The organism is Mycobacterium sp. E3247, assembly GCF_001667785.1.
Taxonomy (GTDB): Bacteria; Actinomycetota; Actinomycetes; order Mycobacteriales; family Mycobacteriaceae; genus Mycobacterium.
This window is the reverse complement of the sequence record NZ_LZJG01000537.1, coordinates 1-57,671: the sequence shown is the minus strand read 5'-3', so window position 1 is coordinate 57,671 and position 57,671 is coordinate 1. Positions and strand designations below refer to the sequence as shown.

Sequence of the window (57,671 nt, the reverse complement as noted above, 5' to 3'; positions counted from 1 at the left end):
ATCGGAGGCGGGACCACCGAGATGGCTCGCAACGTCATCGGGGAGCGTGTCCTCAACTTTCCGCGTGAGTACGCCGCCGACCGCGGCGTGCCGTTCAACCAGGTGCGGCACGGAAAAGCCTGAGGGAGGCCGGAATTGGGCGACCAGCTTCGTGACATCCGGGAGTTGGCCGGAGACTCCGACGCCTATCGGGACGAACTGTACCGGCGCTGGACGGGGCTGCTCAGCTACCGCTACATCGGCCGCAAACACTCCTCGATGGACTTGGGCGAGGCCGACGACACGGTCACCATTCGCCGGGACATGCGCAACGAGGCCGGGGGAATCATGGTGGCGCCGTTGGCCATTTCCTCGCCGGAGGGTTGTCAGACCGACATGGTCGCGGTGCCCAACCCGGTCATCGCGTCCGTGCAGATCGTCGACCCCGGCTACGACGTCAGCCGAGTCGAGATCGTCGGCTCCGGCATCGTGCACCAGGGGCGCACCATGGGCTACGGGCGGTGCAAGATCGTCGACGCCGACAACCCGGACCGGGTGATCGCCTTCAACGAGGGGCAGGGGGCGATCATCGGCATCCCGCCGGAAGGCCTTGACCGGATGGATGTTTCGGGCACCGAACTGGTGGTCGAGGATTCGCCGGACCTGCCGCCGCTGTGGCAGGCGTTCGGGGCCAGCCGCCGCGACGACGGCCATTGGGTGCTGCCCGAGCTCAGCACCGAACTCGCATCCCCCGACGCCGCATTACACATCGGGCCGCAACACGTCGTCTTAGAAACCGCGGCTATCGACCTCGCCGCCGGCGTCGCCGGAACGCGGAAGCTCCAGGTGGTCAGCTGGCACGTCATGTTCATGTCGCGCGGCAAGGTGGGTCCCTTCCGCGTCGAGGGCACCGCGCATGCCGGCGCGCCGGGACGCGTCGGGGTGCGGATGCTGCTGCACGACGAGGGGAATGCCGACAAGGCCGTCACCTCCGCCGCGGCGATCTTCGACGTCGTGGGCTGACTCTGGCCATACACCGCCTGGGGTACGTATGGTGCTTGAGACTCACACGACAGGAGAATCGCAGTGGCAGAACGGCTGGCCGGGAAGGTCGCACTCATCAGCGGGGGTGCGCGGGGGATGGGGGCCTCGCACGTACGGGCGCTGGTCGGCGAGGGCGCCAAGGTGGTGTTCGGTGACATCCTCGACGACGAGGGTAAGGCGGTCGCGGCGGAGGTCGGTGACGCGACGCGTTACCTGCACCTCGACGTGACCAAGCCCGAGGATTGGGACGCGGCGGTGGCCACCGCCCTGAGCGAGTTCGGCCGCATCGACATCCTGGTCAACAACGCCGGCATCATCAACATCGGCACCTTCGAGGACTACGCCCTCTCGGAGTGGCAGCGGATCCTCGACATCAACCTGACGGGCGTCTTCCTCGGGATCCGCGCCGTGGTCAAACCCATGAAGGAAGCCGGCCGGGGCTCGATCATCAACATCTCCTCGATCGAGGGCATCGCCGGCACCATCGCCTGCCACGGCTACACCGCCACCAAGTTCGCCGTCCGCGGGCTGACCAAGTCGGCGGCCCTGGAACTCGGTCCCAGCGGGATCCGAGTGAACTCGATCCACCCCGGGCTCATCAAGACCCCGATGACCGAATGGGTACCCGAGGACATCTTCTAGACCGCGCTCGGGCGGATCGCCCAGCCCCAGGAGGTCTCCAACCTGGTCGTCTACCTGGCCAGCGATGAGTCCAGCTATTCGACCGGCTCGGAGTTCGTCGTCGACGGCGGCACCACCGCCGGCCTGGGCCACAAGGACTTCTCGGCGGTCGACACGGCCGATCAGCCGGACTGGGTTACCCAGCGGGACTGAGGGATTCGGTCTCCTGCGGCGCCTTCTCGTCGCTGGGCTTGGGCCACGGCGACGGTACCGGGCGCTGCCGCACCCGCTGCGGCCACCAGAACCACTTGCCCAGCAGCGCGGCGATCGACGGCGTCATCAGCGACCGGACGATCAGCGTGTCGAACAGCAGACCCAGCCCGATGGTGGTGCCGACCTGGCCGATGACCGTCAGCTCACTGACCGCCATCGTCATCATCGTGAAGGCGAACACCAGGCCGGCCGAAGTGACGACCGAGCCGGTCCCGCCCATCGACCGGATGATCCCGGTGTTCAGGCCGGCGTAGATCTCCTCCTTGAACCGCGCCACCAACAGCAGGTTGTAGTCCGCGCCGACGGCAAGCAGGATGATCACCGACATCGCGAGCACCATCCAGTGCAGCTCGATGCCGATGAGGTGCTGCCAGATCAACACCGACAGGCCGAACGACGCGCCCAGCGAAAGCAACACGGTGCCGACGATGACCGCCGACGCCACCACGCCGCGCGTGATGAGCAGCATGATGATGAAAATCAGGCACAGCGAAGAGATCCCGGCGATCAGCAAGTCATACGTGTTGCCGTCGCTGAGGTCCTTGTAGATCGACGCGGTCCCCGCCAGATAGATCTTCGAGCCCTCCAGGGGCGTGCCCTTCAGCGCTTCGTAGGCGGCCTTCTTGATGGCGGAAATGTGCGAAATGCCTTCCTGCGACATCGGATCGCCGTCATGGCTGATGATAAAGCGCACGGCATGGCCGTCGGGGGAGATGAAGTTCTTCATCCCCTTCTTGAACTCGGCGTTGTTGAAGGTCTCCGGCGGCAGGTAGAACGAGTCGTCGTTCTTGGACGCGTCGAACGCCTTGCCCATGGCATTGGAGTTCTTCTGCGCCTCGTTCTGCTGATCCTGCAGGCCCTTCTGGGTCGCATACATGGTCAGCATCGTCGTCTTCATGGCCTTCATGTTCTCGATCATCGACGGCATCAACGCCACCATCTGGGGCATCAGCGTGTCGAGGTGATCCATGATCGGCAGCAGGCTCTGGATGTCGTCTGTCATGATGTCGATGCCGTCCAGGCCGTCGAACACCGAACGCAATGACCAGCACACCGGGATGTCGTAGCAGTGCCGTTCCCAGTACAGGTAGCTGCGGATGGGCCGGAAGAAGTCCTCGAAATCGGCCATGTGCTGGCGCAATTCGTTGATGTCGATGGTCATGTCGTGCATCTTCTTGACCATCTGATGCATGTCGTTGGCCATCTGCGCGGTGATGCTCGACATCTTCTCCATGCTGTCGATGGTCGTCTGCATCATGTCGGCCTGGTGCAGCATGTCGGCCATCTGGTCTTCCTGGTACTTCTGGTTCATCTGCTGGGTGACGCCCTGCATGCTGATCTGGAACGGGATCGAGGTGTGCTCGATCGGCGTGCCCTGCGGTCGGGTGATGGCCTGCACGCGACCGATTCCCGGCACGCGGAACACCGTCTTGGCGATCTTGTCGATCACCAGGAAGTCCGCGGAGTTGCGCAGATCGTGGTCGCTTTCGATCATCAGCACTTCGGGATTCATCCGCGCCTGCGAGAAGTGCCGGTCAGCGGCCGCGTAGCCCTCGTTGGCGGGGAGATCGGCGGGCAGGTAGTTGCGGTCGTTGTAGTTGGTGCGGTAACCGGGCAGGGTCAGCAACCCGATGAGCGCGATCCCGATGGTCAGCACCAGGATCGGGCCGGGCCACCGGACCACGAGCGCGCCGATCTTGCGCCACCCGCGAATGCGCTGGCTGCGTCGGGGCTCGAGCGTCCGACGGAAGCGCGTCGCCACCGAAATGACCGCGGGACCGAGCGTCAACGCCGCCGCCACGACCACCACCATGCCGATGGCCAGCGGGATACCCAGCGTCTGGAAATAGGGCAGGTTCGTGAAGTGCAGGCAGAAGGTCGCACCGGCGATCGTCAGGCCCGACCCGAGCACCACGTGCGCGGTGCCCTTGTACATGGTGTAGTACGCGTCTTCGCGTGACTCGCCGACGGCACGGGCCTCCTGATATCGGCCGATCAAGAAGATCGCGTAGTCGGTGGCGGCCGCGATCGCCAACGTGACCAAGAGGTTGGTGGCGAACGTCGAGAGGCCAATGATCTTGTAGTAACCCAGGAAAGCGACCATTCCGCGCGCGGCCGAGAGCTCGAGGACCACCATCACCAGCGTGAGTAAGACGGTGACGACGGACCGATAGACCAACAGCAGCATCCCGATGATGACCGTGAACGTGGCCGCGGTGATGAGCTGCAGGCTGCGGTCGCCGGCCGTGTGCTGGTCGGCCGACAGGGCCGCGGGCCCGGTGACGTAGGCCTTCACCCCTTTGGGTGGGGTGAGGCTTTTGACGATGTTTTGGACCGACTCGACCGACTCGTTCGCCAGGGCTTCGCCCTGGTTACCCGCCAGATACACCTGGACGTAGGCGGCCTTACCGTCGTTGCTCTGAGCACCAGCCCCGGTCAGTGGATCGCTCCACATATCCTGCACGTGCTCAACGTGTTTGGTGTCGGCGTCGAGCTTCTTGACCATCTGGTCGTAGTAGGCATGCGCGTCCGCGCCGAGCGGATTTTGGCCCTCGAGCACGATCATGACCGAGCTGTTGGACTTGTACTCGTTGAAGATCGCGCCCATTCGCTTGGTCGCGACGACCGATTGCGCATCGTCGGGAGTCATCTCCACCGAGCGCATCTTCCCGACCTCGTCCAACTGCGGGACGACGACGTTGAGCACCGCGATCAGCGCGATCCAGCCGATGATGATGGGCACCGCGAAGGTTCGAATGATTCGCGGAATCTTTTCCCGCACCGGTTCTTGGGCGACGGGGATGGTGTCGGTGCGGGCGTCGTCAAGGTGTGTGCTCATGCGGATTTCACCATGCAGAAGGTCAGGGCGTGCACGCGGTTGGTCATGTTCTCGGCCTTGACTTCGTCGTCGATGGTGATGCGACAACCGAGGGAATCACCGTCGCTTTGCGCCGAGAGGTTGGGGAAGACGGAGGGGGCGGTCGTGCTGAGCACCAGCGTCCAGGGCAATGGCGCGCCGTCGACCCGCTTGGGGTCGGCGGACAGGTCCAAGTAGTTCACGTTGGCGGTGCGGGCCGAGCCGAAGACCTCGTACTTGACCACTTTGGGCTTGAACGGCTTGGAATCATCCAGTCGCGGGCTGGTCATGATGCCGGTGTCGTGGGCACCGAAGAAAGACTTGACCCGGGCCACGGCAAAGCCGCCGACCACCAGGACCGCGACGATCAGCAGGGGCAGCCATGCATTGCGCAAACCCTTGGATTTCTGCACCTGAGGGATTCCTCCTCATCATCCGATCATGATGTGGCTAGTTGTGCGCGACGACTGACGGTGCACCGCAACGGTTTCGACGGCGACCAGGGTCTACGAAAGTTCGACGGTCTCAGGGCAACGGCATCCCGAGAACACCGGCCGTCGCCCCCAGTGCCGACACGTGCCATGTGATGCGAAGGCGTTCTCGAGTACCGCAGAGAGAGCATAGTACATACTGTGCATATGTTGCACACCATGCAACAATTGCTTTCAGTGTTTCAAATCACTCGGTGAAGATGCTGTTGACCAGCGCGGCGGCCCGCTCGACGTGCGGCATCGGCGTGTCGTCGTCGTCACCCGCCTCGCCCTTCGACCAGCGCTCGATACCCGAACGCACCGCGGTCAGGGCCAGTGCGGCGATCAACGCGACGATCTCGTCGTCCGGCCGCATGCCCTGGCGGCGGGCGACCACGTCGGTCAAGTGAGTCTGGAACCGCTCCAGATCGGCGAGAAACGCGGCCAAGACCGCCGGCGAGGTCTTGGCGAGTTCCAGCATGTGGGCCGCGTGTTCGCGCCGCGGAGGCACGTCGCGAAGGTGGTGCGCGGCCAGCGTGATCAGTTCCGCCAGCACCACCGAATAGGGGGCCGGACCTGCGGCGACGAAATCCGCCACCAGCTCGGGGGGGATGTCCGAGGGGCCGTAGGCGAGTGCGGACTCTTTGTTGGGGAAGTAGTTGAAGAACGTGCGCGTCGATATGCCGGCTGCGGCGCAGATCTCGTCGATCGTGACCTTGTCGTATCCGCGTTCCAGCGTCAGGCGCACCGCGGCGTCGCGGATGTCAGCGCTGGTTTGGCGGCGACGGCGCTCACGCAGACCCATCTGGTTGACGACCACGGCCTCCATAGTTGCACATTCTGCACACTTTGCAGTCAAAATGCGCGGCCTCGGTCATCTCGCCGCTTGGAGAGGCCCCGCCGCCCGCGGCATGCCGACGCAAGATCCGTTCGGGGACAGGCCGATTCAGCCACTGCGGCGCCGGGTGTCAGGCCGCCGATTCGGCCAGGGCGCCCCGAAGGTGCTCGCACTGGCTGGCGAAGAACTTCACCGACACCGGCGCCTTGTCCACGATCTGGTCGAACGCGTGGAAGGCGCCCGGGGCGATCTCTTCGTGCACCGCAACACCCGCCTGGCGCAGGCGCCGCGCGTACTCCAGGCACTCCTCATAGAACAGGTCCAGTGTGCCGACCCCGATCCACGCCGGCGGCAGGCCGGACAGATCTTCGCGTCGTGCCGGAACGGCTTCTTGGGGGTCGGCGCCGTCGAGGTACCAGCGCCAGGCCAGCTGGTTGTCGGTCCCGGTCCACATGATGCGCTTCTGGCCGCGCTGGCCCGCGCCGGTCCGATCATCGAGCATGGGATACACCAGCATTTGGAACGCGAGCTTGACGTCGCCGCGGTCGTGAGCCCGCTGCGCCAGTGCCGCCGCGAAATGCCCACCGGCACTGGCGCCACCCACGGCGATCCGGTTCGGGTCGACCCAGGGCTGGCGCGCGAGCCACAGCAGCGCCGCGTAGCAGTCTTCGAGCGGGGCCGGATACGGGTGCTCGGGGGCGAGGCGGTGTTCGACGGCAGTGACCGCCACCCCCGTGCGGTGGGCCAGCTTGCGAAGGTATTTGTCGTCCTGGGCGGCATGGCCCATGACGGTGCCGCCGCCATGGACCCACAACAGTGCAGGCGCCCGGTCGCGGGCATGGCCGGGACGATGCAGGCGAACCGTCACGTTCTCGTTGACCGTCGCCTCCGGCACGTCGCGCAGCCGCCCCGTGGTACCGAAGACGTTCATGATCGCCCGCTGAACCTTGAGCCCCCGGTGCAGGGCATAGCCGTGCGGCAGGAACCGGGCAACCCTCCGAAGACCTGGATCAACCGCCTGCCGCGCGACAAAGGCGTTGTCGGGGAACCTGTTTGCCATCGATGCCCTCGATCCGTTTCGTCGGCGGACACGCTGACCATACAGGGTCAGGATTGTGTCTCGGGGCATCTTCGCCCCGCTGAGCTGCGACGCTTTGCCGGCGGCTGATTGGTCGGCCAGGGGACAGGGTATCCGCAGGCGTGGCTTCGACCCTTACCAAGATCATCAGCGTCCTGGATCCGCGCACCGGCGATACCGTCACGCAGGTGCCGATCACCGAGCCGGCCGACTGTGACGAAGCGGTCAGGCGCGCCGCGGCCGCCGCCGGTGCGTGGGCCCGCACCCCGCCGGCCGAACGGGCGGCCGCGATCGCCGCCGCGGCGGCCGACGTCAGCGCCGCGGCTGAGGAGCTCGCCGAACTCAATGAGCGGGAAACGGGCAAGTTGCGTGACGATGCACGCGGCGGCGTGGACGCCGGCGTCGGCGCGCTGTTGCAGTATGCCCAACTCGGGCCGATGCATCGTGGGCACGCACTGCAGGGCGGATGGTCCGCAACCGATCTGATGGTTCCGCAGCCGCGCGGCGTGGTCGCGGTGATCACCCCGTGGAACGATCCCGTCGCGGTGGCGGCCGGCCTGCTCGGCGCGGCGCTCGTGGCCGGCAATACCGTGGTGCACAAGCCCAGCGAAGGTTCCCCGCAGACTGGCCGGCGCTTCGCCGAACTGTTGGCCGCCCGGCTCCCCGAGGGTGTGCTCGAGATCGTGGACGGCGACCAGACGGTCGGGGAACACCTGGCTGCCGCGGAGTTGGTCGATGTCGTCGCGCACGTGGGCAGCAGCGCGACCGGCCGACAGATCGCGCGGGCCTGCGCCGAACGCGGCGCCAAAGCGCTCCTCGAGAATGGCGGCAACGACGCCTTGATCGTCGACGCCGACGTGGACGCGGCCTGGGCGGCTGGGCAAACCGCGCTGGGCGCCTTCGCCAACGCCGGACAGATCGGCGTCTCGGTGGAGCGGGTGTTTGTCGTGCAGTCGATCGCGGACGCGTTCCTCAATGCGTTGATCGACGAGGCGATTTCGTGGGCCGACCGCATCGGGCCCCTGGTCGATACCCGTCACCGCGAGCACGTGCACGCGCACGTCGAAGACGCGACGCGCGCCGGGGCCCACGTTCTGGTCGGCGGCGAGCCGCGACCCGGCCCGGGCTCCTTTTATCCGCCCACGGTGTTGACCGACTGCACGCCCGACATGCTGATCATGCGCGAGGAGACGTTCGGCCCGGTGGCGCCGGTGCGGGTGGTGCCGGACTTCGCCGCCGCGCTGACGGAAGCCGCCGACGACCGCTACGGCCTGGCCGCCACCGTGCTGACGGGCAACATGGCGCATGCCCAAGAAGCCTGGCGCAGCCTTCCGGTGGGCACGGTGAAGGTCAACGCCGTATTCGGCGGAGCGCCCGGTGGCGCGGCCGAACCCCGGCGGGCCAGCGGTACGGGCTTCGGCTTCGGGCCCGAACTTCTCGACGAGATGACCGCGATGAAGGTGGTGCACTGGTCGGCGCCCGGAAACTGATCGGTAGCAGTTGAATCCGCGGAGGTTTTGCCTCAGTCGGACCCGGCTTTCCAGTTGCCGGGCAGCATGGGGGCGGTCACTCCGCCGCCGAATCTGTCGACGGCCAGCCTGGTCAATCCGGCGGCGCCCAGCTGACCCGCCCCGTCGTGCGAGACGGTCACGGAAGCCAGGGGCGCTTTGCTCGCGTCAGTCAATTCTGGTTCGGGGTCGAGGAATTCGTAACGGTAAGCGCGGTGTGTGCGGCCAGGTGCGGCTCGTCGACGCCGCCGCAGCTGCTGCGGCTCTGCAGTCTTGGCCGGCGCGGTCGCCTCAGTCCCGACGGCGGCCACGGCCGCGTTTCGCGCCCTGCCCGCAACGTCGGCGTCGGACCCGGTGCCAAGCGCACCCACCAGGTACGGCGATACGAAATGCTCTGTGCTCATGGCACTTTCCGGCCCCACGACCAAGGGGGGCGGCCCGGGTGGGGCGGCCGACGCAGCCGCAGCGGCCGGTGTGGGTGTCGGCACCGGGGCGGATGTGTGCAACGGGGCGGGACCGACCGCCGGTGCGGTGGCTACCGCAGGAGACGGAGGCGCCTGGGTGAAAGGAAACGTATTGGCCGGCAGGGGGATCGGAGCTGACGCGGGGACGGGCGTCGTCGCAGCGAGGCCCGCCAGCCCCGCCAAGCCGGCCGATGCTCCGGCGGGAAGCACCACGACCGGGGCCACCAGCCCAAGGGTATAGACCGGGTTGCTCAGGAAGAAACTCAGCAATCCAGCCGGGTTGAACAGCAGAAGGTTGATCAGCACGAGCGTTCGGTGAATCACGAACTGCAGAGCGAGCATCACGATGGTCTCGAGCAGCTGCTCCGGGTTGTGCGCATACATGGGAATCAAGGTCTCCACGCGCGAGAGGAACATCGACAGGCTCGGGTGCATCGACCAGCCTTGCGGCGAAAAGGGATTGAACGGAAACAGCGCTTCGAGCCACTCCTGCAGATTTTGGGGGAGTGAGGTTCCCGTGATGTAGGGGTTGCCGCCGCTCATCCCCGAGCCACCGCTCATTCCGGAACCGGAATCCATGCTGCCGGTGCCCATGTCCGCGTGCACAATTTGCGGGGCCGCCGTGGCGCGCGGGGCCGCGGCAACCGCCGCCGTGGACACCGCCTGGTAGGTGCTCATGGTCGTGGCGGCCTGAACCCACATTCGCGAGTAGTCGGCCTCGTTCAGCGCGATCGGAATCGTGTTGACGCCGAAGAAGTTGGTCGCCACCAGCACGGCATGCATGGCGTGGTTGGCGGCTAGCTCACCCGGTGTCGGCATCGCTGCCAACGCCGCGGTGTATGCCGTCGCGGCCGCCTCGTGTTGGGCGGCCATCCCGGCGCTGTCGGCGCTGGACTGCAGCAGCCAGCCGAGGTACGGCACGTGGGCGGCCACGTATCGCGCGCCGCTTGGCCCGTCCCACGCGCCGGCCTGGACCGCACCGAGGAGCGCGTCGAGGTCACCGGCGACCGCGGCATACTCGGCGCTCAACGAGTTCCAGGCGCCGGCCGCGGCCAGCAGCGGCCTGGGTCCCGGACCGCTGAACAACAGCGTCGAATGGACCTCCGGCTCGAAGGCGATCCAGATCGGTGCCGTCATCGCCGGTTCGTCGATCCCTGCCGCGGTCGCCGGCCAGGGTTGTCAGGGAGAGAAGTCAGCGCTGGGTCCTTTCGGCCGAGACAAACCGTCATGCCCGAAGCCGCTCGATGCACGCGGTCCCGGGGCCGCCGGCGAGCCGGTCTGCAGGCAGATCGTAGGCCGATATCGTTACTCGAATACGGTGTATGCCCTGTGATATTCCTGTATATGCGGAACAAAACGGCAGATATATCCGCATCCTGATCATCTGGCGGTGCCGGGCTGCGGCAGCATCACACAGTGAAACGGGGCGCGTGGCGGGAACCGGGCGAGGTCGGACGGCGCGAATGAAAGGTCGCGATTAAGGCACTCCGGTTTTGTCTGAGCCGATCCGCCGGCCGTAGCTGCTTACGGTGCAGCGGACGGTGGCCAAGTTCGCTGGGTGTCCTCCTCGGCCGCGCCGGCGGGCGCGCAAGACGACGCGGCGCTGGGCAGGCCGGTATGTATTGCGAACGGGCCGTGCGGTACTGGGGAATCCGACGGTACGGGTTGACCGTATTCGGCTGGTGACCACGCGGATCCACCGTGCATCGTGCGCCCGGCGCCGGCGGGATTGGCAGAGCTGCTCTGCTGTGACATCGCCCCTACCGGATCCGGTGCGGCCAATCGTTCGTCCGCCAAAGGTTGGCCAGGGGCCGAAGCAGGGTGCTCGGCCGAACGCTGGGCGTCGGCGCTCGATTGGGCAGACTGCGGTGACGGCATGGGCGCCGACGGCGCCTGCGCGCTGTAGTACCGCGCGAGCTGGTTGTGGTAGTCGACGTACGCTTCATAGCCGGCGTAACCGGCGGCTGTGCCGGCGCGCCGGCGTAACAACGCGGCCACCGCGGCGGTGGCCTGCGCGCTGTTGAGCACCGCCATGACGATAAGTGGCCATCCTCGGTCCGTCCCCAGAACACTCGACGAGAGCGCATCGAGGAACCCCATTGCGGCCAATGCTGCGACCGCAAGTTCGTGCGGCTCCTGCCGCGGCAACAGCGCGAATCCGGCGCCCAGTGCCGCCAACGATGCGAACCGCACACTCCATCCGTCGGCTCCGCCGCCGTGGACCACGGGGCTGAAGCTGAGGAGGTAGGCGGCCAGCCCAAGGACCGCCACAACCAGGAAAAGTCGGCGCTGCGACCGGGTTTCAGTGCCGGACTGGCCGATGCTTCCAGCGCTTGGCCGGGTGGCGGGCCGATAGGACGTGCGATCCTGAGTAGTACCACGCGAATAGACCACGGTCACTCCCGCGCTTTGGGAATTCGTTGCCGTTGACTGCGGGTCCACGCTAGCGCACCAGCCCCGGTGCAGCCAGGTGGCCAGGATGCGGGCTCAGTCGCTGTCGCTGTCGGCGGTGTCGAGGTAGCGCATCTCCTCATCGGTGGCCACCATGGTCACCACTGCCGAACCTGCGCGGGTGTGTACCTCGACGACGGCATCCTCCACGGAGATCAAGTCAAGGGTGACATCAGCGGTCGAGGACGTGAGCGACGGCGTCGGCGGGGCGACCGTCATGCTGGTCACCCCCGCCCGTACCGTCCGCTCAGCCACCCCGTCGAACATCTCGACGGTGTAGTCGCGGTTGGCCCCGGCTTGCATTGTGCCGCGGTCGAAGTCTGTGACCCACAACAGATCGGGGCAGTCGACCTCGTCCACCATGTGCCGCCACCGGCCGGGCCTCCCGCTGTGCACCAGCACTCGCGCGCCCAATGCCAGCGACCGCAGTACCACCTGCTGCGCGAGGTGAAGCGTGCCGCGAATCTCGACGCGACTGATCTGCGGCCCGAACAGCGGCACCGCCACCGCGCGGCCCTGCTTGTCGGCGCCGATGACCTGACCGCACCCCGATGCCGGCACCGCCAGCCCAGCCGCGTCGCAGTTCGCGGCGTCGACCCAATGCCCCGTCGAGCGGGCCGGTTGCGAAACCGGGAGGCTGGCGGTGAGGGCGGAGAACTGTAACCCCCGCAAGTGGATCAGACCGGCGTGGCGGACAAGTGGTTGCGCGGCATCACCGTCGAAACGGACCAAGCCGCGAATCATCACCTGCTCCCGCGCGGTTCCTGCGCGCAATGAAAGGCAAACCGTCGTCGAGTAACTGGAAACGGTCCACGGCATTGCCAGGCCCCCGGTGTTCAGCGAATCAGGCGCGACGGCGAAGCTGGTCAGCCGGAAATGCCCATCGCGGCACATGTCTCGCGTTTCCTCGACCGTGGTCAGGTTGACCCCGTCGCCGAGCTGATTGGTGGCGCGTGCGATCCCGCTGGCGTTGAGGATGTGCGGTCGCAGACCTGCCTCGACCAGCCGACGCGCCACCCGGCGGGTGGCGGTGGTGGCGGTGCGCAGAATGCCTTCCCGGCCGCCGCCGCGGCGGCGCACTGCGTCGGCGCACCGCGACGGATCGAGACGCACCACGACGAAGACGCTGCGCTGCGCGATGGCGGGCAAGGGGCCCAATGTCGCGTCGTAGATCGCGGCCACGCGGGTGTGGCCGTACGAGCGGGCCCCCTGGCTGATGATGTCGATAGCGGCCACGGTGATGTCTGACTGGCGCAGGCAGTCGGCCAGCAAGCCCACTGGCACCATCTCGCCCGACACCGTCATACCCGGTTCCAGGACGGTCATCTCCCGCGGGTTGTCCTCAATCTTCAGCACCGACAGTAATGTGGCACCGTCCCAGCGGAATCCGATCTGCTCGTCTTCGCCGGTCTGGACGTCGAACGGATCGGCGACCACGGGTTTGCGCGCGCGAAGGCCACGGTCGGCGACGTATCCGGCGTGATGGGCGATCCGGGCGGGCAGCGTGTCGCCGCGCACCGGCGCCACGATTGCGCAGCCCAGCGCTAGACCTGCGGCCGCGCCCCACCACCCCGACACGTCCAGCCATGCCGCGGTCAGCATGCCGGCGGCAACCGAAACCTCCGCCGTGAGCAATTCACTCAGCGGTAACCAGCGCTGCACCCTCACGTCACTCCCGCTGGTGCGCGGGCCGTAGTCTGGCGACGCTCCCGTGATCGTCTGCGACGCGAGCTGCCTCCCAGAGGACACTGTTGACCTCCTGTTCGCTGCGAAGAAGCAACGGCCGCACCATGTTTAACCTGATCGTGCTATACCGTACCGTCGCAAGGCAGCCTGCCAGACGGTGACGGGGGAGGGGCGATGCCAGCGCAAGTTACCACGCGCGCGCAGGTCAACGGATACCGATTTTTGATCCGGCGCCTTGAACACGCGCTGATCCGCGGCGACTCGCGAATGATCCACGACCCGATGCGCGGCCAGATACGCGCCCTTCTGGTCGGTCTGTTCACGGCGGTACTCGTCACCGGCGCGTGCGCGGTGCTCGCCTTCTTCAAACCGGCGCCGAACTTCGGCGACGCAACGATCTTGCTCAGCAAGTCGAGCGGTGCGCTGTTCGTCCGCATCGGCGGCCGGCTGCACCCGGTGCTCAATCTCGCCTCGGCGCGGCTGATCGTGGGGAAGAACGACAAGCCGAAAGAAGTCGACGACAAGTTCCTCAACGTGTTACCCCGCGGCTCGATGGTCGGCATCGTCGGCGCGCCGACCAGCATCCGTGGCGGCGCCGACATGACCACCTCATCGTGGACCGTCTGCGACACCGTGCAGTCTCCCGCGGTGACTGAACCGACCGGCGCGGCCACCGTGGACACCACGGTGTTGGCCGTTTCCCCGGTACTCGGCGGCAACGTCCGCGCGGCTGACCCCGCGCAGGCGATCCTGACTGCCGTCGGCGGCACCAGCTACCTCATCTACGACGGCGTCCGCGCGCCGATCGACCTGTCAAACCCTGCTGTGCTCAATGGACTTCACCTGCAGGGCGCGCCGACACGTCCGATCTCGCGCGGGTTACTCAACGCGTTCCCGATGGTCGAACCGATCGCCCCGGTCGCCATCGACGGGATCGGCGAGGCCAGCGCGGCGCTGGGGCCGGGATATCCGGTCGGCTCCATTGTCAAGACCGTCGACTCCCGCGGCGAACAACGCTATGTCGTGCTGCGTGAAGGAGTGCAGCCCGTCTCGGCCGCCACCGCCGACATCATTCGCTACGGCGAACCCGACACCGCCGAGGTATCCACGCGCGACGCACGGGTGATCGCCCCTGCTGTGGTGGCGGCGGCACCGGTCGTGCATCGGCTGCCGGTCGACCGTTACCCCTCGGTTTCGCCGCAGATCCTGCCGGTTGACCCGGATCGGGTGGTCTGCATGGCCTGGCAACGACCCAATACCGCTGCGCTGGCGGCAATTAGGTTATTGGTCGGGCACCGGTTGCCTATGCCCGACGGCGCTCAGAGCGTAACGTTGGCCGGCGCTGGTAACGACGGCGCCCATGCCGGCGACGTCTATTTGCCGCCGGGCAGCGGGGAGTATGTGCAGGCGACGGGCGGTGAGCCCGACAGCCACCGGGTTGGCCAGCTCTACTACATCTCCGACACCGGAGTGCGGTATCACATCAAAGACGCTCAGTCCGCAGAGGCGCTCGGCGTGACCGGTGTGAAGGCGCCCGATCAACCGGCCGATGCGCCTCAACTCGCACCCTGGCCGGCCCTGTCGCTGCTGCCGTCGGGTCCTGAGCTGTCGCAGGAGGCGGCCTTGATCGCACATGACGGCGTAGCGGCTGACCCTCACAGCGTGAAGGTCCAGCCGCCGGGCCGCTGACAGCCACCGGCGACCGTGTGCGCTTTGGGGCAGCGGGCCTGTCACCTGACTTTGCGGCCAGTCAGACCCGCAGCTCCCGAAAGAACGCGTACAACCGAATAATCCAGAACAGCAGTGGAAACAGCGACCCCACGGCCAGGTATTCCAGGATCTCGACCTGGCGACGCAATACGGGGGAGAACTCCAACCGCGGGGCGACCAGTCCGCAAAATCCGGCCAGGGCCATCAGCGCGATCAGCGCGACAGTGGCGACCGACTGTTGGCCGGGCAGGTCGACCGCGGATTTGACGATGACTGCGATGGCAATCATTAGCCCAGCGCCGACGAGCGTTGCCGACTGCACCGCGTTGTGGTGCCCGCGCCCACGCAGGCATAACACCGCGGCCACCAGGATCGCGAAAATGGTTTCCTGCCTGAAGGTTTCGCTACCCGCATCGAGGGTCAGATAGCAGCCGACGACCGCCGTCAGCGCGGCCGCGATCAGGATCCCCGTGAGGTACTGGCTGGCCCGGCCGACTCGGGCGAGCATGTCGGCCTCGGTGGGAATCACCTGCTTGCCGACCGCGTCCACACCCTCCACGGTGGGCGCTCCCTGGGTTTCGATGTCGTCGAGCGGCTCGCCGGCGGTAGGCACCCGCGGAATCGGTAGCCGCGAAACCAGGATCGCTGTCCGCGGCGCCAAGTAGACGACGACGACCGACACCGTGGTCAGCACCGCGCCCACCGTGTGCACCGGCGGCTGCCACAGCAGCCAGGCGCACGCAGCGGTGCCCGCCAATGCGGCCGCGGTGATCACCGCGGTGTGCAGCACGCGTCCTGTCGCGGAAACCAGCAACACCACAACAGACCCCAGCGCGCTGAGCGCGCAAGCCATCGGTAGGGAAGTGGCGCCAAACCCGCCCGGCACCACGTACAACGCCCCAGCGAACAGCAGCGGCAACGCCACCGCGGCGACCCACCCGGACAGCTGCGACGTAGCCGCGCGCACGCCGAGCACGCAAGCGAACATCATGGCCGCCGCTCCCAGACCCAACGCCGCGACCGGCACCCACCGCTGATCGGTCCAGCCCGATACCAGAGCGGCCAGCGTCAGGGCGGCCGTTAGGGCGACGCCAAACCAGTGGCGCGCCTCCATATCGCCGGTCGTCCAAAGATGTAGCGCCGGTGAATTTTTGGTGGCCGTTTCGTCGACGTCATCGAACAGCAGCGTGGCCACCGGTCGCTTCGTCTCAGCGAGCATCAAAAGGTCGCCGTCATAGACCCCCGCCTGGTCGAGCGAGCGCTGCGGATCGATCGGTTCGCGACCCAGCGGCGCCAGCGTCCAGCCGTCCGCGGTGTCGAACCGCACCTCGACGGCCGGCGCGCGGGCAGCGAGCTGCTCGTTGGCGATGTCGATCACGTCGTCGATGAAGGCGGCGATGGGGACATGGGCGGGCAGCCCGACGTCGAGACTGATAGTCGCTACCAGCAACGTCAGCCGGCTCAGCTCGGGTTCGGACTGGCTATCCGGATCGAGGTCAGACAGCAATGGCGGTAGAGTCAAACCCCGTCGGCCTCCTGGGAATTGGGGCGGGTTGACGCTGACAATACCTACCAAGACCGGCCGCCGTCCCGGTGCCGGGTTGGGGAACTGTCGGGGGGTTTGTGAGCACTCAGGGTTTTGTTCGCCGAGCGCGGGTGGTGCCGCCGCCGATGCCCGGCGGGGAATTGAACATGGAGGCACCACCCGAGGTCCCGCGGGTCCTGCCCGGCAACCTGGTGTTGCGCCTGATGCCGCTGATGATGGTGGTCGCCGTGGTCGGCATGATCGCGCTGATGGTCACCGTCGGGGGTCGCGACCTGTCGCGCAACCCGATGTTCCTGATTTTCCCGATGATGATGGTCATGTCGGTGGCCGGCATGTTTCTGGGCGGCGGCGGCCGCACCGGAAAGGCGGCCGCCGAACTCAACGAGGAACGTAAGGACTACTTCAGCTATCTGGCCAACCTGCGGGAACAGGTCGACAACACCGGCGAGTCCCAGCGCCTCGCGCTGGAGTGGAGCCATCCCGACCCACGCGCATTGGCCGATGTGGTTGGCACCAGGCGGATGTGGGAGCGTCGGCCGGCCGATGCCGACTACTGCCATGTCCGGCTGGGCATCGGCACCCATCGACTGGCTACCCGCATGCTGGCGCCCGAGACCGGTCCGCCCGAAGATCTCGAACCGGTCGCCACCGTGGCGCTGCGCCGATTCGTCAAGACCCACGCGGTGGTGCACGCATTGCCGACTGCGGTGTCGCTGAGGGCCTTCCCGGCCATCACCTTCGAGGGCCAGCGCAACATGGTCCGCCAATTGGTGCGCTCAATGCTGCTCGAGCTGTGCACGTTCCACGGACCGGATCACGTGCAAGTCGCCATGGTGACCGCTGACCCCGACGGCGAGCACTGGGGCTGGCTCAAGTGGCTGCCGCACGCCCAGCACCCCAATTCCCGCGATGGCATGGGATCGGTCCGGCTGCTGGTCCCTGCCCTGGCGCAACTGGAAACCCTGCTCGCTTCCGATTTCGCCGAGCGTGGCCGCTTCAGCCGCACCGCACCGCCGACCGAGGGAACCAAACAATTAGTCGTCGTCCTCGACGACGGATACGTCAGCGGTGAGGAGCGGCTGGTCACTGACGCCGGCATGGACAGCGTGACGGTGCTCGATCTCAACGGTCCCCGCCAGGGCGTCGCGGCTCGACGCAACCTTCAACTGGTCGTCGATGGCGAAGACGTCGCCGCGCACACCGCAAGTGGCACCGAACGGTTCGCGACCCCCGACTCGCTCACCACCGCAGAGGCGGAGACCACAGCGCGACGCATCGGCCGCTACCGCCCGGCCAGCGCCGCCCACATCATCAATCTCCATGCCGCCACGGGCGTGACAGACCCTGGGTTGATGGCGCTGCTCCGTATCGCCGACGCGGCAGACATTGTGCCGGAACAGGTATGGCGTCCTCGATCACCGCGCGAGCGACTGCGGGTGCCTATCGGCACCACCCCCACAGGGCAGCCCGTCGAACTTGACATCAAGGAGTCCGCCGAGGGAGGGATGGGCCCGCACGGACTGTGCATCGGCGCCACCGGATCGGGTAAATCCGAATTGCTGCGCACACTGGTGTTGTCGATGGTCACCACACATTCGCCGGACGCGCTGAACCTGGTGCTCGTCGACTTCAAGGGCGGCGCCACATTCCTTGGACTCGAAGGTCTGGCCCACATCGCCGCGATCATCACCAACCTCGAAGACGAACTGACGCTGGTGGACCGGATGCGTGACGCGCTGGCGGGCGAGGTGAACAGGCGTCAAGAAGTGCTGCGCGCCGCCGGCAACCTGCCCAACGTCACCGAATACGAACGAGCCCGCGCCGGCGGCGCCGACCTGCCGCCGCTGCCGGCGCTGTTCATCGTGGTCGACGAGTTTTCCGAGCTGCTCTCCCAGAAGCCGGATTTCGCCGAGCTGTTCGTGATGATCGGGCGGCTGGGCAGATCCCTGCACATGCACCTGCTGCTGGCCTCCCAGCGTCTCGAAGAAGGCAAGCTGCGCGGCCTGGACTCGCATCTGTCCTACCGCATCGCGCTGAAAACCTTCACGTCGGGCGAGTCACGCAGCGTACTGGGAGTGCCCGACGCGTACCACCTGCCCAGCGTGCCCGGCTCGGCGTTCCTCAAGTGTGACGTCGACGAGCCGGTCCGGTTCAATACCAGCTACGTCTCCGGCGAATACGTCAAACCCAGGGTGTCCGCGCGCACGGGTCGCACCTCCGCGTTGGGGGCACTGGCGCCCAAACTGTTCACTGCCGTGCCCGTGCCGGCCGCCGAAGCGGCGCCTGCGCCCGCCCCGATCCCAGCGGAACCGGCAGCGGAAACCCCCGCAGCGTCGGGTCCGAAGAAAACCACCGTCCTCGACGTGGTGGTCGGCCGGCTACGCGGACACGGGCGCCCCGCCCATGAAGTGTGGCTCCCGCCGCTCGCCGACAGCCCCGCGGTCAACGAGTTGCTCACCGACTCCGACTGGCGTGCCGCGCAGAACCTGACCGGCCAGCTTCGCATGCCGATCGGGGTCGTGGACCGGCCCTACGACCAGCGCCGTGACGTCTTGATGGTCGATCTGTCCGGCGCGCAAGGCAACGTGGCCGTGGTCGGCGGCCCGCAGTCGGGTAAATCCACGGCGCTGCGCACCCTGATCATGGCGGCCGCGGCTACGCACACCCCGGAGCAGTTGCAGTTTTACTGCCTGGACTTCGGCGGAGGCACCCTGGCCGGGCTGGCGGGCATGCCGCACGTCGGCGGGGTGGCCGCACGTATGGACTCCGACGCGATCCGGCGCACCGTCGCTGAAGTGGCGGGCGTGCTTCGTGCCCGGGAACTTCGTTTTCGTGACCTGGGCATCGAATCCATGCGCGAATTCCGAACTCGCAAGGCACAATTGGCCGCGCTTTCTGCCGAAGCATGCGGCGACGACCCCTTGGCGCATGACAGCTTCGGCGATGTCGTGCTTGTCGTTGACGGCTGGGCATCGATCAAAAGCGATTTCGAGGCCCTCGAGCCCGTGCTGCAGTCGATAGCAATCCAGGGCCTGTCTTACGGTGTGCACCTGGCGATCTCGGCGTCACGTTGGATGGAGATCCGCCCCGCCGTCAAGGACATGCTCGGCACCCGCATCGAGCTGCGGCTGGGTGATCCGATCGATAGCGAGGTGGGCCGCCGGTCGGCCGAATTGGTTCCGGTCGGCCGGCCCGGCCGGGGCATCAACCCCCAGGGCCTGCACATCCTGATAGCCCTGCCGCGGCTGGACTCGGCAAACACCGTCGAGGATCTGCCGGCCGGGGTGGCCGGCGCCGTAGCGGCGATGCGCGCCCATTATGGCCGCCGGCAGGCGCCGCCAGTCCGGATGTTGCCGCACAACGTCGAGCGCGGGAAGGTCGTCGCGGCGGCGGCCGAGGCCGGGCTGTTGAGCCACTCCCGCATCGCGATCGGCATCGACGAGGAGGAACTCGCCCCGGTCGTCGTCGATTTCGACGCACAGCCGCACCTGGTGGCCTTGGCCGACTCCGAGTGCGGCAAGACGGGTCTGTTGCGCAACATCGCCGCCGGCGTGATGGAGAACGCCACGCCCGACCAAGCCAAGATCATCGTCGTCGATTTCCGTCGCTCGCTCCTGGGCGTCGTCGACGACGCATACCTTGGCGGCTACGCCAGCGCCCCGCAGTCGTGCACCGAACTGATGACCGCACTGGCCGGTGCCCTCAAAGACCGACTCCCGCCCGCCGACATCACCCAGCAGCAACTCAAGGATCGGTCGTGGTGGTCCGGACCGGAATTGTTCGTACTGGTCGACGACTACGACCTGCTGGGTGGCAACGCCCTGAGCCATCCGCTCGGCCCGCTGCTCGAATACCTGCCCCAGGCACGCGATATCGGTTTGCGCGTTGCGGTCACCCGACGCACCGGAGGTGCCGCCCGCGCGCTGATGGACCCGTTCGTCGGTCGCCTCAAGGACTTGTCCTGCAACGCGCTGGTGATGAGCGGTAGCAAAGAGGAAGGTCCGCTGTTCGGTGGCTACAAGGCCAGCCCGATGCCGCCCGGGCGGGGAATGCTGATCTCGCGCACCATGAAAGAGGGCGTGATCCAGTTGTCCAGGATGCCTGACCGATGACCGGGGTGAGCGAGCTGCGTCCGGTCGTCGCGGCCCGACCCGCACGGATCCGGGTTTCGGTGCTCGGCACGCTGACCCAGCTCGATGTCGCCCTGCCGGCGGACATTCCGGTGGCGGCCTTGTTGCCCGAGCTGGTGACGCTGATCCACTCCCGCCAGACCCGTGACGTCGAGGATCCCGCCGCCCGCGACGAACGTCGCAGCTTTTGGGTGCTGACCCGACTGGGCGGGGAGCCGCTGCCCCCCGACCAGACGCTGCGGGCCATCGGCATCGCCGACAACGAGTTGTTGCGCCTCTGCGAACAGCGCGCACTCTCACCACCGACGCTGTACGACGACGTCGTCGATGCCGCCGCCCGGCTGAACCGGACGCTGCACCCGGCTTGGACTTCCGGTACGGCCCAAACGATGGGCTTCGTAGGACTGTGGCTGTCTGCCGCGGCGTGGCTTTTCCTCTTGTTGGAGGGGTCGCCCGCGACATACCGCCGCGCCGTGGTCGCCGGCGCTGCGCTGACCGCGCTCAGCCTGATCGCCGTTGCGACGGTCGCGAGCCGCACCCCGCGCTTGAGCCCCATCGCCGCCGCGACCGCCTGGCCGCCCATTGCGCTGGGAGCCGCGCTGGGCTGGAACCTGGCAGCACCGCACGGACCCTACGCCGTGGCTGCGGCAAGCGCGATCCTGCTGGGCCTCGCCGTACTCTGCCAGCGGATCATCGGCGCCGCGCACTGGGCCTATTTGGGTGCGGAGGTGATATTGGGCTTCTCGGGCCTTGCTTTTCTCGGTCGGGGTCTGGCCGTACCCGTGGCGCTGCTGGCGGTGCCGGCAGCCACCATAGCGACGGTGGCTGCACTGGCCGTTCCCACCGTCTTCTCGCGGCTATCGCGCGTCCCCGCACCGCCGGTCAAGGCACGCCGCAAGCGGCGACCCGGGGCCACGATGCCGGGATTCACGCCGACACCAACGGATTCGGCTGAGGGCAACGAGCCCGGCAGCGATATGCCCGGGGCTGAGCAGGTGTGGGCCCGGGTCCACGCGGTGGCGCTGACTCGGGCGGGCCTGCTGGCGGGTCTGGCGGCCGTCGTCGCGACGAGCTGCGCGGTGCTGCAGCGCACCGACCCCGGATGGGCGGCGTTGGCCTTCGCGCTGGTCTGCGCGACGGTGCTGGCGCTGCGCAGCCGGCGGGTTGGCACGCTCGCTGAGCGGGCCGCGCTGGCGGCGCCCGCCGTGGCACTGACGTTGGCCGTGTGCGTGCAGACTCAGGCCGGGGATTTCCCGCTACGGCTGACCGGAATTGGCGTACTCGCCGTCTTGGCCGCGGCGGCGACCCTGGCCGGCGCGTTGGCGCCACAGAGCCGTGTGCGGCAATGGTGTTCGGTTGCAGCGCCCTACCTGGACTACGCCGCCACGGGTGCACTGATACCTGTGGGGCTGTGGGTGATGGGCATCTACGGCAGGCTGCACTGGTGAGTGGCAGCTCCCGTCGCGCCGCGGCGCGGATGTGCGCCGCCGTCCTGGTCGCGGGCGCCGGCATCGGTGTCCCCGCGCCGGCCAGCGCCGTCAGGCCCCCGGTGGTGGAGCCCGGCCCACCACCGGCGGGGCCACCGCTTCCGCCGCAGCCGAGCGAGCTCAAAGCACTCTGCGGCGTGCCCACCGGGGTGTTGGCGGGCACCGACTTCCGCAAGCAGACCAGTGCCGACGCAATGCTCAACTACCGCTCGGCGTGGCGATTCTCGCGCGGGGCGGGTCAGAAGGTGGCGGTCATCGACACCGGGGTGAACCGCCACCCGCGGCTGCACGCGCTCGAAGGTGGGGGCGACTACGTCTCCACCACCGACGGGTTGGCCGACTGCGACGCGCACGGCACCTTGGTCGCCGGACTGATCGCCGCCGCCCCCGACAGCGACGACAGCTTTGCGGGTGTGGCCCCCGACGCTGCGATCCTGTCGATCCGCCAGAACAGCAGCGTTTATGGGCCGGTCGGCGGCGCCAACAACGCGAACGATCCCAATGCCACGTCGACGGGCTACGGCGACACCGCGACACTTGCGCTGGCCGTCACCCGAGCGGTCGATCTGGGCGCCACCGTTATCAACATTTCCGAAGCCGCCTGCGCGGCCGTCGGCACCGGATTAGATGATGCCGGACTGGGTCGCGCGGTTCGCTACGCATTCGACCGCAACGTGGTGGTGGTGGCCGCGGCCGGCAACGTCTCCGCTCAGAGCCGTTGCGCCAGCCAGAATTCGCAGAACGACCCGAACCAGCCGATGACGCAGGGCTGGGACACGGTACAAACCATTGCCACGCCGGCCTGGTTCAGCGACTACGTACTGGCCGTCGGCGCGGTGACCACCTCGGCGTTGCCGGCCGATTTCAGCCTGCACGGCCCCTGGCTGGCCGTCGCCGCACCCGGGGAGAACATCACCTCATTAGACGCCAACGGCCCGGGCCTTGTCGATGCCGAACTGGGCCAACGCGGCCTGATGCCGCTGAACGGCACAAGCTTCGCCGCTCCGCTTGTGTCGGGTGTCGTCGCGCTGATCAGATCACGCTTCCCGCAATTGACAGCCCAGCAGGTAATGGAATTGGTCAAGCGCACCGCGCACACGCCGGGCGACGGACCCAACCCCGCCACCGGGTACGGGGTGGTCGACCCGGTGGCCGCGCTGACCTATCAGCTGCCACCCTGGCAAACCGGAACCGGATCTGAGCGCGCTGCATCGATCGGTCGTGGCGCTCAACCGGATTCGCGCAAGGAGCACGCGCGTACCGTCGTGTTCGGTGTCACCGCGGCCAGCCTGGCGGTGATGGGTGCCGCCGCGGCACTGGCTGCCGCCCGACGACGCTCCCGCTGACCGACACGAGCACGCGCCCGACACGGCACGTACCATCGGAACCGAACTGAGCGCCGGATCGCGGGGGGACAAAACGATGCTGCCGCACGAGGATCCATCGATCGGTGAGCCCGACGAAATCGCTGGACGCGGCACAGGTGATTCGCCGAGCGCCGCGCAGCACCGGCCGCAGTCCGGTGTCGCCACGTCAGCGCAGCCTCGCCTCCCGTTGCCGCCCTGGCAGCTGGCCAACGCGTCGATGATCACGCCGAGGGACACAGGCCAGCGATTCAGGCAACACCAGGCGGCCCCAACACCTCCATTCGGGGAACAGCCGGTTAACAGAACAACACCGGAAAGGTACGGCGAACCGCCACCGCAACAAGAGGATTGGCGTGCCGGGCCGCCCCTGCCTCCGCCGTCTTGGCCGCTGCCGCCGTTGCCGCCGCCGCCACCTCTGCTGCCCCCCGGCTGGCCACCCCCACCGGGCTGGTCAGCCCCACCGGGCTGGTCAGCCCCCGAAGACCACGCCGTTGCACCGCACCACCCCGCGCCAGGCCAGGCCGCCATGCCGCAGGCCGCCCGGATGCCGGTACCACTGGACGAGGCCGAGATCGTCAACCGTGATCGCAGCGCGCCGCAATCTGGCTGGCGTCGACTGGTGCACCGGGCCACCGGCGGACGCATCAACCCCGGCCAGTCCCGCAAAGAGCGCGAACGTCAAGATCTGTTGGCCTTGATCCGCCAGCCCATCATTGGCGACTGCCGCATCGCGGTGCTATCGATCAAGGGCGGCGTCGGCAAAACCACCACCACGCTGGGGCTCGGATCGGCGCTGGCGCTGATGCGCCAGGACCGTGTCATCGCCGTCGACGCCAACCCCGACCGCGGCACTCTGGCCGAGCGGGTCCGCGACGCCTCGACCAACTCCTCGGTGCGCGATCTGCTGAACGATCCCAACATAACTCGCTACGCCGACGTCAGGGGTCATACCCGAATGGCGGGCAGCCGACTCGAGGTGCTGGCCAGCGAGCAAGAACCTGCGGTGTCGGAGGTGTTCGGCGAAGCCGACTACCGGCACACCATCGACATCCTGCGCAACTACTACAACATCATCCTCACCGACTGCGGCACCGGCATCATGCATTCGGCGATGGCAGGCGTACTGGACCTGGCCCACTGCATCGTGCTGGTCAGTTCGCCGGCCATCGACGCCGCCCGCAGCGCCTCGGCGACGCTCGATTGGTTGATGCAACACGGGCATTCGGCGCTGGTGCGCGACGCGCACGTAGTGCTCTCCGCATCACGACCGGGATCAGCCGCTCTGAAGCTCGACAAGGTCTACGAGCACTTCGCATCCCGGTGTCGATCCATCCACCTGATCCCGTTCGACCCGCATTTGGCCGAGGGCGCCGACATCGACGTCGAGTTGCTCAAACCCGCCACGTTCGAGGCCTACCTGCAGTTGGCCGGTGCGGTGGCGCAGACCTTCCCGCGGGTGCACCGATCCCGCCCCTAGTGCACCAGGCGTGTCCGGCGGCGGCCGCGGACCGTGCTTCGCGACACGTGTTCGAACCCTTTTGTGCTGCAACATATAACCGGAGCAGCTGTCCGCGGACAACGCCGCCCTGCGGCAATTCGAATTCTCGGCGAACAATGCAGCGGCGCGCGTCCGGCCGGCCGGACCCGGCATAGAATTAACCGGCAGTAACGGGGTCACTCAAATCGTTGACCGCGAGTAATCTGCGCGCGTCACAGGGCTAAATGGGGGAGTGCGATGACGCTGCTCGTCGACCTGGATCGACTGGCCGGACTCGGGCCGGTATTGCAGGGACTGGCCAACGAGGCCGGGGCTTTGCGCACGGGGCCCGCAGCGGGCCCGTACCTGTCGGTACCGGGGGGCATGGAACCCGCGGTCACCGAAGCCTCCAGCATCGCTCACGACCTGATCGATTCCGTCCTCGTCGGCGCCGTCAAGCAGCGACTGTCGGAGACCGGGAAGATCATGGTCGACGTGGCCAATCAATATCGCAAGGCGGACAACAGCAACGTCAGCGAGAACACCGTGATGACCACCTACACCAATGCCACCGGTGACTGGAGTGTTCCCGCGGTGGCCAAGTGAGCCTGACCAAAACCCAGATCGAGGCGTGGAATCCGGCGACGCTGACCGCGATTGGCGAAGCCTGGACGGCGATGGGCACAAAGATCGACAGCCTGTTCGACCGATACAAATCCGCGGTCGCCAATGTCAACGGCGGCCACTGGCAGGGGGTGGCCGCGGACGCCGCGATGACCCGTGCGGAATCCGATCGACAAGCCGCCGCCCGCGTGGTCGATCATCTCGATCGGGTCGCGAAGATCGCGACCGACGGCTTCCACCAGATCGATGCGCCATTGCAGCGGGCGCGCAACGCGATCGCGGGCGCTCAACAGGCCGGCTTCACCGTCTCGGAGAACTTGGTGGTCTCCAAAGCCGACCTCACCACCAGTGCCGACCTGGCCGCTCAGGAACAGTGGCAGATCCAGATCACCAGCGCCGCCGACGCCACCGAAGAGGCCGACACCCAAGTCAAAGACGCGCTCAACGCCGCGCGCCTGGATCTGCAGGTGGCGTTCATCCAGCCCGCCACCCTCGGTAACGACCAAGGCGCAAGCGACGGTAACCAGCTGCTCAACGATCCCAGGCATCTCAGCGCCGACGAGATTCAGCGGCTCACCGCAGCGGGACTTCTCACTCCGGCGCAACTGACCGCGCTGCAATCCGGTGCCACAGTGGACATCCCGGCCTCGCAGATGCAATACATCAACGCGCTGGCCCGCTCCTTGGACGGCAAGTCGCCGCAACAGATCGAGACCATCCTCAACGAGATGCCGGCCGAGGCGCGACAAGGCGTCGCTAACGCGCTGCAACTGCTGTCCACCAACAGCGTCAGCGCCAGCGTCACCGGCGACAGCACGATCCCCGCCCACGGTGCTACGAATCTGCTGCCGCATCAGATGTACGACGCACTCAACCGTGGCGACTTGATGACCGAAGGATTCTCCCTCGTTGGTGGTTACGGCTATAACACCATCAACCTCAACGGCGTCGGGGCGAACCAAGCCAACGCGGCCATTGCGGCCATGGCCAGCCCCGGACTCAAACACGGGAGCGGTCTGGACAAGGGCGTCCTCAACGCGGCGCAACAGTATCTGCGCGGTCAGGTCGCCGCCGAAAATGACAAGCAAGCCTTGTATTTCGTCGACGGGCGCGGCCAAGAGCCCAACGCGCCGATGACCGAACAAATGTTTGCCGCCGTCGCCGATGACAAAGCGGCTGTTTCCGCGGAGCTGACCGGGTCCAACGGTCAGACCCTGTTGTCGGACGTGTTCAACCATCAATGGAGCGATCACGGTAAGACGGTCTCGCAGCTGTTCAATATCAGCTCCCAGGACGCGGTGGCCGTCCCCGGCGACCGCCCATCGGAAGTGCGCGCGGCAGAGTCCGGCCAGATCGCCCAAACCGTGGCCCAGTACATGTCGAACCACTCCAACGAACTGCTGCATCTGTCCGGCGATCCCGGAACCGCTGTCGGGCAGCGGAACCCGGACTTGATCGTCAACCTGGCCAGCGACCTGGCCCCGTACTACAGCACATTCGCCGGTTCCGAGTCGATACCGGGCGTCAGCCATTTCGCCAACTCCAGTCAGCTGGCCAACATGTACTCGGTGCTGGCCACCAACCCCACCGCCGGGGTGAATGCCGCCATCGCCACCTTCGGGCAGGAAAACGCTCTGGCGACCGCATACGGCAGCGGCCACGCACCCTACACCTACGCTCAGACCGCAGGCCAGATGCAGCACGCACTAGAAGTCGGCACCCAGTCGGCCGAAACCGCCCTCAACCAGGGCGATGTCTACAAGGCTCAGTGGCAAGCCGCCGTCAACGGTGCCAGCTACGACTCGGCGTACAAAGCCGCCGGCGCAGTGCTGAATTACATCCCCGAAGCGGGGCCGGTGATCAAGAGCCTGATCGACGTCGCCGGTCCCGGAATCAAGCCTGACGTCATCGGGATCATCAATCAAAACGCAGTGCAAAACCCGAGCAATGCCATCCCTAATGAGCACGCCGCCAATCAACTCGACACCAACACCACCGTGCAAAGCATCGTCAATGGTCTCGTGACGAAGGATCCGTCGATCGTCAACGATCCAGCCTTCGCGCCATACCGCCACGACGACAACGGCAACCCGACCATCCAGGTCAGCAACCTCAGTGCGCAAGCGGAGATAACCAAACAGCTGTATTCCCGGTACGGAATCGATGTGGGCCAATGGGAATACCAGTTCGACACCGGCATGAACGGCGGGACCATCATCCCCGCCAAGTAAACCCAACCGTCAAAAGCGAACCGTCGCTGCCCCTCCGACATTTCACCGCGGGTGTGCCGGGCCCGCGCGTTGCACGGGGCCCGGCACATCGGGTGGGCCGATTGCTCAGAAGTTGCCGGCCAGGTGCGCGTCGAGCGCCCGCGTGTCTTCCTGCTGCTGGGCACCGCCAGCGCGGGTTGCGGTGATGTCGTTGATCACGTTGTCCATCAGCGCCGAAACCTGCTGATGCTTTTGTTGCAGCGCGTCGGCGGCTTGGCCTTCATACACCGTGGACAGCACGCTGAAGACCTTCTCTACTTCTTCGCGCAACGCTTGCGCGTCGTTGAGGTTGGATTGAATGGCGTCCAAGTGGTCGTAGTTGGAGCCGTAGTCGTAGCGAATCGTGTCCATGCTCAAGTCCTTTCGTTTAGAGCTTGCTACTCGGCGTCGAGGTTGGCGAAGGTGCGCATGTTGGTCTTGCCCGTTTCGGCGACCTGGTTCAAGGCGTTGATCACCGCGGTGAAGTCCTCGTGGTGGTTTTGCATGGTGTTGCCGAAACTCTGTGCCTTGTGACCCAGCCAGGAACTGGCGGTCATGGTTTGGGTGCGGTCGAGGATGTTGTTGGCCAAGGCCCTGGCATTCTGCATCGCCTGGTCGACTTGGGCGATCTTGGCCTCGGCCTCCTGCGGCGTAAGGCTGGTGGTCATAGCTCTCTCCTGAGATCTCTGAGATGTCTGTCCTGTCTTGCGGCAATGCTGCGGCGCTTGTCTGCTGCTGTCAGTCCTCCTCCCACCTCTCAGCCGAAATTTCGACAAGCTGGCTGAGCGCCTGCTTGATTGCGTTGTCGGAACCACCCTTGAGCGTGGTCCACAACTGGCCACTTGGTGAGACACTGGGTGCGGCCACTATGCGGCCACGCCTGGTGCAGAAGACGCCAACGGGGGCAGGACCGCGCAGCAGCCGGTCCGCCTCAAAGCTCAGTGCGTAACAGACGATCTCGGCGAAGGCGAGCCGCGAACCCAGTGCGGAGCCGAACATCATCGCGGTGCGCGCCGGCGCGCCTATCGCGGCCAGTTGGTCGGCCAACCGGGCCGGGTCATGGGTGCCGGTCAGGGCGTCGCTGACCGCGTGCAGCGGAGCGCCGAACGCGGCGACGTCGGCTGGGGGAGCGGCGGGCAAGTGGTGCAGCAGTGGCTTGATCGCCTCGGTCAGCACCGGCCTGCCCGTACCCAGATGCAAGGCGACGACGTTGCCCACGCGCCGCGCCCATGCCCACAGCTTCCCCCGACGCACCACTGTCACGCGCGCGGTGCCCTCCGGGGTGACCAAGCGCATCGCCAGCTCCCGATCGGGCCGTTCCAGCGCCCACAGCGGGCCGACCAATTCGTCCGCCACCGCATCATCGAAAAGTAGTTCCCGGTCAATGAGTGCGGCGGTAGCGGCCTGCGTCGCCGCTGCCAACTCGGATGCGGTGCCGTGGCGAGGCCGCACACCGAGCACTACGGGCAACGTCTGAACGCCCGCACGCGAGGCCAGCACCATCAGCTCGTCATCGCTGAGTTCCAGATGCGCGCGCAGCGAGGCGATCACAGGCGTAGCTCTCGGTCAACGCCAATCACGGGGGTGGACGCGCCGCCATCGAACATGCGCGCTGTCACCGGCTCGTCGGCCACCGTGTCAGGTGGTGGTCCCTCTGGGACCGCCAGTTGGTCGAACACCGAGGTATCGGGCACCCAGCTGACGCTGGAGGCCAACTGCGACTCGTTCGATGCGCCGGCCTGCCACCAGGGCTGCTCCGAGTAGCCCAGGCCCGCACCGGGTTCGCCGGCGCCGTCGAGTGGCTCGCCCGCCTGACTCGACTCGTACTCGCGATTCTGGTCGGCTCTTCCGAGTGCGGCCATGGGCCCATAGCCGGCGCCTGCCGCGGTGCCTCCGGTGCCGGCGGCGCCCGTTGCAGCAAACCCGTTTTGGTGTAGAGGCTTTGGCTGGGCGGTCGGCGCGATGCCGGTGGCCAGCATCGGCGCCAGCGGCGGGGCCGAAACGGTGGTTGGCGAACCACGCCCGCCGGCCCCGGACGACCGATCCTGGGCGTGCTCGGCCGGTGCCGGGCCGTTGCGCGAGACCTGCGGCGGGGAGGCCTGATCCCACGGTTGGGCCAGATCCGAGACCGCGTCTTCGTAGTGAGCCATCACTGCGGCGGCGTCGGCGTGGCTTGTGGTCGCCGCCTCGTCGAGTTCGGCGAACCGACCGGTGAGTACCGCACCGCTGTAGGCGGCCAATGAGGCCATCATGTCGTGCGTGGCTTTGGCCTGTAGCGCTTCGGGGACGCTGGGCATCGCCAGCCAAGCTTCGGTGGTGGCCATGGCGGCTTTTTCGGCGCGCTGGCCGTTGGTGGCGGCGCTGAGGGCCAGTGCTTGCAGCCACCGTCCGAATTCCTCTAGGCGCCCTACCGCCGCGGTAGAGGCCTGGCTGGTCCACGCGTCACGCAGCCGGTCGACCAGCTTGTCGAAATCGGTTGACACACCGGCGAGTTCTCTGGCCACCCGCTCCCATGAGGCGCCGGCTTCGCCCACCGGAGCCGGTCCTGGGCCGTCGGTGAGGTCGCGGGCAAGCTGCTCTGTGCTGCGCGATTGCCACACCACATCCGTGAAACCCACGCCCGGACCTCCCTTTCCCGAATAGCGCGTCCAATTCCCCCGGGCGAAGTCGGCTAGGTGATCGCGTCCCCATCGAAGGTCGCGATGCTGCCCGACTGCGCGCGTAGGGTCGCACCTACGTCGTGCAACTGGCCGGCACCCTGGCCGGCGGCGGCCGCAAACGACCGGTATACATCGTTGAGAGTGGCTGCGACACGCTCGGATACCTCGTCGCGACCCGATGCGGTCACGGTCAGGTTGGCCGTCTCGTCGGCGATCACCCGCTCGATCCGATCAGCCAGCGTCGCGAGTTGGCTGCTAACTTCGGCCACCTCCGAGGGCCGAATCGACAGGGTTGCATTATCACTCACTTCGTTCTCCTCCCCAGTGCATCGGCAGTTTCGACAGTTCGACGGCCGCGGCCCCTAGATTCGCAATGCCACGTCGGGTGGCTCATTGGGGTCGGATTGTCCGATAACGGCGGGCGCGGCGGTTCCCAGGTCCCCGACGATCTCGCCGCCTTGGTCCGTGGTGTGCAAAAACGACGGTGAGGTATGGCTGCTCCCAGCACCGAGTCGCGCCCCACCGGGCGCCATCGGGTTGCCGCCGCCCATCACGCCCGCGCCGGGCGCCCCCACTGCCGACGCGGGCCGCGCTCCTGCTGTCTCGACAGCAGCGGTACCGCTGGGTGGCTGCACCATCGCCGATGTGGGGATCGACCGCGCCGCCGCAGTGGCCGCGCCGCCGGCGCCTCCCGCTACATGACCGGCGGCGCCCGCTGCGCCCCTGGCGCTTCCATGTATCGCGGTGGCCGCGGCGTCAGTCAGCGGAGCGGTAGCCAGACTCCCCGGGCCGCGTGCCGCGTTGCCCGCCTGCATCACCGATTGCAGACCCTGGCTCAGCGAGCTGGCCCCGTACGATAGCGCCTGCGGGGCTGCAGACATCAATGACGACGCCAGTCCGCTGGTCCCGCTACCGGCCGAGCCGGCCGCGGCCGCCGTTCCCGCTGCGGCTGTCCCGGCGGATCCGGCCGCAGCGACTTGCGGGGCAGCCGTCACGGTGACCGGCGCTCCGACGGCGGTCACCTTGGCGGCCTCGGCGCTCAACGAAGCCTGAAGTTGGGTCATCACCTCGGCTGTCGACGTAATCGCATGGTTGGCCGCGGCAATAGCGGCCGCCCACCCCCAAGGGAAAACGATGTTGGGTCCGATTGCGGCCAAGGTGGATTCAAATTCGCTGATGATCTCGATCAGCCGCGATCGCGCCTGCGCGACGTCGGCCGTCGCGGTGGTCAAGCTGCTGCGCAGCGCATCGGCTTGCGCTGCGACCTGCTTGCCGTTGGCGATCGCGGCGGTGGTCTTGTCGACGGCAGCGCCGCTCGAAACGCCTTGCCATATCCCGCCGAGCGACCCGAGCGCCTGCTGCAGAGGCCCGCCGGTCGACTGAAAGGCGTTGGTGATTCCGCCCAGCATCTGGGTGGGATCCAAGCCCTGAAAAGCGCCGCTGCCCAAAGTTCCCAGCGCCGACGTCACGGGTTGGATCAGCGCGCTCGGATCCATCGGGGTGATCGGCGCAGCTGGGGCTTGTTGGCCCATCGGCGCCACGCTCGTCGGTTCCCCGCCAAACGGTGTCGTCCCACCAATACCGGTCGGGTCAGCAAAGGAGGGAAAACCCAGGCGCGCGAGAATTTGATCGACTGGCAAATTCAAGTACTGCTGCAAATTCTGCTCTTGCGCGTCGATAACCGCTGCCGTATCGGAGTCCAGGAGCTGCGGCCCGAACCGGCCCGCCGGATCAGTTGGCGACGAAGACGTGACCATCGGCGCTTGGCTACCCGCCGTCGGCGCCGACAATGGCGGCCCTGGACGCGTCGGTGGCCGCCCCGACGCCGGCATGTACCGCGCCGACGAGCAACGTGGCGGCCAAATTCCTTGCCTGCGCGGGCCCGTACGCCGCGAGGTACGTCGCGCCGATCGGTCCGAGCGCTGCAGCCACGGCCGACAGCATCGCCGCGGAATCGGACGATCCAGCGGCGGTAATCATCTCAGACGCCGCCTGGGACACCGCAGAAAATTCCGCCATACCGGCGGGTGCCGCGGAAAAAACGTCACTCATGTGTCGGTACTTTCCCGGTTGATGTGGTCACGTGCGGCAGGGGACAAAGGGCAATATAACGAAACGGTAACGGCTCCGGTAGTCAGCAAACTTGAACTCTGGTGCAACACAAAGGAAAGTCCCATCAATCCGACACTTTCTGTTGCTGCAGCTGTGCTAGACGAGCGCCCAACTCGGACGCCAGGTAGTTGCACCGCTCGGTCACCAAAGCCTCCGCGACGCGTGCGGTTTCGACGATGAGCGCGGCCAACACACTGGGCCCAAGCCGGTGCGCGCTCGGGCCAAGCCACAGATCGGTCATCGCACCATATCCGTCGACTCGCACCCTGACGTTATGGTCACGGCTGGTCACCCGCACCGACATCGATTTAATCTGTTCGTCGACGGCCGCAACCAAATCACGCTGCTCTGCGAGCCTCGCCATGACTGCTTCGGCCAACCCGCTCACAGCGAACTCCGCCGTGCGGCCGTAGGCGTCTCCGTATCGCCGAAGGTGTCCTGCTCGGCACGGGCAAGGTCACTTTCGCTGGCCAGGTGCAATTCGCGGATCGCTGTTGCGCCGAAACCCATTTCGGCCAATGTTCGCCGCCGCGCGACCTGGGCCCGCGCCGCCGACAACCGACACAACGCCAAGATCTCGGCCGCGAGTCGTTCGGGCGGCTTGTTCAGTTCGACCGCGTCGAGGTGCAGAGCAACCGGCAGGCCGCGTTCATTGGTACGAACGCATATCGTGCCGCTCAGCGAGCGCACTGGCTGCTGCGCCACGCTCAAGCCTCCCCCCGGAAACTGATACGACACCGCTGTCCGTACATCGCGGTGGCGTGGTACCCCTTTGAATTTAGTACACTGGCGGGGCCGGTCACGTTCCCATGGTCATTAAACGGAACGTGAAAAGTAAGTTACCACTTGGTGTTTGACTGCACAGATCGCAAGAGCGAGCCTTCTCCGCATGAGCCCGACGCGCAGTGAGGAGACACGACAGCGCCGATGAGTGGCACCAGCGATGCGCAGCGGGCGTTTGATGCGGGCGTGCTTTCGCTCGGCATCCCGATCGAGGGCCTCGAGACCCAACGCGACTTGCGCTATGCGGCGCTGGCTTTCAAGCGGGCGACCGAATGCGACCCCGACATGTGCGATGCCTGGTTAGGACGTGCGGTCGCCGGCGAGGTTACCGCCGAAGTGATCTATCACCTTTACCGGAGCAGCACCATCTCGTTGGGCCGTGAACAGCGCCGGCTGGGACTGCCACCGCGCACAATGCGGGCCCGATTCCAAACCGGCCTGTTCTTGGACTATCCACTGAGCACCCTGACCGAGATATGGCTTGCCTACGCGGCCAGCATGATCAGCTCCCGGGAGTACGACGAGGCCGAGCGGGTGCTCGACGGGCTGGGAACGATGCACGCGGCGCTGCCCGGCGGGGAACCCGGTTCGGAACCGATCTGTGCCTACATCCGCGGCGTGCTGCACTTCACCACTCAACGCTGGCCCGACGTCCTGACCGCACTGAAGGACTCGGCCGCCTTCACCGATGAGTACCTGGCGGCCGGTGCCCACTTGATGGTCGGCTCGGCGTGCGCGCAGCTCGGTCTGTTCGGCGAAGGGATCCGGCGGCTGGAGCAGGCCATCGATGGGCCGATTCCGGCGGCGCGGCGGGCTGCGGAGTTCTGCAAGGGATTGACGCTGCGCGAGATGGGGAACGAACACGAAGCCCGCATCATCTTCGAGCGAATCTACAGCGAGGAGCCAACTTTCGAGGCGAACGCTTCCGCCCTGACAGACCCGAAATACCGGCTCGTCGTCACGACCAGCGAAGAGATCGACTCGCGGGCCAACCGGTGGGATCCGTCCACCGCCGACCCCAGCCGTTCCGCCAACACCGAACCCGGCCATGACTACCTGCGCGAAGCTCAGCAGCAACTAGATCGGCAGATCGGCTTATCGGAGGTCAAACTGCAAGTCGCCAAACTCAAGTCGGCGGCGATGCTGGCGAAAGTGCGAGGTGACAAAGGCCTTAGCACCGCCGCACGCAGCCTGCACCTGGTGTTCACCGGGCCGCCGGGCACCGGCAAGACCACCGTTGCGCGCGTCGTCGCGCAAACGTACTGCGGGCTGGGCCTACTGAAGACCGCGACCATCGTGGAAGCGGCGCGCCATGATTTCGTCGGCCAGCACCTGGGAAGCACAGCCATCAAGACCACCGCGACCATCGATTCCGCGATGGACGGTGTGTTGTTCATTGACGAGGCCTACTCGCTCATTCAAACCGGGCTGGCGGGCGGTGACGCCTTCGGTCGCGAAGCTGTCGACACCCTGCTGGCCCGAATGGAAAACGACCGCGACCGGCTGGTTGTGATCATCGCCGGTTACGACGATGAAATCGACCAGTTTCTGGCGTCCAATGAGGGTCTGGCGTCGCGGTTCACCAAACGCATCCGCTTCAGCACCTACAGTCCCGACGAGCTGGGAGCCATCGGGCGGGCGATCGCACGATCGCGCGACTCCGAGTTGGCCCCGCAAGCCTACGAAGAACTGGTTGTCGCCTGCCGCGCCCTGCATCAACGTCAGGCCGCCGACGCCTCCGGCCGACTTCGGCGCGGCATTGACCTGGTCGGCAACGCGCGGTTCGTGCGCAACGTCATCGAGGCCGCCGAGGACGAACGCGAATACCGACTGTCCGAATGTCACGGCGCCAGCATCGAAGACCTCGACGAAACCTCGTTGATGCGCATCGAACTTTCCGACATGCAAGCGGCACTGCAGCAGGTGCTCGGTCTGCTCACTGTTCACTCAACGACCGGAAAGTCACCATGATCCATCCCGACAAGTTCGTTCGCGACGGCAACGGCCGCTCGGCCGGAGACCAGACCCCGCCTTGGCCGGCTCCACAAACCGGGCGGGCATCGACGCCGTTTACCAGCACTGCGTCAGCTAACCCGCCTGAGCTGCCTCGCGCGCGTATGCCCAGCAACGCCGAACTGGGGCTCAGCCGGACCCGCCCGGTGCCACGCGCTGGATGGCGCAAGAAGCTGCATCAGGTCACCGGCATCAACCCGGGTGAATCGGCTGAGCAGGCCCGCCAGCGGGCCACCCTGGACCGGGTCAACCAGCCCGTGCGGGGGGCCTTCAGCATCGCGGTTCTGTCCCAGAAAGGCGGGGTCGGCAAGACGACCACGGCCATCGGGTTGGGTGCCACTCTGGCCACCGTGCGTGGGGACCGGGTGATCGCGGTAGATGCCAATCCGGACTTCGGCACCCTGTCGCAACGTGGGCCCAACGAGACGCGCTCAACCGTGCGCGACGTGCTCCTCGACGAGAACATCGTGCGCTATTCGGATATTCGCCGACACACCTCGCAGGGGTCGAGCAGGCTGGAGCTCTTGGCTTCAGAGCGCGATCCGGTCACCTCAGAAGCCTTCTCCGACAACGATTACCGCGGCGTGCTAAGCGTACTGCGCAGGTTCTACAACATCATCTTGACCGACTGCGGCACCGGGCTGGTGCACTCGGCTATGAGTGCCGTGCTCGACGAAGCGGATGTGATCGTGGTCGTGGCTTCGCCCGCTATCGACTCGGCGCGCAGCGCGTTGGCAACGCTCGACTGGCTCGAGCAAAACGGCTATGGGCATTTGGCGGCGCAGACGACCGTGGTTCTCAGCGCATCGCGGCCCGGACCCACGGGGCTGGATGTCGACCTGTTGGCCAGCCACTTCGTCCCGCGCGTGCGCGCGTTGCACATCATCCCGTTCGACGACCATCTAGCCGAAGGTTCAGAAATCAATTTCGACCTGCTCAGCCGACAAACCCGACATGCGTTCCTGGAGCTGGCTGCAACGATCGCCGACGGCTTCAGCACGTTAAGCGCGCGTTCCAGGAACCGGGGTGCTCTACGACGGGACTGACTCAGCAACTGACTCACTGGGGAGCGTTCGGATACGCGATGTCACGGTGGCGTCGGCCACGACGGCCACGATGCCGATGGGGCACTCGTTGATTCGGTCGTAGTAGGGGGGCCCCGCTCGTCGGGAAAAGCGTCACGGTGACGAAATATGTTGTGCCGCTGGCTAACAAGCTGATCTCGGAACCGTGCCGACTTTAGCGCTCCGCGGCGGGCCTGGGTCCGGTCGGGACTGTACGCGTCGCCAGCGGACTCGAGCCACGTATCGCGTTGGAGGTGCAACGAGGGCTTGTCTGGTCCGTTGAGCTGTCCGGCCGGGGCGAAGGTTCAACCCGGATTTCGCCGAGCTTCATGAGCTCACACCGGCAGATTGTGTCCATAGATGCAATTGCCAATAGCCCAGCGGGCCATGCCAATTCGTCACCGTGACGTATTGGATTATCCAACTGGGTGAGAGGATCGGGGGCCGTGGACCGGGGCCGCCAGCGGCGGACCGTCAGATCCGGGCGCTTGCATTCCATGGTCGGCGCTCAGCCGGCTTACCCAGTCGGACGCAGCCGCGTGGTTGCATGACATGAAGGCCGGACAAGCGACGGCTCGCGGCGCGGGACGGCGTCGGGGCAATCGTAGGCATGCGACGGATTGTCTATCTGAATCTCGTTCGCGAGCGCCCTTGGTCTCATTGCCTGGTAGCCGTTGTGCCGATAAGCGACATTATGTCAGGCTAAGCACTGCATATTGCACCAGATGAATCATCGCCTGACCTCTTGCTGGTCACCGCTCCTCCCGTCGCCTTTCGGCTGCGTTGCAAGACTTTCGTCCCACAGGCCCTGCGGTGCGGGCTTGTGTCGGCTGCATGCCGGCGGTTGACGTCTCGCCACGCAGAACGCGATACTACGGCGCGTAGTAGCGAGAGAGAAGCCGTCGGCTGTGCCAGTGCACACCGCGGGGTTCCCGCGCTGCTACAAGCCTCAGGTGGTCAAGGCCTGGGCCCACCCAGCATGCCGACCTCGGCTGAGCGCTCCCCCGCATGCTGGCGGTATTCCCGCAGCACTGTCCGGGGCTATTCGTGGGTCATTGAGTTGGCACGAGGGCGTGTTGGATGTCGGCGAGCAGGTCGTCGGCGTCCTCGATGCCCAAGGCGATGCGCGCGAATCCGTCAGGGACGTGGTCGCCCCATTTTGCACGGCGATCCACTGAGGTGTGGATGCCGCCGAAGCTAGTGGATGCGATCAACAACTCGCTGCGCTGGACCAGTGCGTGGACTGCTGTGGCGTCGCTCAGTTCAACGGAGACTATGCCGCCGAATCGGTGCATCTGTGCTGCGGCTACCGGGTATGCCGGGTCGTCGACCAGGCCTGGGTAGCGCACCTTCCGTACCGCAGGATGATCACGCAGCATCGTCGCGAGCCGTTGGGCGTTGAGGCATTGGCGTTCGAAGCGCAGTCCTGCGCTGCCCAGGCTGCGCAGGACCAACCAGGCCTCGAATGGGCCGAGGATGGCGCCGCTGTGCACCCGTTCGCGCTCGAGCGCGGCGATCAACTCGGGTTGATTGCCGGCGACGTATCCGGCCAACACGTCACTATGACCCGATAAGGATTTTGTCGCGCTGGCCACCACCAAATCAGCGCCCAGCGCCAGTGGCTGTTGGCCCAGCGGTGTGGCGGTGGTGTTGTCCACGATCAAGCGTGCGCCATTACTGCGGCATACCGTCGCCAGCCGGTGGAGATCGACGACATCCAGTCCGGGGTTGGTGGGCGTCTCAGCTAGCACGACGTCGGCCCTTTCGGCGGTCTCACAGATTTGCGAGGTGCCTGCCTCGATGACCGTTATGCCGACGGGCACAAGGTGTTCGGCTGCATAGCGCCGCACTTGGTAGTAGCCATCGGCCGGTACCACCAACACCGATCCGGGTTTGGCCAAGACGCGCAGCGCGGTGGTGATGGCCGCCATGCCGGAGCCGAACACCAAGGCGTCGGCTGCGCCTTCCAGTTGCGCCAGCGCCGATTCCAGGTGGCGCCAGGTCGGATTGGAATTGCGGCCGTAGGTGTCCAGGTTCGCTGTTTCGTCGGTCGATAGGTGATAGGTCGACGCAAGGACGGGCGGCGCCACGACCGGCTGGCCCGGCATTGTCGGCGAACTCACGGCTTTGACGCTACGGGTGGAGTCACCGTATCGACTGGTCATGGCCGCTCATTCCTGTTGGGCGCCGACCCCGGCAGCGATGTCCGCGGGGGGTGTTTCTTGTGGAGGCGGCTGAGTGCCTCGGTCGCGCGGTCGAGGTCGTTGTCGGTGTTGTAGAGGTGAAACGAAAGCCGCGTTGCGCCATCGCGGTTGGCGGCTCGGATCCCGGCGTGGGCCAAGGCCTGGGCTGCGCCGCTGTGACGGACGGCGACGATAGCCGAGTGTGCAGGCGCCATGTCCAGGGCCGCACGCAACTTGTCGGCTAGCGCGGTGACGTGGGTGTGAATGTCCGCCTTGTTCAACCCGGCGGTGGCGCGGAATGCCTCGGCCGCCCCCAGATGCGCCCACCAGGCTGGAGATTCGTCTAAGGCGCGCGCGTCGGCCGCTGGGGTCCAGGGCAAACCGTAAATGCTGGCCCATGGGTCCTTGCCACCCATCCAACATGCGTGATGGGGGATGACCTCATCACGCCAAGAGTCGCTGAGCGCCAGCCAGGCCGCACCCCTGGGCGCCAGTAGCCATTTATAGGAGGCCCCAACCACGGCATCGGCCCATCCCAAGGAAAGCGGCAGCCAACCTGCGGCCTGGGTGACATCGATAAGCACCCGCGTGTTGGTTCCTGCGGTTGCTTCGGCGAGTGCGGCGAGGTCCACCAATGCCCCATCGGCGGAAGCGACCGCACTGACCGCCACCAGGTCGTGCTCGTGCGCGCGGTCGGCGAGCCGGTCGCGACTGACCTCCGCAATAACCACTCCACGATCGGCTTGAGCAGCGAATGGCCAACTCAGGCTGGTGAATTCGCCGCTAGCGATCAATACTCGCGATCGGTCTGGGATCGAGGCGGCCAACAGACCGACGAGGGCGGACACCGCTGCACCAATAGCCACCCGCGATACAGGCACTTCGATCAGGTCAGCGAATCCGGCCCGAGCTTGTGCGATAGCAGCGTCGAAATCCTGGGGCGCATCCCGGCCGCGGCGCCACCGGTTCACCGCGCCACTTAGCGCCTCGGCGACAGATGTCGGCGGTACCCCGATGCTGGCCGTATCCAGATATCCCGCGTCGAGGTCAAAGTGCAAGCCCCACGCATCCCGCAAACTGCGTTTCCTTCCGCCAGTCATTCAATCGTGCCCTCAACGTTAGCGCTCCGCAGGATTCGCGACGGCTAGCGAGCAGCGCCCTATTGACGACGCTATCGGGATTCATTCGCGGCGTGAAGCACGCCGACAATTACGGACTGTGCGGCCCAGGGTGTGCTGTATCTGCGGGACGAAGAAAACAGCCAAGAGTAACGATGGCCGAGACAACCCAGGCCAGATAGCCAGTTGTCGCCGTCGCGGAAGCCGCACGCTCATCGCCCTATCTTCGACCACCGTGGGTTGCAACTGGAACGAGATCGCGGCCGGAATTGTTCATGCCCACGGCCCCCGCGACAAGACCAGGGCGCTGGCCGGTCTGGGTGTGGCGGTCCTTGCATCAAGGCGAGTGGCAGCAGATGGCAGCGTCAGGCATTGTGCCGGCGGCACACGGCCACCATTCTTCATGCATGACTTCGGACAACGTCGACTGGCCGGCCACCAGAAATCATCACTGCATGGGTGGCTCGACGTCGATTCGAATTGGCGTGGCACCGGCAGATGTGTGGTCTTTGGTCAGTGACGTCACGCAGATCGGCCGATTCAGCCCGGAAACCACCGCGGCTGAATGGCTCGACGGTGCAACAGGTCCCGGTCCGGGAGTGAAGTTCCGCGGCCGGGTCAAGCGCAATGAAAAGGGGCCGATCTACTGGACCTCGTGCATGATCACCGAGTGTGAGCCTGGGCGTGTGTTTGCATTTAAGGTGCGGTCACGGCCGATGGGACTCCCGATCGCACCCAAAGACACAATCGGCCTGACATGGCGGTACACGTTCGAACCCGCTGATGGCGGTGGAACGTTAGTCTCCGAAGAATTCGAACTCGACGACACCACCGCGATGCGTATCTATTGGCGGGCGCTGGGCTGGTTGCGCGGACCCCGAATGGTCAAGGACATGGACCGCACACTGCGCGCACTGAAGAGTGCCGCCGAAGAACCAGATGTCCCGGCCGAACCGACCGACTAGGCATCGCCAGCAGGCTCCTTAACCGGCCCATGCTCTACATTATGCACCAAAGCAACTGCTGGAAAAGCGATTTGCGGTCAGGCCCCTACCCAACCTCGGGAGGATTCGCGATCCATCTGGCAGAGATATGGCGGAATGGATACAGCGCGTTACCAGAAAATGCGCCGTTTTCATCAGATGAACCACTGATGTCCCGAGTGATCCTCCCCAGCCCACTAAGCTGTCCACCTAAGCGGTCGCCCGCACCGAGAGCCGGTTTTCGTTGTTTTCGCCGTTCCCTAACGCAGCAGTCCGCACTTGCAGGAAGGATAGCCTGGCTCAAGCGATTTGGCGGCGGATGTCCTGAAGGTGGTGATGCAGGTCGTGGACAGTGTGGAGTGCGAGCCACTTGAGTGAACGGCTGTGGGTCTCGGGATAGTTGTAGACCACGGTGTGCTCCCAGTCCTGGGCCGTCAGTCTTGCCAACACGTTGGTGAACAATGATGCTGCGTCGAAGAGCTGGCGCGCGACGTCGTCGGGGTCTTGCTCGTTGTAGCCGTCGTGCTCAACGCGTTCTTCGCGGCCCATCGGTGGACACTCTGCGCCGTCGGTGCGGCGACCGGCGAGGGCTCGTTCGCGCTGGACGAGAAGCACATCGCGTATATGGCAGCCGTATTCCAGCGGTGACCATGTTGCGGGATCAGGGCGGCGCCGTAGGTCGATCGCATCGCTTTGCAGGATTGCGGCGACCTGGTCGGCAAGCTGTCGAATGCTCTCGCATGCACTTAGAGCCTGCCCGGGCTCATAGGTGAAATCACAGGCTGCGCAATAATCCGTCACACTGGACATCCTCTCAGCCGGCACCACCCACACGGAGCCCTCTCCCCTGCCGGGTCTTTCACCGGTGACGCGGGTCAGGTCGTGGGGTCTGGGAATACGCGATCCCGGTTCGGTCGTAGCGCATCACCCGACTTGGGTTTGTGTCGTCAGTCGGCATGATTCGCAACTTCGCTCAGCAGGCCGATGATCAGCGGGTGTGGGGCATCCGGTGTGCTCGATGTCTGCGGGACGAACAATGTCGCCACGAAGAACGGATGATGAGGGAGTTCGATGATGCGTGGTTCGCCATCCTGGTCAGTGCCCGACACCACCAAGCCGGAGGCTGTCAGCGCTGGTAGGTGATCGAGGTTGAGGCCGAAGTTGCAGTAATACTTTTCGGCGACAGTGTGTTGCTTGTAAAAGCGGGCGGCAGTGGTGTTCTCATTCACCTTGACAGTCATCGTCTGGCCGACCAGTGAGCAGCTCAGTGCCGTGATGAACAGGTCCGAAGCGTAGGGGTCGTACTCGGCGTGCGCGGCGTCGCTGAATCCCAGCACGTTGCGTGCGTATTCGAGAACTACGTGCTGGTATCCCCCACACGTGCCCAGAAGCGGGATGTCGTGCTCGCGCGCGTAGCGGATTACCTTCAATGCGCCGGTCATGCTGCGATAAGGGCTTCCCGGGGCAACCCACCAACCCGCATAACCGGAGAGGTCGTCGCTCGGCATGCCCTCGGCAACATCGGTGGCGATCCATTCCAGTGTGACAGGCTGGGTGGAAGCTTTCGCACTCTGGGCATGCTCGACGGCCGGCGCGATGGCCCTGTGCGGATCGAAATTTGCCTGAAACTCGCCGACAATCCCTATCCGGGCCGGTTCCATAGGAAAATGCTGCCATACCAGCGAATGCGGGCACAGCCAAATAATGGCCGTTCATTAGCGCGGTCCAAGTGCAGCTGACACGATCGAGCGATGTCTGACGTCATCAATTTTTCCCCGGATGAGCTGCTGACCACGACCCGCGCTGTTCGCCGCCGGTTGGACTTCGACCGGCCGGTCCCACTGCGGGTAATCAAAGACTGCCTACGAATTGCTTCGCAGGCCCCGTCAGGGTCAAACCGTCAGGGCTGGCACTGGATCGTGATCACCGATCCTGAACAGCGCGTCCGGATCGCCGATGTCTACCGTGCGGGCTTCGACGAATACCGCACGGCGGCAACCCACGGCGAGGGCCTCTTTGCCGCCAACGACGGGCACAGTTCGACGCAGCAACGCGTCGCCGGCAGCGTCGAGTACCTGGCCCAAAATCTGCACCGTGTCCCGGTGTTGCTGTTGGCTTGCATCACGTCCCCACACAGCTCGGTGCTGCCCGACGCATCTGCGGCGACAATGTGGGGCTCACTGTTTCCCGCGGTATGGAGCTACATGCTGGCCGCGCGCGCCCGCGGACTGGGCACGGTGTGGACAGATCTGCACCTGCGGCACGAGCAGCAGGTCTCAGAGATCCTCGGACTCCCGGACCACATCCACCAAGGGCCGCTCATCCCCACCGCCTACACAGTGGGCACCGACTTTCGCCCTGGTCCGCGCGCACCACTCGATCAGCTTCTACACATCGACCGATGGTGAGACCCTTGGTCGGGCAGCACCAACACCACCTAGACACTCGCCGATCCCCCACTCCTCGATCGGGCGCCGCAGGCAGCCAGCAGTCATGTATGCGCGGATCGAATATGGCGCGCTACCAGCATACCTCGCCATATTCGTTATCCTGTTGTGCACCAGGAGATGTGACCTGACGGCCTGCGCGAATTAGCCACTAGGGCCGTCTATTTCCAGTCGACGGATAGTGCGTCTACGTGGCCGCTCGAAGTGCTAACAGCAACGCCGTCAACGACTTTCGTACCAGATTTGATCTTAACGTTAGCTATCGCTCGCCGTGTTCATCAGATCAATCAGCTCTCATCGCAGGCACACGCTGGGCCTGGTCTCTTAACCACTCCCCCGTTGGGACCAACGTCAAAATGCAGTGTGGGGGTCTTTGGGCGTCTATTGGAGTGCGGCAATGCGGGTTTCGAAGATTGCTGTCCATTCGGCGAGGTAGTGATCGTCGGGGACGCTTGCATTGGATTGGTGGAACAGGCTTGTGGCAAAGCGTGTCCCGAGGATGCTGTTGACGCCGAGCGCGGCCAGGACGGTGCGATCCTGGGGCGTCAGTGTTGGCGCCCAGGTGGTGAGCCAGTCGGCGAGTTCGGCGTTGAGTCCATCGATGAGGGCGGCGTAGGCGGTGTCGAGGCGGGCAGATTGGCCCGCGGGTGTGCGGGCGGCGATCTGCAGTAGTTGGATTTCTTCGTCGATCACACTGAGCAGGTAGCGGCCCAGCACGGTCAGTTCGGCGCGCAGGTCGCCGAGTCCGGCGAACAGTGCGCGGATGTCGCGCATGGCGCGGCGCCGGTCGAGCTGGCGGTCGATTCCGGCGTCGAGCAATGCGTCCTTGGACTTGAAGTGGCGATAGAGGGCGCCTGAGCCCGCGGCCAAGCCGGCGGCGGATTCGATTTGGGAGACGCTGGTGGCTTCAAACCCCTTGGCGCTGAACAGCCGCATCGCTTCGGTGACTAGCCGTTCGCGGGTCGACACCGGTGCAGTCATTGACCTCTCCAAAGTGATCACTTACATTTAGCAAGAGTCTACTACACTGGTTGAAGCGGAGGGGATGGCCAGATGGCGCAGCGCGACAAGGCGGTGCCGAACGGGCGTCTCCGGCGCGCTATGCCCTTGGCCGGATTCACTGCCCGCGCCGCCGGCGGGCGGTTGATCGCCGGATTGCGAGAACGCACCGGTGATGACGGTGCGGTCGAGCGGTTTCACGAGCGCACCGCCGAGCGTTACACCGAACTGCTGGGCCATTCCAAGGGCGTGTTGATGAAAGCCGGACAAATCTTGTCGATGGTCGACGCCCGGGCCGTGGGCACCGGGGGATATTGGCCTTATCAGAAGGCCCTGGCCCGGCTGCAGGCTGAGGCACCTCCGATGCATCCATCGCTCGTTCGGAAGATGCTCTATCAGGAACTGGGCTCTGGTGTACGGCTTTTCGCGGAATTCTCTGATGAGCCGATGGCCGCGGCGTCGGTCGGGCAAGTGCACCGGGCGGTGTTGTCAGACAGCCGCGACGTTGTGGTCAAAATCCAGTATCCCGGTGTGGCCCAGGCAATCCGAGACGACCTGGCCAATACCGAGTTGCTGGCTACGTTCTTGCGGTTTGTCACCGCGGCATCAGGGGTCAAGGGGGACGTTCGATCTCTCGCGCGGGAGGCCGCGGCGCGCATTGGCGAGGAGGTCGACTATCGCCACGAAGCAGCCAGCGTCGCCCGGTTCGGCGAGCTCTATCGCGGGCATCCGTTCATTCGTATCCCCGCTGTCATTCCCGAAGCTTCTAGCGACCGCGTGCTGACCATGACCTATCTGGATGGCATCGATTACCCAGAAGCGCAACGTGCCGACCAAGGCCTGAAAGACACGTGGGCCGAGGTGATCACACGGTTCATCAACGGCAACTACCGCCATGCGAACCTGGTGCATGCTGATCCCCATCCAGGTAACTACCGCTTCAGTGCCGACGGTCGCGTGGGTTTCCTGGATTTCGGTTGCGTCCAAAGCATCCCCGAGAAGGAGCGGCAACTTTGGGTCGCCGCAGTCCGCGCTTCGCTGGAGGAGCGCAAGGACGATTTCCGCGAGCTGTTGATCCAGCTGGGGATGCTCCCCGCAGAGGCGCCGTTGAACGCCGCGGATCTGCAGCAATGGATTAGCGACACCGCACCCGGCGGTACGACCACACGCGAGCCAGTGACCTTCACAGCCGACGCGACGACCCGGACGATCCGCGGGATGTTCGACGTCCGCGACTCCAACCACCCGGTGGCTCACTTAACCCCTCCCCCATGGTTGGTCTTCATCAATCGGATCCAACTCGCCTGGTGCAGTGTGGCCGTCGGCTTGCAGGCGACGATGCCGGCCCGTGCCATCATGGACGACCTCGACGGTGTCGCTGAGCCGATCACTGAGCTAGGCAAGATGCACCACGCGTGGGTGCGCGAGCGCGGTCTTCCGTCCGGGCTGGATCATCATGACCACCTCTGACGCCCAAGCCGCGGTGCGCCTGCCCTGGGATCCCGCCAACCCCTACCCGTTCTACGAAGCGTGTCGTCGAAAAGGCGACGTAGTCTGGAACGACACCGCGGCAGCATGGCTGATCCTGGGCTACCGCCCTGCGCGACACATTCTGGCCGGGCCCGGCTGGACCAGCGACCCGCTGGCCAACCCCAACACCCCCGGCGCCTTACGGGCAACGGATCCAGACACCCTGCGCCACAACATGTTATTCACAGATGGCTTCGACCACCAGCGGCTCCGCGGGGCGGTGCGAGACTTCTTCACCCGCAAGTTCATTGCCGGCCTGCGCGACGGCATCGTCACAATCGCTGCGGACACGATCGACTCCATTCCCGCCGGAGTCGAGCTCGACTTCATGGCCGACATCGCGTTGCCGCTACCGATCGCAGTCGCGGCAGCCTGGATGGGACTAGATATCGCGGCCGCCCGGTTGCTCCGCGAGGAGTCCCCGGCAATTACCCGAATGCTCGCCGACTCCACTGATCCTGCGGCCATCGAAGACGGCACCGATGCCGTTGCTTCGCTACTGACTGAATTTCTTCCCCTGGCCGCCGATCGCCGGCGCCATCCCGGTGATGACTTGCTCAGCGTCATCGCGGCCGACACCGACCTCGAACTCGACGACGTCGTCACCACCGCCATCATCATCGCGATCGCCGGTCACGAAACCACCGCAAACCTGCTGGGCTCGGCAATGATTCGCCTTCTCATCCCTCATTCTGACGGGACTCGGCCCCTTGACGCCATCACCACCGTCGACGATTCGTTGATCACCGAGCTGCTGCGCCTTGACGGCCCCGTCCAAGCCGTGGCGCGTACCGCCACCCAGGATCACGTCTTCGGTGACGTCACCATCCGCGCCGGCGTACCCGCTCAGGTCGTACTTGCCGCCGCCAATCGTGATCCCGCCGTTTTCAACGAACCCGATCAACTGGGTACGGACCGGCCCGGACCCGCACCGCTCACCTTCGGTCATGGGGCCCACTACTGCTTGGGAGCGCCATTGGCCCGCCTCCAAACCGCCATAACCCTCCAACAACTGCTGGCACGCCAACCCGCGCTCTGCGGGGACCCGACGTGGCGAGACAACCCAGCCATCCGCGGACCCCAGACACTCCCCTGCACGTTCCAGGTCCCTGTTGCGGGTTGCTGAGCAGCGCTCCCGCGGCGCCCACTACTGCCTGGGGCACGCACGATTGGCCGTCGCCACACTTGCGCAGGAGCCGAATCGCACCTTAGATTTCTCTTACTTTCTTCTTAAGTTTCTTACCTGAGTCGCCCTGCCGAGAGAAGATCCACAAATGCCCTTCGCTGACCAGGCGCACCTCGCCCGCGCCGCGCACGCCGTCGATGACCTCCTCGCGCACCTCGCCGGCGACCAGTGGATGGCTCCCACCCCGTGCACCGGATGGAGCGTTGCCCGGGTCGCCCAGCACCTCGTTGATGTGAACTTCGAGTTCGCCCAGCAACTCGACCCAGTCGGTACTCAAACTGTCACCAGCGCAAGCACATCCGGTGATCTCCTCGGCAGGTACCGTCGCTCAACAGAAACCTTGCAGCAAGCGCTGATCGGCGCGGGTGACCCAGCTGTCGATATTCCGGCGCAAATGCGCAGCCGGGTCGCCCTTCGTGTGGCCGATCTGCTGATCCACGGCTGGGACATCGCGGTGGCCACCGGCATACCGTTGCATTTGGAGGAGGATCTGTGCGTGGAGACCCTGGCTTTCGCCGAGAGCCGCTCAGCGGCCCTACAGCGCAGCGGCGAATTCGCGCCACCTCAACCAATCGATAAACACGCCCCTGCCATTGACCAATTGGCCGCCCTATCCGGCCGCACTCCGCCAAGCCCGCGAGAACACGTCCGCTCACCAAGCACTCCGAACGAACAGCCTGAGCCGCACTGGTGAAGTAGCAGAAGTGATGGTGGCGCTGCGTGGCGGACAATGGGCATTATGAGCGAGACGAACGGTCCGATAATTGACTCGTCAGCGCAGCCTATGTGGAAGCGCACCGGCTACAAATTCTTCCCGTACGCGGCACAGCAGTCGGGCCAGTGGTGGGTACTGCGTTTCAATTACGACTTCCCAGAGCACGCCATGTACACGTTATTTGTCGACGGCCAGGCCACTGTGGATGTCACCGGCGATGGCAGTCACTGCATCCCGCTCGTAGCCAGCGTCGGCGAACTCAAACCTTTCGATTCCGATGCCGATGAGCCTGTCTTGGCGCCTGAACTGGCGGAAGCCGCGGTGTCTGCAGTGGCCCAATATGTCTTCTACGGCAGTGAATTCAACGATCCCTGTGACTGGTGCGCTAGCTTAGCTGCCCAAGACCCCATGACCTAACTTCGCTGGGGCCGCGTGGGAGACGTTGTGCGAAACGGTTGTAGTTGGCGGGTCGGCACCGCATCCGATGTCGCATGGATTAACACGGGGACGTCGGTCGGCTTGACGATCACCGCGGGGATTCCGGCTGTGTTTGAGGACTATGCGACAGTGATCCTGCCCGGAAAGGGTTCAGATCAGGCGCAGCGTGATCGGGCTCTAATCGCGGTTCTCAAGAGCCAGTCGACAGATCAGCGATGGTGGCTGGGATATCTGGATCGCGGTGGGTGCGACGTGGTCTTTCCCGGCGCGCCCACGGTTTCCGTGTACGTGGGCTGGCCCTACGTGTTGGTGCAAGCCGGCCCAGGCCAAGCTGTCAACTGGCGCCGAGCCGGCACTACCCAAGCCAGCCCGTACGTCCTACCTGACTTGATGTTTCCCGCGGACCGGTCCTGGCTGGTCTCGACTCTGTGGGACGACGACTGGAGTTGTGTCGGCGGATCAGTTGCGCTCGTCGACGCGCTGCTGAACCACCCGGATCTGCGATCCCATGCGCGACGGGTACGCCTCGGCGACGACGCGACACCACCGGGGCATCGAGTGATCTAATGCAAGCCAGCGTAGACCCGCCGCTGGGGAATACACCAGAATTGAATATGGAGGGTTACCAGTAAACCTCGCTATGTTCGTTATCACGCTGTGGGCCAGTACTTTTCACGGGCGATCCGACTGAGCCTCACCGGCCACACCAAGTCGATTTGGCCAAATCGCCCCGAGGTCAACGGTTTTTGATCGATTGCGCCAGATTGCATGGCCTCCTTCCGTGGAGACCGCCGCGACAAGCGCCCCCGGTTCTTATAACGCCGCCGCCTTACCCCGGAGCTATCCGGGCGGTACATCCCTTTCGATTCCAACAACCTCACGTAATTCTTCTCAATGGTCAGACTGTCACTGGACCACTCGGAGAACACGCAACTTCGGCATGTGTGACCAAAGCCCTCTCCTTTGAGGTCATTCGCAGGTATTTGCTGATGTTCGGAAGTTCCATGCTCAGGTGAGTTGGGGCTCTGGGCTGGGATAGTGCCCTACGGCCCCTGATCGCGGGCAGGGATTGCGATGAGAAAAATGGGGAGGATGTCATGATCAAGTTTCTGGGCATCACCGGCGTTATCACCACCAGCCTGACCCTGTCACTCCTGGCTGCGCCCCCAGCTAATGCTGTCGAATGCTTTCTGCCGAACTGCTACGCAGCGATTACGGTTACGGGTGCGGATGCGGAGCACCACATTTGGGCCTATAGGGCGTTTAACTACCCGTCAAGTAAAGCAGCCCTCGACGCCTCGCTTACAGGGTGTTTTAAATTGCCGAACGGACTCTATTGTAGCTTGATTGCCGAAAAAGCTGGGCTGGGGTGCGTCGCAGTGGCGAACGACCGCACGACCGGAGAAGGGCCGACAGAAGACGTCGCATTCCAAGACGCGACGAGAAATGGCGGCACTCCATGGCTCGCAGCCTGCAACACCGGAGGTCCGGCTGAGGGATGAAAAGTAGCCTGGCCGTTAGATGGAGTAGTTAATGATGAGGAAAATCGGGTCGGGAATGTCAAATGCGACAGTTGTAAGGGCCGGGAAGGCGGCCTCATGAGAAGCGCAATGAGAGCCATGCTCGTCTGTGTTTTATCTGGCTCATTTATTGGCGCTTCACTTTTCGGTTTGGGGTTGGCGCGCTCTCACGCAGACACAGAAGCTGCTTATCTGTCTCTAGTTAAGCGTGTTGCGGTGACAAGATTGCCCGGTGATGCGACACTACTTAAATTGGGGCATGGCGTGTGCAATTTCTTGAGTAAAGACGAGTACCATAACTTTGACGGTGTTTCGGGATCCGCGGATGGGGTTATGGAATATCTAGATGGGACACAGAAAGATAGAGGACATGACTCCGGGGTTATTGTTTATGCCGCTGCCAAATATTTGTGCCCCGAAAACCTTGCTCTCGTGGAGAGGTGGCGCGATGGTTAGCTAAGGTGCCCTGACCCCGTTCGGCTGATCCATGGCTTATGAGAGTCTTGCAGCCCACGACGTGGGCAGGGAAGGCTCAACAGGATCATAGCGACGAGGAAGCGGCATAGCCCGGAGCAGGTTGTGCGCAAGCTGATGGCGGCCGATCGGCTCTTGGCCGAGGGCAAGGACACCGCGGCGGTGTGCCGCGAACTGGGTGTCTCCGAGGCCGCTTCCGACACTCTTCAACACAGAAACTGCGCTCCTCAAGTGAACGGTATTCGGGCTAGTGGGGATCGGCGCCCAGCAGTTACGTCGAGCACTTCTCTATAAAAATGCTGCCGCCGTTGTTCTGCGCAAGGGCGTCCTGCTCGGCCTCCTCGATCGTCGCGCCGGTCCCGCCGTGCCAACGACCGTTAGTAGACCACAAGACGGCGAGTGCGGCACAGCCGTTCTTGCTCACCGCCGCCATTTTGCATTCGGTGCCGCCGTTCCGGACGCACATGTCGTTTGCGGCTGCCATGGCAGCTTCCTTCGTCGGGACGTTGTTGGCGTAACCGTAGGCGGTGTTACCGACGGTGCTCGCCCGTGAGTAGTAAATCGCGACCCATGTGTCCGCGGCATGGGCGGGTACCACAGTGAATGCCGCCATCGCGCCGGCCATCCCCGTGCCTCCGGCGACCTGCGTCGCGAGTCGCTTAATAGACATTCCGACTCCTCCCACCTATTACCGGGCGAGCCTGCGGCATCGCCAATGTATGTGGATGACACTAAACTTCAGCAAAAATCGCTGATGGAGCCCAATGGCACGAGTCTGTGGGGCCGAAAGTCCTTGTATGCGAGAGCCCCGGAGGCGAGTTGCTCTCAACGCCGCTGTCAATCAACGGCAGCCGGCAAGGTCAGCGTGAATGTCGTTCCTGTTATCCCGCCGTACTCGCAGATCGACTGTGCCCGTATGTCGTATCAGCGCCTTACCCGCGCGAAGAGTGCTGCGTCACCACGCCGCCGGTGTCGGCTGCCAGGTGAATGGGGCCACTTCAGGGCTGGGTTTGCCATGAGGATGGGACCCACCTGATTGCCATTGATGGGAACCACATGGCTGCGCAGCTTATCGGAGTGTTTCGATGCGCATGGTCAGGAGGGCTATCCATTCGGTGAGTCGGGGACGCGCGTGTTGGGCTGGTTGAAGACGTCCCAACCGAGGACGCCGCGCGATGAAGGCCTGTCCGGCGTGGTGCGGGGCCGCCGACATCGCACCACGATCCTCCCGCGCGAAGAAAATCGAGGCCGCCTTCAGAATCTCGTTGGCCTCCTTGAGATCTCGCATCTCCCGCTCGAGGAATGCCCATCGCTTCACGGCGCTGTTGCGGGTTTGATGTGTGGTTTCATGGGTGCGTGGATTATGCGCGTTTCTCGCGAACACACCTGGACGGCGTTCTTCGGCTCTGCGCGGCCCAGGGCTGGACATCATTTACCGCAGATCCAGCGCGCGCCGCGCGAGTCTTGACAGCTCCCGGCGTAACCACAGTCGTTGCCCTCGACGACGGAGTCGTGGTCGGATTCGCCGAACTGTTCAGCGACGGCGAGATACAGGCCTACCTCGCCACTCTGGCCGTCGACGAAACTCGCCGCGGCAAAGGGATCGGCCGCACACTGGTGACCGAAGCGCTGCGGTTAGCCGGAGGCGAACGCATCGACGCGCTCAGTGAAGACGATGCGCTCGACTTCTACCGTGCCTTCCCACACTTGGAAAAGCCCGGAATCCGTCTCTACCCATTCCGTCAAAGAGACACCAAAAACGTCTAATCCACACCGGGTTCGGGTGGCAATCCCCGTGCATCGCAAGGACACGTCACCGACCATCGACGATGCCGATCGCGACGATGGCCAGGATCAAGCGAGTGCGCCGGCCTCGGCTTCGCTGCCGATCACAGCCATCGTCGAACTAAAACATCGAGAGTGCCCAGTACAATCAAACCCGCGTGTCCCAAGCCGGCGACGCCTCAACCATGAAGCCGGCATCAAGCCCCGAGACGGTTCACAATTTGGCGGCGCATGTCACAGAGGTGGTGTTGCACATCGTGGACAGTGTGGACTGCGAGCCACCTGAGTGAGCGTGTGTGGGTCTCGGGATAGTTGTAGACGACGGTGCGGTCCCAGTCCTCAGCTGTCACTCTTGCTAGAACGTTGGTGAACAATGCGGCTGCATCGAGGAGCTGGCGCGCGACGTCGTCGGGGTCTTGCTCGTTGTAGCCGTCGTGCTCAACGCGTTCTTCGCGGCCCATCGGTGGACACTCTGCGCCGTCGGTGCGGCGACCGGCGAGGGCTCGTTCGCGCTGGACGAGAAGCACATCGCGTATATGGCAGCCGTATTCCAGCGGTGACCATGTTGCGGGATCAGGGCGGCGCCGTAGGTCGATCGCATCGCTTTGCAGGATTGCGGCGACCTGGCCGGCAAGCTGTCGAATGCTCTCACGCGCACTCAGAGCCTGATCGAGCTCATAGGTGAAATCGCAGTCTGCGCAGTAATCCGTCACACTCAACATCCTCTCAGCCGATCACGACGACCGCCCTAACGGCGGGTCGACTCCGGCACTCAACCCGGCTGAGCGGCACCCCAGGATCTGTTCGACGGCTTAGTGAGGGCGCCGTCCGAGGATCCGCTCCGGCTGCGCCGGACGACCAATCCGTCGGGGTGCACGAGAACCGCCCCTTCCTAGCGGATTTCGCAGGACGGCGGCCGATACACGGTGCCGAACTCGACGCCGAAATGACTGCCGAGGCGTCCTCTCCCCCGCTCGGCGTCCTCGGCACTGAGGTCACTGCTCGCCGGGCAGTAATACGCCGTGCGGACACGGGACGCACCCCTACCCCCCAGCGGGAGATGCGCGATTCCTACCGGAGCAATACGGCGGAAACGAATACGGCGGGTTACCAGCAGAACCCCTGCATATTGCATCAGCGATACCACGTCGACTCAGCGATCTCCGGGTGCCGGCAAACCTCGGGCAGTTCCTGACCCGACGCCAGGAGCTTGTTGCCCTCGGTGGGCTTGCGGATGATCTGATCCGCCGTATGCCGCCGCCGCTTGCTCGATGCCATGTCGTTGTCGATTCTTCCTTGCCCGAACACCGGGCAACAGAGTCGAACAACGACTGGACCAGGCCCACCTCCTCATGGTCATCCATGCTGTCGCTGTTAGGTCGCAGACGTCGGATGTGGGGCGCCTGGTGTTGCTGGCTGGCTGGCTCAGCCAGGCACAATGATGAGCTTGCCCCGCTTGGCGAATCCGTTTTGTTCGAGTTGCGTAAGGGCTGAGATTGCTTGCGATAGTGGCACCGTTTTGGCGATGGGTAGCCGCAGCACCCCTTCGCCGGCGGCTCTCGCGACCGCCTCGATATCGGTTGTGACTGCCTTGGCGATCACGACGTGGAATGGGCCAGGCAGGGCGCTCCTGAGCATGTTCGCTGGACTCGGCTTGACGCTGATGATACGGCCGTTGGGTGTCAACATCTTTCGGGCATATCTGACTGGTAACGTGCCGGCGGCGTCCAGGACGACATCGAATCGGCGTGTGAGGGCGGTGGGATCGAAGTCGAAGTCGACGATCGGATCGATACCGAGCTCGCGTGCCTCGTCCGCCGAGCCGGCCCGGCAGCTTCCCGCCACGGCCGCCCCGTGTGCCAACGCGAGTTGTACCGCCGAGCGGCCCACTCCCCCAAGGCTTCCGTGCACGAACACCGACTCACCATGCTGCAGCTTCCCTTCGTTGAACAGGGCTTGGTAGGCGGTCAGACCGACAGTGGGAATGGCGGCCGCCGCCTCGAATGTCAAGGCGGCGGGCTTCGTGACGACACCTTTTTCTTCGGCGACGACCATGTCGGCGAACGCGCCTGACCACTTGATCGGCGGTCCCCCGAGCACTTCGTCACCCACACGAAGCCGAGTCACGTCGTCACCGACAGCTTCGACGATGCCGGCGAAGTCGTAGCCCATCCCACGTGGGAAGGTTCGGCCGGTCACCATCTTCATCGCGCCGTTTCGGATCCCGAAGTCCATCGGGTTAGCAGCGGCCGCGCGCACCCGGACGAGAACATCGTCGGCGCCGAGTTTCCTGGGCTCGAAGCCTTCGAGCCGCATGACGTCCGGTCCACCGTAGCGGTGGTACTGAATTCGCTTCATCGTGGGCATGTGAGTTCTCCGATTAGTGGTGTCGTGTGTCAACGGGATAGGGGCATTGCCAGAACAGATTCGAGGAATGCCAACGTTCTGTAATGCAGCGGAGCCGCGTTGAAGTGAGCAGACCCGTGGTCGCCGCCGACGATCTCCACCAAGTCCGCCCGGACCCCCACGGCTGTGAGTGCGCGATGCAGGCGCCGGCTCTGCTCGATGCCGACGCGACGATCCCTGTCCCCGTGGGCGATCAGGAAAGGTGGCGCGCCGGGATGTGCCAGGCGGCACAGGTTTCCCCGCTCAACCACCTGCGGTTGGCTGGATGGCACGAATCCGAAGAAGCGCGCCAGCGTGCTGTCGGGACCGTGCATTCGTTCGATGGCGTCGGGGTGTGCGTCCTCATCGTGTTTGAGGAAATCGGTGGGTCCGTAGTGCTCCACGACAGCGGTCAGACCGCAGGACACTTCCGAGTAGGGTTCGTGGCTGCTCACCAGGTCGCTGTTGTCTCCGGCAAGCGCAACGGCGCTGATGAGGTAGGCGCCTGCGCTGGAACCGAAGCCCACGATGCGCTCAGAATCCAAGCTGTAGCGATCCGCGTTGGTCCGTACCCAGCGCACGGCCGTAGCGACATCTTGGATCGCGGCAGGAAAGACGGCCTCGCCGCTCAGCCGGTACTGGACCGACGCCACCGCCAGTCCAGCCTCGAGCAGAAATCGCCATGGGCCCATTTGCTTGATGCCGGTGAAAAAGCCTCCCGGATGTGCGTACACGATCACGGGAACCGGTGTGGCTGCAGGGTGGTGCGGGATGTGCAGATCCATGGTGAGTTGCCGAAATCCGATGCGAGTGGCGTACGGGCGATCCAAATAACTCGCTACCCGGGGGAAGACTTCGACCGGTGCCAGAGTGTCGAATTCGGGCCGGAGCACTGCCGAGAGCATTTCGTCAGGGATATCGACTGGCATGCCGGGAATGTGCAAGGGATGACTCCTCTCGAAATACTCTGCAGTAGAGGCTATTCCGCCTCATGGCCCATGCGGCGCGGTCTCGGTGAGAGCGCGGCCGAGCAGCCAGCCGAACATCTTGGCCGACAGGGATCGCGGAATCAGGTGTTTGACCAGAAGATCCGCAGTGCTGTTGGTGACGCCTGGGATGACGCGCGCCCGCGCGCCCAGGCTGTTCAACGCCACCTCGGCAACCTGCGACGCCGTCATTCTTGGGCCGCTGATCTTCTGGGGGTCAAGGCCAAAGGATTTTTCGGTGATTTCGGTCTTCGTCATCCCGGGCGAGAGGACCAGGACGTCGACGCCGTCTTTTTTCAGTTCGTAGTGCAACGCCTGGCCGAGTGAGGAGATGTACGCCTTGGCCGCGGCGTAGTTGGCCACGTAGGGCACGGCGCTGGCGTCGAGGCTGGACGCCACCAATACGATGGCTCCGCGACCCCGCCGGACGAAGGCATTGCCGAAAACGTAGGCCATCTGCAGTGGCACCACCGCATCAAGGGTGAGGACGTCGAGTTCGTAGGCAAGCGAACTGTTGACCAGTGGCCCTGCAGAAGAGATGCCGGCATTGGCCACCACTAACCCGATGTCGAGATTAGTGACCCGATGGGCCAATTCGTCCACTGCACCCTCGGCAAGTAAATCAAGGGCGAGCACGACACTGTCGGTGCCATGTGCTCGGGAGAGCTCGGTGGCTAAGGCGTCCAGACGGTCTTTGCGGCGCGCCACCAAGATGACGTTGACGCCCGCCGCACTGAGGTGGCGTGCGAATTGCTCTCCGATGCCTGAGGACGCCCCGGTCACGAGTGCGTACTGGCCGTAGGCTGCGCGAAGATCTTTCATCCGGTTCCTGTCTGCGCAGGGGTGGTATTCGGGCGCCGGCGGCACGGCACCAGGTGTCATCACACTACATCAGTACGGCACTTGGTGTCATCACTACGTCTTCGCGCTTTAGAATGCGGATATGAGTCGGTGGGAACCCAACGCGGCCCAGCGATTGGGAGCCGCGGCGGTGGAATTGTTCGCCGAGCGTGGATATGAAGATGTCACGGTCGTCGAGATCGCCGAGCGCGCGGGATTGACCAAACGGACGTTCTTCCGTCACTTCGCCGACAAACGCGAGATTCTATTCCGCGGCCAGGATGCCTACCAAGGCATGTTCGCCGACGCCATCGCCGGTGCGCCCGACGAAGCCGGCCCCATGGAAGCGATCGGGGCCGCACTGACCGCGTTCGCTGCCGGCTTCACAGACGACCGCCGCGAACTTGTGGCCAAACGTCAAGCCGTCATCGACGCCAATCCCGAACTCAAAGAGCGAGACCTGCTCAAAGCCGCCGCCCTGACAACGGCGATAGCTGACGCGCTGGTCGCGCGCGGGGTAAAACCGCCTGTTGCGAACCTGGCCGCCAACTTCGGCGCACTCGCCCTCGCCGATGCCTTCCAAAGTTGGCTGCAACCCGGAAATCGGAACTCCATGACCACGCTTGTCCAGCAAGCGCTCCGAGACCTCGACACCGCCGTAAAAGCGCTGCACAAAGGCCCCTGACAGGTATTAGCGCGGCGAATCCAAACGAGCATCACCGTGCCTCCCCTGAACTAGCCGAGATGGCCGCTGAACTACCCCGGGTTTTGTTCCGATACAACTGACCGGGACAGATCAAGTCGCTATGCGGCTTGGGGTTGGGGGGTCAGCGACGATCCGACTAAGCGCGCCAGCCCCAGATATGTGGAAGCTAGTCAGCGACGTCAGGCAGATCGGACGATTCAGCCCAGAAACCATCCGGGCCGAATGGCTCGAGGGTGCAACAGGTCCTCACTCCGGTGCGAAGTTCCGCGGTCGGGTCAAGCACAACGAAAAAGGACCCATCTACTGGACGTCGTGCATGATCACCCAGTGTGAGCCCTACGGGTATTCGCCTTCTCGGTGCGCTCACAGCCGATGGGACTTCCGATCGCACCCAAGAACGCTGTCTGCCTCACATGGCGCTACACGTTCGCACCCGACAGTGATGGAACGCTGGTCGCCGAGGAGACGTTGGCGCGGATCAAGACCGGTGTTCCCGAGGCGTCGGTATGATGAGTGGCATAAATCAGGGCCGCCGTGCGGCGAATATCCGCTGGCGCGGGAGGGGCGCCTGACGCCGCGCCGGCTGTCGATTACGAGCGGTGTGCGGCAACGGCTGATCGACACCAAGCAGGCGTCGTGGGACTGGTGGCGCAGTGAAGGCCGGATGTGCGAGTTCGAGTGTGCGTTGAAGGCTGGTGAGTCGGTTGTGCTGTCCGGGAGTGAGCGTGCGCGCGAGGGGTTGCCTTACGGTGGGGAGGGGCGTGCGCGGGAGGGGCGTGTTGGACGAGTTCGACCAGATCCGAGAGTGCTTCGGCGATGTGTGAGTGTGCCGGCGCAGGTGCGGCCTGGGATAGATCTCCTCTCTCGGATAGGTGACAATTTGCT

At 65.1% G+C, this 57,671-nt stretch carries 50 protein-coding genes and 5 pseudogenes (1 of these 55 running past the window's edge); 27 read left to right on the top strand and 28 right to left on the bottom strand.

The annotated features are described in order from the left end of the window. The 3 genes and pseudogenes from A9X04_RS27435 to A9X04_RS27425 form a co-directional block, all read left to right on the top strand. Window positions 1–123, top strand: the 3' end of a protein-coding gene (locus A9X04_RS27435) for an acyl-CoA dehydrogenase family protein (RefSeq protein WP_067927772.1). Its footprint begins 1,107 nt before the window's first position; the window shows 123 of its 1,230 coding nt (coding positions 1,108–1,230); its start codon lies off the left edge, out of view; it ends in the stop codon at window positions 121–123. 12 nt (window positions 124–135) lie between these two features. Beyond that, window positions 136–1,002 carry a hypothetical protein gene (locus A9X04_RS27430; RefSeq protein ID WP_067927769.1) on the top strand — a complete coding sequence of 289 codons (867 nt, stop codon included), beginning with the start codon at window positions 136–138 and terminating at the stop codon, window positions 1,000–1,002. A 63-nt stretch (window positions 1,003–1,065) separates the two neighbouring features. Beyond that, window positions 1,066–1,857 (top strand): annotated as a pseudogene (locus tag A9X04_RS27425) (SDR family oxidoreductase). Here the strand turns inward: A9X04_RS27425 and A9X04_RS27420 are convergent. From A9X04_RS27420 to A9X04_RS27405, 4 genes are all read right to left on the bottom strand, one after another. Further along, window positions 1,841–4,756: an RND family transporter gene (locus A9X04_RS27420; protein WP_067927766.1), complete on the bottom strand. Its 2,916-nt coding sequence runs from the start codon at window positions 4,754–4,756 to the stop codon at window positions 1,841–1,843. The pseudogene A9X04_RS27425 and the gene A9X04_RS27420 overlap by 17 nt on opposite strands. After that, window positions 4,753–5,169 carry an MmpS family transport accessory protein gene (locus tag A9X04_RS27415; RefSeq protein WP_067927820.1) on the bottom strand — a complete coding sequence of 139 codons (417 nt, stop codon included), beginning with the start codon at window positions 5,167–5,169 and terminating at the stop codon, window positions 4,753–4,755. Before A9X04_RS27415 ends, A9X04_RS27420 begins: the two co-directional genes overlap by 4 nt. A gap of 283 nt (window positions 5,170–5,452) precedes the next feature. Next, complete coding sequence (locus tag A9X04_RS27410; protein WP_067927762.1) at window positions 5,453–6,073, bottom strand: TetR/AcrR family transcriptional regulator; 621 nt, start codon at window positions 6,071–6,073, stop codon at window positions 5,453–5,455. A gap of 139 nt (window positions 6,074–6,212) precedes the next feature. Then, on the bottom strand, window positions 6,213–7,142 hold the full coding sequence (locus A9X04_RS27405) for an alpha/beta hydrolase (RefSeq protein ID WP_067927758.1): 930 nt from the start codon (window positions 7,140–7,142) through the stop codon (window positions 6,213–6,215). Window positions 7,143–7,282: 140 nt separating this feature from the next. Here A9X04_RS27405 and A9X04_RS27400 point away from each other — a divergent pair, with 140 nt between their 5' ends. Continuing rightward, window positions 7,283–8,650 (top strand): aldehyde dehydrogenase, encoded by a 1,368-nt coding sequence (locus A9X04_RS27400; protein ID WP_369829028.1) that lies wholly within the window; start codon window positions 7,283–7,285, stop codon window positions 8,648–8,650. Window positions 8,651–8,682: 32 nt separating this feature from the next. Here A9X04_RS27400 and A9X04_RS27395 read toward each other — a convergent pair whose 3' ends face one another. The 3 genes from A9X04_RS27395 to eccE form a co-directional block, all read right to left on the bottom strand. Beyond that, window positions 8,683–10,269: a PPE domain-containing protein gene (locus tag A9X04_RS27395; RefSeq protein WP_067927755.1), complete on the bottom strand. Its 1,587-nt coding sequence runs from the start codon at window positions 10,267–10,269 to the stop codon at window positions 8,683–8,685. A 387-nt stretch (window positions 10,270–10,656) separates the two neighbouring features. Continuing rightward, window positions 10,657–11,526, bottom strand: coding sequence for a DUF5336 domain-containing protein (locus tag A9X04_RS27390; RefSeq protein WP_255396504.1), 870 nt, complete (start codon window positions 11,524–11,526; stop codon window positions 10,657–10,659). A gap of 93 nt (window positions 11,527–11,619) precedes the next feature. Further along, a complete protein-coding gene (gene eccE, locus A9X04_RS27385) occupies window positions 11,620–13,251 on the bottom strand; it encodes a type VII secretion protein EccE (RefSeq protein WP_231985835.1) in 1,632 nt (543 codons plus the stop codon). A gap of 192 nt (window positions 13,252–13,443) precedes the next feature. On the opposite strand from eccE, the gene eccB reads away from it, so the two are divergent. Continuing rightward, window positions 13,444–14,958: a type VII secretion protein EccB gene (eccB, locus tag A9X04_RS27380; RefSeq protein ID WP_067927748.1), complete on the top strand. Its 1,515-nt coding sequence runs from the start codon at window positions 13,444–13,446 to the stop codon at window positions 14,956–14,958. A gap of 61 nt (window positions 14,959–15,019) precedes the next feature. Here the strand turns inward: eccB and eccD (A9X04_RS27375) are convergent, their stop codons facing one another. Further along, a complete protein-coding gene (gene eccD / locus A9X04_RS27375) occupies window positions 15,020–16,486 on the bottom strand; it encodes a type VII secretion integral membrane protein EccD (RefSeq protein ID WP_231985834.1) in 1,467 nt (488 codons plus the stop codon). A gap of 116 nt (window positions 16,487–16,602) precedes the next feature. On the opposite strand from eccD (A9X04_RS27375), the gene eccCa reads away from it, so the two are divergent. The 6 genes and pseudogenes from eccCa (at window position 16,603) to A9X04_RS27345 (ending at window position 27,841) form a co-directional block, all read left to right on the top strand. After that, window positions 16,603–20,637 carry a type VII secretion protein EccCa gene (gene eccCa / locus A9X04_RS27370; RefSeq protein ID WP_067927741.1) on the top strand — a complete coding sequence of 1,345 codons (4,035 nt, stop codon included), beginning with the start codon at window positions 16,603–16,605 and terminating at the stop codon, window positions 20,635–20,637. After that, window positions 20,634–22,103, top strand: coding sequence for a type VII secretion integral membrane protein EccD (eccD, locus tag A9X04_RS27365; protein ID WP_067927738.1), 1,470 nt, complete (start codon window positions 20,634–20,636; stop codon window positions 22,101–22,103). The genes eccCa and eccD (A9X04_RS27365) overlap by 4 nt, the downstream gene beginning before the upstream one ends. A 29-nt stretch (window positions 22,104–22,132) precedes the next feature. Next, window positions 22,133–23,488, top strand: a complete 1,356-nt coding sequence (gene mycP / locus A9X04_RS27360; RefSeq protein WP_067927735.1) for a type VII secretion-associated serine protease mycosin — start codon at window positions 22,133–22,135, stop codon at window positions 23,486–23,488. A gap of 82 nt (window positions 23,489–23,570) precedes the next feature. Continuing rightward, window positions 23,571–24,986: pseudogene (locus A9X04_RS27355) on the top strand (MinD/ParA family protein); the annotation flags it as partial. Window positions 24,987–25,244: 258 nt separating this feature from the next. Beyond that, window positions 25,245–25,592 (top strand): hypothetical protein, encoded by a 348-nt coding sequence (locus tag A9X04_RS27350; protein WP_067927734.1) that lies wholly within the window; start codon window positions 25,245–25,247, stop codon window positions 25,590–25,592. After that, on the top strand, window positions 25,589–27,841 hold the full coding sequence (locus A9X04_RS27345) for a hypothetical protein (protein WP_067927727.1): 2,253 nt from the start codon (window positions 25,589–25,591) through the stop codon (window positions 27,839–27,841). The genes A9X04_RS27350 and A9X04_RS27345 overlap by 4 nt, the downstream gene beginning before the upstream one ends. Before the next feature lie 105 nt (window positions 27,842–27,946). Here A9X04_RS27345 and A9X04_RS27340 read toward each other — a convergent pair whose 3' ends face one another. From A9X04_RS27340 to A9X04_RS27300, 9 genes are all read right to left on the bottom strand, one after another. Then, complete coding sequence (locus A9X04_RS27340) at window positions 27,947–28,231, bottom strand: hypothetical protein (protein WP_067927725.1); 285 nt, start codon at window positions 28,229–28,231, stop codon at window positions 27,947–27,949. Window positions 28,232–28,257: 26 nt separating this feature from the next. After that, window positions 28,258–28,527: a WXG100 family type VII secretion target gene (locus A9X04_RS27335; RefSeq protein WP_067927723.1), complete on the bottom strand. Its 270-nt coding sequence runs from the start codon at window positions 28,525–28,527 to the stop codon at window positions 28,258–28,260. A 70-nt stretch (window positions 28,528–28,597) separates the two neighbouring features. Then, the gene (locus A9X04_RS27330) at window positions 28,598–29,410 is read right to left on the bottom strand and encodes an ESX secretion-associated protein EspG (RefSeq protein ID WP_067927721.1); all 813 of its coding nucleotides are present in this window, start codon (window positions 29,408–29,410) and stop codon (window positions 28,598–28,600) included. Next, complete coding sequence (locus A9X04_RS27325; RefSeq protein ID WP_067927715.1) at window positions 29,407–30,477, bottom strand: PPE domain-containing protein; 1,071 nt, start codon at window positions 30,475–30,477, stop codon at window positions 29,407–29,409. Before A9X04_RS27325 ends, A9X04_RS27330 begins: the two co-directional genes overlap by 4 nt. 53 nt (window positions 30,478–30,530) lie before the next feature. Continuing rightward, window positions 30,531–30,827, bottom strand: a complete 297-nt coding sequence (locus A9X04_RS27320) for a PE domain-containing protein (protein WP_067927713.1) — start codon at window positions 30,825–30,827, stop codon at window positions 30,531–30,533. Window positions 30,828–30,881: 54 nt separating this feature from the next. Beyond that, window positions 30,882–32,309 (bottom strand): hypothetical protein, encoded by a 1,428-nt coding sequence (locus A9X04_RS27315; RefSeq protein WP_156764561.1) that lies wholly within the window; start codon window positions 32,307–32,309, stop codon window positions 30,882–30,884. Beyond that, entirely contained in the window at window positions 32,287–32,451 is a 165-nt protein-coding gene (locus A9X04_RS31800) for a hypothetical protein (protein ID WP_231985832.1), read from the bottom strand. The genes A9X04_RS27315 and A9X04_RS31800 overlap by 23 nt, the downstream gene beginning before the upstream one ends. Before the next feature lie 244 nt (window positions 32,452–32,695). Then, entirely contained in the window at window positions 32,696–33,019 is a 324-nt protein-coding gene (locus A9X04_RS27305) for a YbaB/EbfC family nucleoid-associated protein (protein ID WP_067927705.1), read from the bottom strand. Continuing rightward, the gene (locus A9X04_RS27300) at window positions 33,016–33,336 is read right to left on the bottom strand and encodes a hypothetical protein (RefSeq protein ID WP_231985836.1); all 321 of its coding nucleotides are present in this window, start codon (window positions 33,334–33,336) and stop codon (window positions 33,016–33,018) included. The genes A9X04_RS27305 and A9X04_RS27300 overlap by 4 nt, the downstream gene beginning before the upstream one ends. Window positions 33,337–33,558: 222 nt before the next feature. Here A9X04_RS27300 and eccA point away from each other — a divergent pair, with 222 nt between their 5' ends. Together eccA and A9X04_RS27290 are read left to right on the top strand one after the other, a co-directional pair. Then, entirely contained in the window at window positions 33,559–35,385 is a 1,827-nt protein-coding gene (gene eccA, locus A9X04_RS27295) for a type VII secretion AAA-ATPase EccA (RefSeq protein ID WP_067927699.1), read from the top strand. Beyond that, entirely contained in the window at window positions 35,382–36,473 is a 1,092-nt protein-coding gene (locus A9X04_RS27290; protein ID WP_369829027.1) for a MinD/ParA family protein, read from the top strand. The genes eccA and A9X04_RS27290 overlap by 4 nt, the downstream gene beginning before the upstream one ends. Window positions 36,474–37,543: 1,070 nt before the next feature. On the opposite strand, the gene A9X04_RS27285 is transcribed toward A9X04_RS27290, so the two are convergent. Together A9X04_RS27285 and A9X04_RS27280 are read right to left on the bottom strand one after the other, a co-directional pair. Further along, complete coding sequence (locus A9X04_RS27285; protein WP_067927694.1) at window positions 37,544–38,656, bottom strand: cystathionine gamma-lyase; 1,113 nt, start codon at window positions 38,654–38,656, stop codon at window positions 37,544–37,546. Continuing rightward, window positions 38,653–39,750 (bottom strand): aminotransferase class V-fold PLP-dependent enzyme, encoded by a 1,098-nt coding sequence (locus A9X04_RS27280; protein WP_082975291.1) that lies wholly within the window; start codon window positions 39,748–39,750, stop codon window positions 38,653–38,655. Before A9X04_RS27280 ends, A9X04_RS27285 begins: the two co-directional genes overlap by 4 nt. Before the next feature lie 497 nt (window positions 39,751–40,247). Between A9X04_RS27280 and A9X04_RS27275 the strand changes: the two genes are divergently transcribed. Next, window positions 40,248–40,757 (top strand): SRPBCC family protein, encoded by a 510-nt coding sequence (locus tag A9X04_RS27275; RefSeq protein ID WP_067927685.1) that lies wholly within the window; start codon window positions 40,248–40,250, stop codon window positions 40,755–40,757. 318 nt (window positions 40,758–41,075) lie between these two features. Here A9X04_RS27275 and A9X04_RS27270 read toward each other — a convergent pair whose 3' ends face one another. Both A9X04_RS27270 and A9X04_RS27265 read right to left on the bottom strand, forming a co-directional pair. Continuing rightward, a complete protein-coding gene (locus A9X04_RS27270) occupies window positions 41,076–41,576 on the bottom strand; it encodes a DinB family protein (protein ID WP_231985831.1) in 501 nt (166 codons plus the stop codon). 146 nt (window positions 41,577–41,722) lie between these two features. Further along, window positions 41,723–42,436 (bottom strand): hypothetical protein, encoded by a 714-nt coding sequence (locus A9X04_RS27265; protein WP_067927676.1) that lies wholly within the window; start codon window positions 42,434–42,436, stop codon window positions 41,723–41,725. A gap of 90 nt (window positions 42,437–42,526) precedes the next feature. Between A9X04_RS27265 and A9X04_RS27260 the strand changes: the two genes are divergently transcribed. Continuing rightward, on the top strand, window positions 42,527–43,183 hold the full coding sequence (locus tag A9X04_RS27260) for a nitroreductase family protein (protein WP_067927674.1): 657 nt from the start codon (window positions 42,527–42,529) through the stop codon (window positions 43,181–43,183). 420 nt (window positions 43,184–43,603) lie between these two features. On the opposite strand, the gene A9X04_RS27255 is transcribed toward A9X04_RS27260, so the two are convergent. Further along, a complete protein-coding gene (locus A9X04_RS27255; protein ID WP_067927671.1) occupies window positions 43,604–44,203 on the bottom strand; it encodes a TetR/AcrR family transcriptional regulator in 600 nt (199 codons plus the stop codon). A gap of 72 nt (window positions 44,204–44,275) precedes the next feature. On the opposite strand from A9X04_RS27255, the gene A9X04_RS27250 reads away from it, so the two are divergent. The 8 genes and pseudogenes from A9X04_RS27250 to A9X04_RS30670 form a co-directional block, all read left to right on the top strand. Beyond that, window positions 44,276–45,691 carry an AarF/ABC1/UbiB kinase family protein gene (locus A9X04_RS27250; RefSeq protein WP_231985830.1) on the top strand — a complete coding sequence of 472 codons (1,416 nt, stop codon included), beginning with the start codon at window positions 44,276–44,278 and terminating at the stop codon, window positions 45,689–45,691. Continuing rightward, window positions 45,678–46,877, top strand: coding sequence for a cytochrome P450 (locus A9X04_RS27245; RefSeq protein ID WP_067927670.1), 1,200 nt, complete (start codon window positions 45,678–45,680; stop codon window positions 46,875–46,877). The genes A9X04_RS27250 and A9X04_RS27245 overlap by 14 nt, the downstream gene beginning before the upstream one ends. 148 nt (window positions 46,878–47,025) lie before the next feature. Continuing rightward, window positions 47,026–47,631, top strand: a complete 606-nt coding sequence (locus tag A9X04_RS27240; RefSeq protein WP_067927668.1) for a TIGR03086 family metal-binding protein — start codon at window positions 47,026–47,028, stop codon at window positions 47,629–47,631. A 45-nt stretch (window positions 47,632–47,676) separates the two neighbouring features. Next, window positions 47,677–48,069 (top strand): hypothetical protein, encoded by a 393-nt coding sequence (locus A9X04_RS27235; protein ID WP_231985829.1) that lies wholly within the window; start codon window positions 47,677–47,679, stop codon window positions 48,067–48,069. A gap of 102 nt (window positions 48,070–48,171) precedes the next feature. Further along, on the top strand, window positions 48,172–48,657 hold the full coding sequence (locus A9X04_RS31185; protein WP_197509441.1) for a hypothetical protein: 486 nt from the start codon (window positions 48,172–48,174) through the stop codon (window positions 48,655–48,657). Between the two features lie 530 nt (window positions 48,658–49,187). Continuing rightward, window positions 49,188–49,592 carry a hypothetical protein gene (locus tag A9X04_RS30675; RefSeq protein WP_156764560.1) on the top strand — a complete coding sequence of 135 codons (405 nt, stop codon included), beginning with the start codon at window positions 49,188–49,190 and terminating at the stop codon, window positions 49,590–49,592. A 108-nt stretch (window positions 49,593–49,700) separates the two neighbouring features. Beyond that, complete coding sequence (locus tag A9X04_RS30095; protein ID WP_197509439.1) at window positions 49,701–50,066, top strand: DUF732 domain-containing protein; 366 nt, start codon at window positions 49,701–49,703, stop codon at window positions 50,064–50,066. Window positions 50,067–50,150: 84 nt separating this feature from the next. Next, window positions 50,151–50,273 (top strand): annotated as a pseudogene (locus A9X04_RS30670) (IS3 family transposase); the annotation flags it as partial. A gap of 82 nt (window positions 50,274–50,355) precedes the next feature. On the opposite strand, the gene A9X04_RS27230 reads toward A9X04_RS30670, so the two are convergent. Next, window positions 50,356–50,709: a DUF4189 domain-containing protein gene (locus A9X04_RS27230; protein ID WP_197509437.1), complete on the bottom strand. Its 354-nt coding sequence runs from the start codon at window positions 50,707–50,709 to the stop codon at window positions 50,356–50,358. A gap of 731 nt (window positions 50,710–51,440) precedes the next feature. Here A9X04_RS27230 and A9X04_RS30085 point away from each other — a divergent pair. Further along, window positions 51,441–51,851 (top strand): GNAT family N-acetyltransferase, encoded by a 411-nt coding sequence (locus A9X04_RS30085; protein WP_197509436.1) that lies wholly within the window; start codon window positions 51,441–51,443, stop codon window positions 51,849–51,851. A gap of 215 nt (window positions 51,852–52,066) precedes the next feature. Here A9X04_RS30085 and A9X04_RS27215 read toward each other — a convergent pair whose 3' ends face one another. From A9X04_RS27215 to A9X04_RS27195, 5 genes and pseudogenes are all read right to left on the bottom strand, one after another. Next, window positions 52,067–52,588 carry a DinB family protein gene (locus A9X04_RS27215; RefSeq protein WP_067927802.1) on the bottom strand — a complete coding sequence of 174 codons (522 nt, stop codon included), beginning with the start codon at window positions 52,586–52,588 and terminating at the stop codon, window positions 52,067–52,069. A gap of 418 nt (window positions 52,589–53,006) precedes the next feature. Continuing rightward, a pseudogene (locus A9X04_RS30665) lies at window positions 53,007–53,147 on the bottom strand (IS3 family transposase); the annotation flags it as partial. Between the two features lie 147 nt (window positions 53,148–53,294). Continuing rightward, the gene (locus A9X04_RS27205; RefSeq protein ID WP_067927652.1) at window positions 53,295–54,236 is read right to left on the bottom strand and encodes an NADP-dependent oxidoreductase; all 942 of its coding nucleotides are present in this window, start codon (window positions 54,234–54,236) and stop codon (window positions 53,295–53,297) included. A gap of 29 nt (window positions 54,237–54,265) precedes the next feature. Then, window positions 54,266–55,183: an alpha/beta hydrolase gene (locus A9X04_RS27200; RefSeq protein WP_082975285.1), complete on the bottom strand. Its 918-nt coding sequence runs from the start codon at window positions 55,181–55,183 to the stop codon at window positions 54,266–54,268. Window positions 55,184–55,243: 60 nt separating this feature from the next. Next, window positions 55,244–56,062 (bottom strand): SDR family oxidoreductase, encoded by an 819-nt coding sequence (locus A9X04_RS27195; RefSeq protein ID WP_067927638.1) that lies wholly within the window; start codon window positions 56,060–56,062, stop codon window positions 55,244–55,246. Between the two features lie 169 nt (window positions 56,063–56,231). On the opposite strand from A9X04_RS27195, the gene A9X04_RS27190 reads away from it, so the two are divergent. The 3 genes and pseudogenes from A9X04_RS27190 (at window position 56,232) to A9X04_RS31180 (ending at window position 57,296) form a co-directional block, all read left to right on the top strand. Next, a complete protein-coding gene (locus tag A9X04_RS27190) occupies window positions 56,232–56,765 on the top strand; it encodes a TetR/AcrR family transcriptional regulator (protein ID WP_231985828.1) in 534 nt (177 codons plus the stop codon). Window positions 56,766–56,886: 121 nt separating this feature from the next. Beyond that, window positions 56,887–57,009: pseudogene (locus A9X04_RS32480) on the top strand (hypothetical protein); the annotation flags it as partial. Window positions 57,010–57,158: 149 nt separating this feature from the next. Continuing rightward, complete coding sequence (locus tag A9X04_RS31180) at window positions 57,159–57,296, top strand: hypothetical protein (RefSeq protein WP_197509434.1); 138 nt, start codon at window positions 57,159–57,161, stop codon at window positions 57,294–57,296. Window positions 57,297–57,671: the final 375 nt, after the last annotated feature.

Excerpts from the sequence above, each read along its gene's own strand:
- A9X04_RS27410 (WP_067927762.1), bottom strand. The coding sequence starts at position 6,073 with ATGGAGGCCGTGGTCGTCAACCAGATGGGTCTGCGTGAGCGCCGTCGC.
- A9X04_RS27395 (WP_067927755.1), bottom strand. The coding sequence starts at position 10,269 with ATGACGGCACCGATCTGGATCGCCTTCGAGCCGGAGGTCCATTCGACG.
- A9X04_RS27195 (WP_067927638.1), bottom strand. The coding sequence starts at position 56,062 with ATGAAAGATCTTCGCGCAGCCTACGGCCAGTACGCACTCGTGACCGGG.
- A9X04_RS27405 (WP_067927758.1), bottom strand. The coding sequence starts at position 7,142 with ATGGCAAACAGGTTCCCCGACAACGCCTTTGTCGCGCGGCAGGCGGTT.
- A9X04_RS27275 (WP_067927685.1), top strand. The coding sequence starts at position 40,248 with ATGGGTGGCTCGACGTCGATTCGAATTGGCGTGGCACCGGCAGATGTG.
- eccB (WP_067927748.1), top strand. The coding sequence starts at position 13,444 with ATGCCAGCGCAAGTTACCACGCGCGCGCAGGTCAACGGATACCGATTT.
- A9X04_RS27265 (WP_067927676.1), bottom strand. The coding sequence starts at position 42,436 with ATGGAACCGGCCCGGATAGGGATTGTCGGCGAGTTTCAGGCAAATTTC.
- eccA (WP_067927699.1), top strand. The coding sequence starts at position 33,559 with ATGAGTGGCACCAGCGATGCGCAGCGGGCGTTTGATGCGGGCGTGCTT.
- A9X04_RS27240 (WP_067927668.1), top strand. The coding sequence starts at position 47,026 with ATGCCCTTCGCTGACCAGGCGCACCTCGCCCGCGCCGCGCACGCCGTC.
- A9X04_RS27340 (WP_067927725.1), bottom strand. The coding sequence starts at position 28,231 with ATGGACACGATTCGCTACGACTACGGCTCCAACTACGACCACTTGGAC.
- A9X04_RS31180 (WP_197509434.1), top strand. The coding sequence starts at position 57,159 with ATGGGACTTCCGATCGCACCCAAGAACGCTGTCTGCCTCACATGGCGC.
- A9X04_RS30095 (WP_197509439.1), top strand. The coding sequence starts at position 49,701 with ATGAGAGCCATGCTCGTCTGTGTTTTATCTGGCTCATTTATTGGCGCT.
- A9X04_RS27235 (WP_231985829.1), top strand. The coding sequence starts at position 47,677 with ATGAGCGAGACGAACGGTCCGATAATTGACTCGTCAGCGCAGCCTATG.
- A9X04_RS27255 (WP_067927671.1), bottom strand. The coding sequence starts at position 44,203 with ATGACTGCACCGGTGTCGACCCGCGAACGGCTAGTCACCGAAGCGATG.
- A9X04_RS27420 (WP_067927766.1), bottom strand. The coding sequence starts at position 4,756 with ATGAGCACACACCTTGACGACGCCCGCACCGACACCATCCCCGTCGCC.
- A9X04_RS27230 (WP_197509437.1), bottom strand. The coding sequence starts at position 50,709 with ATGGCCGGCGCGATGGCGGCATTCACTGTGGTACCCGCCCATGCCGCG.
- eccD (WP_067927738.1), top strand. The coding sequence starts at position 20,634 with ATGACCGGGGTGAGCGAGCTGCGTCCGGTCGTCGCGGCCCGACCCGCA.
- A9X04_RS30675 (WP_156764560.1), top strand. The coding sequence starts at position 49,188 with ATGATCAAGTTTCTGGGCATCACCGGCGTTATCACCACCAGCCTGACC.
- A9X04_RS27350 (WP_067927734.1), top strand. The coding sequence starts at position 25,245 with ATGACGCTGCTCGTCGACCTGGATCGACTGGCCGGACTCGGGCCGGTA.
- A9X04_RS27245 (WP_067927670.1), top strand. The coding sequence starts at position 45,678 with ATGACCACCTCTGACGCCCAAGCCGCGGTGCGCCTGCCCTGGGATCCC.
- A9X04_RS27335 (WP_067927723.1), bottom strand. The coding sequence starts at position 28,527 with ATGACCACCAGCCTTACGCCGCAGGAGGCCGAGGCCAAGATCGCCCAA.
- A9X04_RS27290 (WP_369829027.1), top strand. The coding sequence starts at position 35,382 with ATGATCCATCCCGACAAGTTCGTTCGCGACGGCAACGGCCGCTCGGCC.
- A9X04_RS27250 (WP_231985830.1), top strand. The coding sequence starts at position 44,276 with ATGGCGCAGCGCGACAAGGCGGTGCCGAACGGGCGTCTCCGGCGCGCT.
- mycP (WP_067927735.1), top strand. The coding sequence starts at position 22,133 with ATGTGCGCCGCCGTCCTGGTCGCGGGCGCCGGCATCGGTGTCCCCGCG.
- A9X04_RS27205 (WP_067927652.1), bottom strand. The coding sequence starts at position 54,236 with ATGCCCACGATGAAGCGAATTCAGTACCACCGCTACGGTGGACCGGAC.
- A9X04_RS27285 (WP_067927694.1), bottom strand. The coding sequence starts at position 38,656 with ATGACCAGTCGATACGGTGACTCCACCCGTAGCGTCAAAGCCGTGAGT.
- A9X04_RS27260 (WP_067927674.1), top strand. The coding sequence starts at position 42,527 with ATGTCTGACGTCATCAATTTTTCCCCGGATGAGCTGCTGACCACGACC.
- A9X04_RS27200 (WP_082975285.1), bottom strand. The coding sequence starts at position 55,183 with ATGCCAGTCGATATCCCTGACGAAATGCTCTCGGCAGTGCTCCGGCCC.